The organism is Pseudoneobacillus rhizosphaerae (assembly GCF_917563885.1).
GTDB lineage: Bacteria > Bacillota > Bacilli > Bacillales > Cytobacillaceae > Pseudoneobacillus > Pseudoneobacillus rhizosphaerae.
Genome location: NZ_CAKJTG010000020.1, coordinates 1 through 57,671 on the forward strand (window position 1 = coordinate 1; position 57,671 = coordinate 57,671).

At 35.6% G+C, this 57,671-nt stretch carries 60 protein-coding genes and 1 riboswitch (1 of these 61 running past the window's edge); of the genes, 20 read left to right on the forward strand and 40 right to left on the reverse strand.

The annotated features are described in order from the left end of the window. Window positions 1-295: 295 nt before the first annotated feature. The 3 genes from LRP83_RS16045 to LRP83_RS16055 are packed head-to-tail and all read right to left on the reverse strand — an operon-like array spanning window position 296 to window position 2,968. Window positions 296-1,021 carry an EcsC family protein gene (locus LRP83_RS16045; protein WP_230497703.1) on the reverse strand — a complete coding sequence of 242 codons (726 nt, stop codon included), beginning with the start codon at window positions 1,019-1,021 and terminating at the stop codon, window positions 296-298. An 11-nt stretch (window positions 1,022-1,032) separates the two neighbouring features. After that, complete coding sequence (locus LRP83_RS16050; protein WP_230497704.1) at window positions 1,033-2,235, reverse strand: ABC transporter permease; 1,203 nt, start codon at window positions 2,233-2,235, stop codon at window positions 1,033-1,035. Then, a complete protein-coding gene (locus LRP83_RS16055; protein ID WP_230497782.1) occupies window positions 2,228-2,968 on the reverse strand; it encodes an ABC transporter ATP-binding protein in 741 nt (246 codons plus the stop codon). Before LRP83_RS16055 ends, LRP83_RS16050 begins: the two co-directional genes overlap by 8 nt. A 603-nt stretch (window positions 2,969-3,571) precedes the next feature. On the opposite strand from LRP83_RS16055, the gene LRP83_RS16060 reads away from it, so the two are divergent. Next, window positions 3,572-3,991 carry an HIT family protein gene (locus tag LRP83_RS16060; protein WP_230497705.1) on the forward strand — a complete coding sequence of 140 codons (420 nt, stop codon included), beginning with the start codon at window positions 3,572-3,574 and terminating at the stop codon, window positions 3,989-3,991. A gap of 175 nt (window positions 3,992-4,166) precedes the next feature. Continuing rightward, complete coding sequence (locus LRP83_RS16065; RefSeq protein ID WP_230497706.1) at window positions 4,167-4,688, forward strand: tryptophan transporter; 522 nt, start codon at window positions 4,167-4,169, stop codon at window positions 4,686-4,688. Window positions 4,689-4,836: 148 nt separating this feature from the next. Here LRP83_RS16065 and yhzF read toward each other — a convergent pair whose 3' ends face one another. Next, window positions 4,837-5,124 carry a membrane protein YhzF gene (gene yhzF, locus LRP83_RS16070; protein WP_230497707.1) on the reverse strand — a complete coding sequence of 96 codons (288 nt, stop codon included), beginning with the start codon at window positions 5,122-5,124 and terminating at the stop codon, window positions 4,837-4,839. Between the two features lie 229 nt (window positions 5,125-5,353). Between yhzF and LRP83_RS16075 the strand changes: the two genes are divergently transcribed. Next, window positions 5,354-5,929 carry an HTH-type transcriptional regulator Hpr gene (locus LRP83_RS16075; protein ID WP_230497708.1) on the forward strand — a complete coding sequence of 192 codons (576 nt, stop codon included), beginning with the start codon at window positions 5,354-5,356 and terminating at the stop codon, window positions 5,927-5,929. Here the strand turns inward: LRP83_RS16075 and LRP83_RS16080 are convergent, their stop codons facing one another. After that, the gene (locus tag LRP83_RS16080; RefSeq protein WP_230497709.1) at window positions 5,930-6,265 is read right to left on the reverse strand and encodes a DUF1878 family protein; all 336 of its coding nucleotides are present in this window, start codon (window positions 6,263-6,265) and stop codon (window positions 5,930-5,932) included. It abuts the gene before it with no gap. Between the two features lie 153 nt (window positions 6,266-6,418). Here LRP83_RS16080 and LRP83_RS16085 point away from each other — a divergent pair, with 153 nt between their 5' ends. Together LRP83_RS16085 and LRP83_RS16090 are read left to right on the forward strand one after the other, a co-directional pair. Further along, entirely contained in the window at window positions 6,419-6,961 is a 543-nt protein-coding gene (locus LRP83_RS16085; RefSeq protein WP_230497710.1) for a DUF3267 domain-containing protein, read from the forward strand. A 72-nt stretch (window positions 6,962-7,033) separates the two neighbouring features. Further along, window positions 7,034-7,219, forward strand: coding sequence for a hypothetical protein (locus LRP83_RS16090; RefSeq protein ID WP_230497783.1), 186 nt, complete (start codon window positions 7,034-7,036; stop codon window positions 7,217-7,219). 56 nt (window positions 7,220-7,275) lie between these two features. Here LRP83_RS16090 and LRP83_RS16095 read toward each other — a convergent pair whose 3' ends face one another. Continuing rightward, a complete protein-coding gene (locus LRP83_RS16095) occupies window positions 7,276-7,359 on the reverse strand; it encodes a YjcZ family sporulation protein (protein WP_230497784.1) in 84 nt (27 codons plus the stop codon). A gap of 88 nt (window positions 7,360-7,447) precedes the next feature. Further along, window positions 7,448-7,534 (reverse strand): YjcZ family sporulation protein, encoded by an 87-nt coding sequence (locus LRP83_RS16100; RefSeq protein ID WP_230497785.1) that lies wholly within the window; start codon window positions 7,532-7,534, stop codon window positions 7,448-7,450. A 197-nt stretch (window positions 7,535-7,731) separates the two neighbouring features. On the opposite strand from LRP83_RS16100, the gene LRP83_RS16105 reads away from it, so the two are divergent. Next, entirely contained in the window at window positions 7,732-8,607 is an 876-nt protein-coding gene (locus LRP83_RS16105) for a peptidylprolyl isomerase (protein ID WP_230497711.1), read from the forward strand. Between the two features lie 42 nt (window positions 8,608-8,649). Here the strand turns inward: LRP83_RS16105 and LRP83_RS16110 are convergent, their stop codons facing one another. The 8 genes from LRP83_RS16110 to LRP83_RS16145 form a co-directional block, all read right to left on the reverse strand. Further along, complete coding sequence (locus LRP83_RS16110) at window positions 8,650-8,841, reverse strand: sporulation YhaL family protein (protein ID WP_230497712.1); 192 nt, start codon at window positions 8,839-8,841, stop codon at window positions 8,650-8,652. Window positions 8,842-8,930: 89 nt separating this feature from the next. Then, window positions 8,931-11,924, reverse strand: coding sequence for an ATP-binding protein (locus LRP83_RS16115; RefSeq protein WP_230497713.1), 2,994 nt, complete (start codon window positions 11,922-11,924; stop codon window positions 8,931-8,933). 26 nt (window positions 11,925-11,950) lie between these two features. Then, complete coding sequence (locus LRP83_RS16120) at window positions 11,951-13,162, reverse strand: metallophosphoesterase family protein (RefSeq protein ID WP_230497714.1); 1,212 nt, start codon at window positions 13,160-13,162, stop codon at window positions 11,951-11,953. Between the two features lie 129 nt (window positions 13,163-13,291). Beyond that, window positions 13,292-14,830 (reverse strand): flotillin lipid rafts scaffold protein FloT, encoded by a 1,539-nt coding sequence (gene floT / locus LRP83_RS16125; protein ID WP_230497715.1) that lies wholly within the window; start codon window positions 14,828-14,830, stop codon window positions 13,292-13,294. A gap of 12 nt (window positions 14,831-14,842) precedes the next feature. Next, window positions 14,843-15,382 carry an NfeD family membrane protein gene (locus LRP83_RS16130; protein ID WP_230497716.1) on the reverse strand — a complete coding sequence of 180 codons (540 nt, stop codon included), beginning with the start codon at window positions 15,380-15,382 and terminating at the stop codon, window positions 14,843-14,845. Window positions 15,383-15,555: 173 nt separating this feature from the next. Next, window positions 15,556-16,617, reverse strand: a complete 1,062-nt coding sequence (locus LRP83_RS16135) for a M42 family metallopeptidase (protein ID WP_230497717.1) — start codon at window positions 16,615-16,617, stop codon at window positions 15,556-15,558. Window positions 16,618-16,755: 138 nt separating this feature from the next. Then, complete coding sequence (locus LRP83_RS16140) at window positions 16,756-18,003, reverse strand: ABC transporter permease (protein ID WP_230497718.1); 1,248 nt, start codon at window positions 18,001-18,003, stop codon at window positions 16,756-16,758. Beyond that, the gene (locus LRP83_RS16145; RefSeq protein ID WP_230497719.1) at window positions 17,996-18,895 is read right to left on the reverse strand and encodes an ABC transporter ATP-binding protein; all 900 of its coding nucleotides are present in this window, start codon (window positions 18,893-18,895) and stop codon (window positions 17,996-17,998) included. The genes LRP83_RS16140 and LRP83_RS16145 overlap by 8 nt, the downstream gene beginning before the upstream one ends. 117 nt (window positions 18,896-19,012) lie before the next feature. On the opposite strand from LRP83_RS16145, the gene LRP83_RS16150 reads away from it, so the two are divergent. Next, on the forward strand, window positions 19,013-19,198 hold the full coding sequence (locus tag LRP83_RS16150) for a YhzD family protein (protein ID WP_230497720.1): 186 nt from the start codon (window positions 19,013-19,015) through the stop codon (window positions 19,196-19,198). A gap of 228 nt (window positions 19,199-19,426) precedes the next feature. On the opposite strand, the gene LRP83_RS16155 is transcribed toward LRP83_RS16150, so the two are convergent. The 10 genes from LRP83_RS16155 to LRP83_RS16200 all read right to left on the reverse strand — a co-directional run bounded on the left by LRP83_RS16155 (window position 19,427) and on the right by LRP83_RS16200 (window position 30,297). Then, window positions 19,427-20,218: an enoyl-CoA hydratase gene (locus LRP83_RS16155; protein WP_230497721.1), complete on the reverse strand. Its 792-nt coding sequence runs from the start codon at window positions 20,216-20,218 to the stop codon at window positions 19,427-19,429. Window positions 20,219-20,397: 179 nt separating this feature from the next. After that, the gene (locus tag LRP83_RS16160) at window positions 20,398-21,315 is read right to left on the reverse strand and encodes an ABC transporter permease (RefSeq protein WP_435531368.1); all 918 of its coding nucleotides are present in this window, start codon (window positions 21,313-21,315) and stop codon (window positions 20,398-20,400) included. A 28-nt stretch (window positions 21,316-21,343) separates the two neighbouring features. Continuing rightward, complete coding sequence (locus LRP83_RS16165) at window positions 21,344-22,261, reverse strand: ABC transporter ATP-binding protein (protein WP_230497723.1); 918 nt, start codon at window positions 22,259-22,261, stop codon at window positions 21,344-21,346. A gap of 136 nt (window positions 22,262-22,397) precedes the next feature. Next, window positions 22,398-22,802 (reverse strand): cytosolic protein, encoded by a 405-nt coding sequence (locus LRP83_RS16170; protein ID WP_230497724.1) that lies wholly within the window; start codon window positions 22,800-22,802, stop codon window positions 22,398-22,400. Between the two features lie 116 nt (window positions 22,803-22,918). After that, the gene (locus tag LRP83_RS16175) at window positions 22,919-23,302 is read right to left on the reverse strand and encodes a VOC family protein (RefSeq protein WP_230497725.1); all 384 of its coding nucleotides are present in this window, start codon (window positions 23,300-23,302) and stop codon (window positions 22,919-22,921) included. A gap of 63 nt (window positions 23,303-23,365) precedes the next feature. Further along, window positions 23,366-24,772 carry a protoporphyrinogen oxidase gene (hemY, locus tag LRP83_RS16180; protein WP_230497786.1) on the reverse strand — a complete coding sequence of 469 codons (1,407 nt, stop codon included), beginning with the start codon at window positions 24,770-24,772 and terminating at the stop codon, window positions 23,366-23,368. Between the two features lie 176 nt (window positions 24,773-24,948). Then, entirely contained in the window at window positions 24,949-26,571 is a 1,623-nt protein-coding gene (locus LRP83_RS16185) for a long-chain fatty acid--CoA ligase (RefSeq protein ID WP_230497726.1), read from the reverse strand. 85 nt (window positions 26,572-26,656) lie between these two features. Then, entirely contained in the window at window positions 26,657-28,174 is a 1,518-nt protein-coding gene (locus tag LRP83_RS16190) for a coproporphyrinogen III oxidase (RefSeq protein ID WP_230497727.1), read from the reverse strand. A gap of 142 nt (window positions 28,175-28,316) precedes the next feature. Beyond that, window positions 28,317-29,186: a Cof-type HAD-IIB family hydrolase gene (locus LRP83_RS16195; protein WP_230497728.1), complete on the reverse strand. Its 870-nt coding sequence runs from the start codon at window positions 29,184-29,186 to the stop codon at window positions 28,317-28,319. 757 nt (window positions 29,187-29,943) lie between these two features. Beyond that, entirely contained in the window at window positions 29,944-30,297 is a 354-nt protein-coding gene (locus LRP83_RS16200) for a YlbF/YmcA family competence regulator (protein WP_230497729.1), read from the reverse strand. 171 nt (window positions 30,298-30,468) lie between these two features. Here LRP83_RS16200 and LRP83_RS16205 point away from each other — a divergent pair, with 171 nt between their 5' ends. The 8 genes from LRP83_RS16205 (at window position 30,469) to LRP83_RS16240 (ending at window position 38,076) form a co-directional block, all read left to right on the forward strand. Then, window positions 30,469-31,881 (forward strand): YheC/YheD family endospore coat-associated protein, encoded by a 1,413-nt coding sequence (locus LRP83_RS16205; RefSeq protein WP_230497730.1) that lies wholly within the window; start codon window positions 30,469-30,471, stop codon window positions 31,879-31,881. Beyond that, window positions 31,882-32,985, forward strand: a complete 1,104-nt coding sequence (locus tag LRP83_RS16210) for a YheC/YheD family endospore coat-associated protein (RefSeq protein ID WP_230497731.1) — start codon at window positions 31,882-31,884, stop codon at window positions 32,983-32,985. It begins immediately after the preceding gene. Next, window positions 32,963-34,330 carry a YheC/YheD family endospore coat-associated protein gene (locus LRP83_RS16215; RefSeq protein WP_230497732.1) on the forward strand — a complete coding sequence of 456 codons (1,368 nt, stop codon included), beginning with the start codon at window positions 32,963-32,965 and terminating at the stop codon, window positions 34,328-34,330. The genes LRP83_RS16210 and LRP83_RS16215 overlap by 23 nt, the downstream gene beginning before the upstream one ends. Then, window positions 34,327-35,355, forward strand: a complete 1,029-nt coding sequence (locus tag LRP83_RS16220) for a YheC/YheD family protein (protein ID WP_230497733.1) — start codon at window positions 34,327-34,329, stop codon at window positions 35,353-35,355. The genes LRP83_RS16215 and LRP83_RS16220 overlap by 4 nt, the downstream gene beginning before the upstream one ends. Window positions 35,356-35,404: 49 nt before the next feature. Beyond that, window positions 35,405-35,617, forward strand: a complete 213-nt coding sequence (locus tag LRP83_RS16225; protein WP_230497734.1) for a YheE family protein — start codon at window positions 35,405-35,407, stop codon at window positions 35,615-35,617. Between the two features lie 61 nt (window positions 35,618-35,678). Further along, window positions 35,679-35,861: a hypothetical protein gene (locus tag LRP83_RS16230; RefSeq protein WP_230497735.1), complete on the forward strand. Its 183-nt coding sequence runs from the start codon at window positions 35,679-35,681 to the stop codon at window positions 35,859-35,861. Window positions 35,862-35,959: 98 nt separating this feature from the next. Then, window positions 35,960-36,865: a PucR family transcriptional regulator gene (locus LRP83_RS16235; protein WP_230497736.1), complete on the forward strand. Its 906-nt coding sequence runs from the start codon at window positions 35,960-35,962 to the stop codon at window positions 36,863-36,865. A 113-nt stretch (window positions 36,866-36,978) separates the two neighbouring features. Further along, window positions 36,979-38,076 (forward strand): ABC transporter ATP-binding protein, encoded by a 1,098-nt coding sequence (locus LRP83_RS16240; protein ID WP_230497737.1) that lies wholly within the window; start codon window positions 36,979-36,981, stop codon window positions 38,074-38,076. A 45-nt stretch (window positions 38,077-38,121) separates the two neighbouring features. Here LRP83_RS16240 and LRP83_RS16245 read toward each other — a convergent pair whose 3' ends face one another. Further along, window positions 38,122-38,361: a hypothetical protein gene (locus tag LRP83_RS16245; protein ID WP_230497738.1), complete on the reverse strand. Its 240-nt coding sequence runs from the start codon at window positions 38,359-38,361 to the stop codon at window positions 38,122-38,124. A gap of 322 nt (window positions 38,362-38,683) precedes the next feature. Between LRP83_RS16245 and LRP83_RS16250 the strand changes: the two genes are divergently transcribed. Next, a complete protein-coding gene (locus tag LRP83_RS16250) occupies window positions 38,684-38,887 on the forward strand; it encodes an alpha/beta-type small acid-soluble spore protein (protein WP_230497739.1) in 204 nt (67 codons plus the stop codon). A gap of 362 nt (window positions 38,888-39,249) precedes the next feature. Here the strand turns inward: LRP83_RS16250 and LRP83_RS16255 are convergent, their stop codons facing one another. The 5 genes from LRP83_RS16255 to LRP83_RS16275 all read right to left on the reverse strand — a co-directional run bounded on the left by LRP83_RS16255 (window position 39,250) and on the right by LRP83_RS16275 (window position 45,276). Further along, a complete protein-coding gene (locus tag LRP83_RS16255) occupies window positions 39,250-41,265 on the reverse strand; it encodes an ABC transporter ATP-binding protein (protein ID WP_230497740.1) in 2,016 nt (671 codons plus the stop codon). Then, on the reverse strand, window positions 41,262-43,022 hold the full coding sequence (locus LRP83_RS16260) for an ABC transporter ATP-binding protein (protein WP_230497741.1): 1,761 nt from the start codon (window positions 43,020-43,022) through the stop codon (window positions 41,262-41,264). The genes LRP83_RS16255 and LRP83_RS16260 overlap by 4 nt, the downstream gene beginning before the upstream one ends. Window positions 43,023-43,426: 404 nt before the next feature. After that, window positions 43,427-43,741 carry a YbjQ family protein gene (locus tag LRP83_RS16265; RefSeq protein WP_230497742.1) on the reverse strand — a complete coding sequence of 105 codons (315 nt, stop codon included), beginning with the start codon at window positions 43,739-43,741 and terminating at the stop codon, window positions 43,427-43,429. Further along, window positions 43,722-43,925 carry a hypothetical protein gene (locus tag LRP83_RS16270; RefSeq protein WP_230497743.1) on the reverse strand — a complete coding sequence of 68 codons (204 nt, stop codon included), beginning with the start codon at window positions 43,923-43,925 and terminating at the stop codon, window positions 43,722-43,724. The genes LRP83_RS16265 and LRP83_RS16270 overlap by 20 nt, the downstream gene beginning before the upstream one ends. Window positions 43,926-43,992: 67 nt before the next feature. After that, a complete protein-coding gene (locus LRP83_RS16275; protein ID WP_230497744.1) occupies window positions 43,993-45,276 on the reverse strand; it encodes an MFS transporter in 1,284 nt (427 codons plus the stop codon). Between the two features lie 187 nt (window positions 45,277-45,463). Between LRP83_RS16275 and LRP83_RS16280 the strand changes: the two genes are divergently transcribed. Then, a complete protein-coding gene (locus LRP83_RS16280; protein WP_230497745.1) occupies window positions 45,464-46,384 on the forward strand; it encodes a nuclease-related domain-containing protein in 921 nt (306 codons plus the stop codon). 551 nt (window positions 46,385-46,935) lie between these two features. On the opposite strand, the gene LRP83_RS16285 is transcribed toward LRP83_RS16280, so the two are convergent. The 6 genes from LRP83_RS16285 to thiT form a co-directional block, all read right to left on the reverse strand. Beyond that, window positions 46,936-48,984, reverse strand: a complete 2,049-nt coding sequence (locus tag LRP83_RS16285; RefSeq protein ID WP_230497746.1) for a transglycosylase domain-containing protein — start codon at window positions 48,982-48,984, stop codon at window positions 46,936-46,938. A gap of 170 nt (window positions 48,985-49,154) precedes the next feature. After that, window positions 49,155-49,613, reverse strand: a complete 459-nt coding sequence (locus tag LRP83_RS16290) for a helix-turn-helix transcriptional regulator (RefSeq protein ID WP_230497747.1) — start codon at window positions 49,611-49,613, stop codon at window positions 49,155-49,157. A 65-nt stretch (window positions 49,614-49,678) separates the two neighbouring features. Beyond that, window positions 49,679-49,834, reverse strand: a complete 156-nt coding sequence (locus LRP83_RS16295) for a FeoB-associated Cys-rich membrane protein (protein ID WP_230497748.1) — start codon at window positions 49,832-49,834, stop codon at window positions 49,679-49,681. A 22-nt stretch (window positions 49,835-49,856) separates the two neighbouring features. Further along, window positions 49,857-51,863, reverse strand: coding sequence for a ferrous iron transport protein B (gene feoB / locus LRP83_RS16300; protein ID WP_230497749.1), 2,007 nt, complete (start codon window positions 51,861-51,863; stop codon window positions 49,857-49,859). Further along, window positions 51,863-52,087, reverse strand: coding sequence for a FeoA family protein (locus LRP83_RS16305; protein WP_230497750.1), 225 nt, complete (start codon window positions 52,085-52,087; stop codon window positions 51,863-51,865). Before LRP83_RS16305 ends, feoB begins: the two co-directional genes overlap by 1 nt. Before the next feature lie 183 nt (window positions 52,088-52,270). Further along, window positions 52,271-52,837, reverse strand: a complete 567-nt coding sequence (thiT, locus tag LRP83_RS16310) for an energy-coupled thiamine transporter ThiT (RefSeq protein ID WP_230497751.1) — start codon at window positions 52,835-52,837, stop codon at window positions 52,271-52,273. A 160-nt stretch (window positions 52,838-52,997) separates the two neighbouring features. Next, window positions 52,998-53,103: riboswitch (TPP riboswitch) on the reverse strand. Window positions 53,104-53,356: 253 nt separating this feature from the next. Here thiT and LRP83_RS16315 point away from each other — a divergent pair. The 3 genes from LRP83_RS16315 (at window position 53,357) to LRP83_RS16325 (ending at window position 56,318) form a co-directional block, all read left to right on the forward strand. Then, window positions 53,357-54,481 (forward strand): histidine kinase N-terminal domain-containing protein, encoded by a 1,125-nt coding sequence (locus LRP83_RS16315; protein ID WP_230497752.1) that lies wholly within the window; start codon window positions 53,357-53,359, stop codon window positions 54,479-54,481. Between the two features lie 216 nt (window positions 54,482-54,697). Further along, the gene (locus tag LRP83_RS16320; RefSeq protein WP_230497753.1) at window positions 54,698-55,243 is read left to right on the forward strand and encodes a GNAT family N-acetyltransferase; all 546 of its coding nucleotides are present in this window, start codon (window positions 54,698-54,700) and stop codon (window positions 55,241-55,243) included. A gap of 352 nt (window positions 55,244-55,595) precedes the next feature. Then, window positions 55,596-56,318, forward strand: a complete 723-nt coding sequence (locus LRP83_RS16325; RefSeq protein ID WP_230497754.1) for a CPBP family intramembrane glutamic endopeptidase — start codon at window positions 55,596-55,598, stop codon at window positions 56,316-56,318. A gap of 204 nt (window positions 56,319-56,522) precedes the next feature. Here LRP83_RS16325 and LRP83_RS16330 read toward each other — a convergent pair whose 3' ends face one another. From LRP83_RS16330 to LRP83_RS16340, 3 genes are all read right to left on the reverse strand, one after another. Beyond that, complete coding sequence (locus LRP83_RS16330) at window positions 56,523-56,789, reverse strand: CGCGG family putative rSAM-modified RiPP protein (protein WP_230497755.1); 267 nt, start codon at window positions 56,787-56,789, stop codon at window positions 56,523-56,525. A gap of 15 nt (window positions 56,790-56,804) precedes the next feature. Then, the gene (locus LRP83_RS16335; RefSeq protein ID WP_230497756.1) at window positions 56,805-57,119 is read right to left on the reverse strand and encodes a hypothetical protein; all 315 of its coding nucleotides are present in this window, start codon (window positions 57,117-57,119) and stop codon (window positions 56,805-56,807) included. A 141-nt stretch (window positions 57,120-57,260) separates the two neighbouring features. Then, window positions 57,261-57,671: the 3' portion of a DUF4153 domain-containing protein gene (locus LRP83_RS16340; protein ID WP_230497757.1), read on the reverse strand. Its footprint extends 1,050 nt past the window's final position; the window shows 411 of its 1,461 coding nt (coding positions 1,051-1,461); its start codon lies off the right edge, out of view; its stop codon occupies window positions 57,261-57,263.

A 57,671-nucleotide genomic window follows, 5' to 3' on the forward strand; every position in this document is an offset into this window, starting at 1 on the left:
GGTTAAGCAAAGGAAAATGACCTATTTTGACGTTTTTTGAGTAAATAGTCGGAATTCTTCCGTCTATTTAGGCTATTTTCAGGTCTTTTTAATAATTAAGGGAAATTTCTCCGCTTATTGAGGGTTCGCTCTTTATTTAAATTTATTGATGTCAAAGAATCCATAATAAATGAAAAAGGCGTGTCAAATCTGATGTCAGATTGCACGCCTTTTTCATTGTCATTTACAGGACTTGCAACTCAAAGTGGAACAGTTTGTGAGAAATCAAGACTGGATTTCTTTCGTCTCTATTTCTTCAATCGATTATTGGCCTACTTGTTAAAATACGAAGACGATAGGCATTCATCGCGGTGTTACCAAGATGTTCAGTTAACCGATAATTGGCAAACGCTCCTACGATTGCCCCAAGTCCAGGTACCATTTGTAGCAGTTTAATCAAATCAATATACTCTCGATATTCCTGTTGGAAGGTTCTCCAATCTAATTCCTTCACTTGATCTTTTCGCTGCTCCCACTGTTTTATCATTTCATACGTATTAACCTTCGCCTCATCTTTTGAAAAAGCTAATTGGAAAACATATAAGAGAAATAGGCGTTCCTCATACGAAGTCGTATCATACCCATAAATTGACGCAACCTCGAATAGAAATTTCATTTTGATCGTTAAAAACAATGGGAAATCAGCCAAACCAACTAACAAACCTGCAGCTCCTGTACCAGCCCCTTCGATAGTAGCCGTCCGACGATAGGAATTTAGTTTTTCTTTTAGCTTTTCATCCTTTTCAAGCAATGTTAACCCAATACCTTGCGATTTCCTCGTAGTGAAATTAGAACCAGTAAGGGTAGCATGCACCATCCCCTTCATAGCCTCTGTTACCGCTGTGTGCACTTTTTCAGGTATAATTTCATTTACCTTCTTTTGAGCCTTTTTGGATAATCGGTCTAAAATGGTTGGTCTCTTCAAAATTTCATGCTTCCATATAATTAACTCTTCATACACCTTTTTTTCATATTCGTTCATAAGTCGATTTATCACGCCTTTTTTAAACTATAGTAACGTACAAATACTACTGCAAAGACTAAGCCAATCCCCAGACCTATTAGGAATAATAACCATTCTCCTTTGAGTACAAACAATAAGCTTAACACAACTGTTTGAAGCGTTAGGACCCAGGTAAGAATCTTCTTAAATGCCTTTTCGCGTTGCTCACTAATTGGATATAAATCAATCCATAACACATTTTGATGATGATTTTTTAATGGCAACAGCTGAAAACCCGTTAAATATAGAAACAACAATAGAAATAGAAATTGACCATAAATAAAATCCCAATAAAAAAGGACTAGTCCACCAATTACCGTAAGTCTGATTACAAGCCCAAGATAATCACCAGATCGCAGGAACGTTCTCGTTAACAAATAAAGCTGAGTATTATTTTGCTGAAAAACAATATTTTTAGCCACCCAATCTAACCATCTACGTCTCTTCACTTCATCCTTAAACTTCGGTACATCCGTAAATAGATTGGCGATCCGATAAAATCCAGTTAAACGATTTTGTTCTAGCAAGATGATTTCTTCCCATTTAAGTCCTTTTTTCTTTGTGTTTTGATAAAAGAAAAAATAGAGCCCAAGCATAATAACGAAGAGTATGATTAACAGAAATTTAGGTGAAGACATAAAAGCAAGATACATGAAAACGGTATTTAGGCAATAACGAATGAAGGAATCCGTTCGATGTACATTTTTTTCAACGTAATATTGAATTCTCCATCTTGTTGCTAAATTCCAAATTTTTAGTATTAGCAATAGAAAAACAAAACTGAAAAAGGTTTTATAGGTACTACCTGACACATGAACATACATGGGCATCATCGCTGCTAGAACCATTAAAAGGATATATGCCTGTAATCCAAAACTAACGACTCCTGAACGCATAAAATATTTCGTCATTTTATTTTCTATCGGTAGCAAAAATACACGATCAGCGTCTAATAAAAAGGTGTAGACTGGGCTATAGGTTAAAAATATACCAAGGATGACAGCCATAATAACACCCGCTGGAAAGCTTTCATCTAAAGTTTTCACCCACTGCTGATAATAAAACGTGAGTGAACCAATTAAGAAAATTAGGACAATCATTAAATGACCATTAAAAATATACCGTAAATATCGACTTAACTCTTTACTCGTTTGTTTCGACCGATCTGACCAAAGCTTCAAAACATTAAACATAATCTTCTTCCTTTGTAAGTTGAATATACAAATCATCTAATGTTGCAGCAGGCATATTAAATTGTTGTCTTAATTCCACTAATGTTCCTTGAGCCCGGATCTTTCCTTCATGTAAGATGATAAACCGATCACAATACCGCTCAGCTGTCGCTAAAATATGGGTGGACATTAAAATCCCTGCACCACTTTCCTTCATTTTTTTCATTAAATCCAATAGCGATTGAATTCCTAACGGATCTAATCCTACAAATGGTTCATCGACTATGTAGAGAGATGGTTGAACTAAGAAAGCACACATTATCATCACCTTCTGTTTCATACCTTTAGAAAAATGGGCTGGAAACCATTTTAATCTTCTGGACATCCGAAATTCTTGCATGAGATTGGACATTCTTTCCTGAAATACATTTTTTTCAATGCCATATGCCATAGCGGTTAGCTCTAAATGTTCTTCTAAAGTTAATTCATCGTACAAAATTGGTGTTTCCGGAATAAAGGTGAATTCTTTTCGGTACGCTTCTTTTGCTTCTACAAAGGTTGTTGAATTTATTCTAATTTCACCCTGATGTGGCTCCATGAGGCCAATAATGTGTTTAATCGTTGTACTTTTCCCAGCACCATTTAATCCGATTAACCCGACAATTTCATTTTTATTAACAGAAAAGGATATATTTTGGAGAATCGGCTTTTTTGTATATCCACCTGTAAGATTTTTTATTTCTAATAATGACATCGCTGTCGTCCTTTCTTCTACTGATTCATTTACTTTAATACGTATTGTATCAAATATGGTTTCACGATAATAGAAATTAAGTATTTCACATCTTGATTTTATGCCGAAATGAATTTTCAAAGAAAATAACACTGCATGTATATAACCATCTAAACTGGTTATTCTAATCTATGTAGGGGAAAACAATCATCTAAATTGAGATGAGGTGTCTGTCAAAGACAATGACCTTTCAATTTCAGAGAAAAGCTTCCAAACGTTATAAAATAAGGGGATGGTTACATTGCGCAGGTGTGCTTTCTAACCCATCAATTTACTTGTACAACACTCTATTCTAAAAAAATGAGGTGTTTGTCGCAGACTATCAATCCGCTTTATAAGTTGCGAAACATATAAAGAGACAGGGGATGGTCGTTTTGAACAAAGTAAAAGGTTCCTATAATTGATAAAAAAACTCATTAAAAATGAGGTGTTTATCAAAGGTACTTTCCCGAAATATACGTCTAAATGAAGCAAGTGTAAACCCTACATGAAGGTGGGATTCTTTTGAATCCCGCCTTTCATTATGTTAAAATATAGAAAATTCTATCAGAGAGGAAGAAAAAGATGACCAATTGTATTTTTTGTAAAATCGTGAATGGGGATATCCCTGCTGCAAAAGTTTTTGAAAATGAACATGTCTTAGCCTTTCTAGATATTAGCCAAGTAACGAAAGGACATACACTCGTTATTCCAAAAATACATAAAGAAAACTTATATGAGCTAACACCAGAAATAGCAGGGAAACTTTACGAAGTTGTCCCTGCTATCGCAAAGGCACTAAAAACGGAATTTAAGCCAGTTGGTCTTAATTCAGTTAATAATAACGGCGAGTTAGCTGGCCAATCTGTCTTTCACTTCCATCTACACTTAATCCCTCGCTATGGAAAAGGAGACGGGTTTGGTGCCGTTTGGAAATCACACCAAGATCAATATAATGGTGAAGAATTGAAAGAAATAGCCCAAAATATTAGTAAACATTTATAGCTACAAAAGACCCCATTATTCAGATGGGGTCTTTTCTATAGAATTACCTGAAAATTCTCTTTATCAATTCACTAAGCCATGATATAATGACTACAAGCTTTTCGCATTAGGCAATGAGTGCACTAATGGAGAAGTTAAAAAATTAGAGCTGAGAAGAGAAGAGGAGAGTTGAGAAATGAATACGAAGAATCTTGTTACCCTTTCCCTACTTGTTGGGATAGGATCTGTTTTGCACGCAGTTGTACCTGGCATTTTTTTAGGAATGAAACCCGATATGATGCTAACGATGATGTTTTTAGGTATTATTTTATTTCCTGATAAAAAAAGCGTACTACTACTAGCTATCGTTACAGGATTAATTTCAGGAATGACTACTACATTTCCTGGAGGATTAATACCGAATATCATTGATAAATTTGTAACGGCCTTTATTATTTTAAGTATTTTTCTTGTAATTAAAAAATTCAATACTTCCATTTTTACAATCGGAGCTTTAACAGCTATCGGAACTATTGTTTCTGGAATAGTATTTCTAACATCTGCCTATCTGTTAGTGGGGTTACCTGGTCCATTTGTTGCATTATTTGCAGCCATTGTCTTACCTACAACAGTTGTCAATACTTTAGTAATGCTTGTATTATATCCAGTCGCAACTACTGTTCTAAAGCGAACAAAATTAACTACCCAACTAAATTAATGATTATAGCCTGACCTCGATTACGTGAGGTCAGGCTTTTTTATATAATGGCTATTTTCGCAATGATTGTTGTTTTTCGAACCAAGTTTATACCCGTATTAATTAAGCTACGGGGCATCTTTTCGTCATTTTTTTAAATTTTTTATTGCTATGATCTTGTTTTGTTTGCTATTTCAGATGAAATGGAAACAAAGATTACGAAAAGAGCCTTTATTAATGAATAGAACAAGGTTCCTAGCATTAAAAAAAAAGTCCCACCTATAGCTAATGTTGCTGAACGTTTTTTTAAAATATTTCTTGGTGGATACACACCCGGTCGCCTACTGGCTAGAAAAAAATGAATCATACCACAAAATAGTAGGATGCTAACGCCAAATAAAAAATAAGTAATCCCAGTCAAGATTCCACCCCATCTAAAAGCTTGTTTTATGACCATTCTATGTTCGAATCTGCTTAATTATGAAATAAGCAATATAATATCTATGAATCCAATTAAAGGAATTTTCATTTTTTTCTAGAATATTAAAAGAAATAAAGACTATTTTAACGGGTTTTATAAATTTTTTCATTATTTCTTAATATTTTGTAAATTTATATCTTTATTAATTTTTGTTTTATTGGCATAATGTTAATAGAGAGAATTAAATAAGTAGGTGAAAATGGGGATGACAGATAAACTATATTCAATGAAAGAAGCAATGCTCTTTACTCAACGGATTAGTCAATTAAGTAAAGCTTTATGGAAGTCGATCGAAAAGGATTGGCAGCAGTGGATTAAGCCCTTTGACTTAAACATTAATGAACACCATATTTTGTGGATATCTTATCACTTAAAGGGTGCTTCCATTTCAGATGTCGCAAAATTTGGTGTTATGCATGTTTCAACAGCTTTTAATTTTTCAAAAAAATTAGAAGAGCGTGGATTATTGCGATTTTCCAAAAAGGAAAATGACAAACGCAATACGTATGTAGAACTAACAGAAGATGGCGAAAAAATTTTACTAGATTTAATGGAAACCTATGAACCTGACAAAAATGCTGTTTTTTCTGGAGCATTACCATTAAGAGATCTTTACGGCAAATTTCCAGACATCATTGAAATGATGGCGATTGTCCGAAATGTTTATGGAGATGACTTTATGGAGATTTTCGAAAAAGCATTCAATAATATTGAAACAGATTTTGAAGATGACAATGGTTCACTTAGAAAAAGAACTCAGGAAAACCGAGAGCTAGTATAGCTATATATAGTTTTCCAGTTCTGCCATTAAAGTTAAATATAGCTTTTGCGAGATACAAGCATGGATTACCTCTTTGGCAGATAATTTTTTATTAAGTCTTTCCAAAAACTGACGATAAAGCGGATGATAATAGACAAAACCTTCCGCTTTTTGTACTTCTAAATCCATGTTCAAACTCTCACAAAGATCATAAAATTCTTGGACTTCTATTTCAGATAAACCATAGTATATGATTAATTTATAGAACTCTTTATCTGACCTAGCTAACATCTCAACTATGAGTCTTTGATGATATCGAATTAATGATAGCTCTTTTATTACTTCAGACTCTTCCAATGGTTTCACCTCATTTATAGGGAAATTTCGGCAATGCTTAAAAAATTTTGTCTATAAAAACTTATTGCTTTTTTCCTTCATTCATCGTACAGTATTTTAGTAAGTTTTCAAGTTAAATATTTATACATTCTGTCCGTTAGGGGGTAGGATACGATGAATTGCTGGAAGACGATTAATATCTCAAAGCAATATGGATCACAACGACTATTTATTTTGTCTTCCTTAACGATGTTGTTTTCTTTTATTATTCTCTATGTGCCGGTTAACTATTTATCTGTTTCTACATTAAAGAGTAATCATTTTTTTATATTGTTGGTAAGTATTTGTTTCATGTATCCTACCCATAAGCTTTTCCATTACTTACCCATTGCCCATTTAGGAAATCGGATAAAGAAAAGCATTGAATTTCATGGTGGTTTTTTGCCTGTTATCCATATACGTGTTTCAGAACCAATTAGAAAGTGGACTTTCCTATTAGCATTATTTACGCCCTTCTTAGTTATTGGATTTTTTATTTTTGTTGGTTTTGTTATGTTCCCAAGTTATAGCCATTATTTCACTATTCTTTTAGCTTATCATATTGGCTTGTGTGTATCTGATTTTATTTGTGCAAAAAATATACTATTTGCTCCAACTCAGTCATATGTTGAAGAAAATGATGAAGGCTTTGAAATTTTAGTCAATAAGGTAGCGTAAGTTTATTAATGCTCTAGCGGCATTCCTCTTGAATGCCGCTTTATTCTAACCTTTTAAAGGAGGGAATCGTTGATGATCTCCGTTTTTATCATCTTTGCGGTTTTAATTTTATTTTACATAAACACACTAACAAACGCATTATGTATTCAAAAAGAAATTCCAGAAGAAAAACAGCCTAAAGTATTCCAGACGATTAATATTTTAATCACGATTCTTTTAATATCATCGTATGTGGAGATTCTATTCAGCACAAATTAATCAGGTATAAATCAAAAAGAACATGGGGGTACTCCCCCATGTTCTTTTTTACACTATTAGCACCAAGAAGCACCTACAATGATTAATAAAATGAACAATACAACGATTAATGCAAAACCTCCGCCGTTAAATCCACCCATGGTAACACCTCCTTTAATCTTTCTAACCTATACTATTCTTGGTAGGGCTGTTTCGATTAGGCTTCTATCCTAGCCTATAAAATTTTTTTTAACAGCAGACAAATGCTGCCCCTACAATAATTAATAAAATGAATAACACTACGATTAATGCAAATCCTGAGTTTGAGTGACCCATTTATTTCAACCTCCTTCTTCTCGCTTCCCAATATCATATGTAGGTTAATGGGTATTGGGTATAAAAATAACGCCCATTTTCCCGGTCAAGTATTCTAGAGAACGATATTATTTTTGTTCTCTTATATATTTATGTTATAGTAGGCTTTGTGGAATTAAATTTTACATATAGAAATTTTCTATTTAGGGGTGTTCAACATGAAAAAATGGATCCTAACGCTATCTATTACTGCAGGTGTAATGGTTTTAGCTGGGTGTAATCAAAACAATGCAAGTTCAGATGTCGTAGTCGAATCAAAAGCAGGGAATATTACAAAGGACGAGCTCTATGAAGCCATGAAGGCCAAAGTAGGGGAGCAAGCGTTACAGCAATTGATTTATGAAAAAGTCTTAACTAAAGAATATAAAGTGTCAGATGAGGAGTTAAATGAAAAATTTGACCAAATCAAAGCTGAATTAGGTGCTAATTTTGAAATGGCTCTTGCTCAGTATGGATATAAGAACGAAGATGAATTAAAAGAAACAATTAAAATTGGCCTTCTTCAAGAAAAAGCAGCTGTTAAAGATATTAAAGTGACCGAAGACGAACTTAAAGATTACTACGAAAAGTTCAAACCTGAAGTAAAGGCTCGTCACATTTTAGTTGAAGATGAAAAAACAGCTAAAGAAGTGAAGGCAAAACTTGATGCTGGTGGTAAATTTGAGGATCTAGCGAAAGAATATTCTAAAGATCCAGGTTCAGCTGCAAATGGTGGAGACTTAGGTTGGTTTGGTCCTGGGAAAATGGTCGCTCCTTTTGAAGAAGCAACCTACGCATTAAAAATTAATGAAATTAGTGCCCCTGTTAAATCAGAGCACGGTTACCATATCATTCAGTTAACTGAGAAAAAAGAAAAAGGTTCATTTGAAGAAATGAAAGATGAACTTGAGCATGAACTTAAAGTTTCAAAGCTTGATGGAGCAGCTGTCCAAAAGGCTATGGAGCGTGAAATGAAGGATGCTAAAGTAAAGGTCAAAGATAAAGACCTTAAAAGCATTTTAGATGCAGCACCAACTGCGGATGCTGCTCAGTAATCTGCTTAGAAAAAGGACTGACCGTTTTGGTCAGTCCTTTTTTTATGCTTCAAAAACTCGCTCATGATTTTCGCGGCTATCCTTTTCTTTTTCTAAACGTTTCATATAAATTTCACCTTCACGCTCAATACTTTCCATTTCTAGCTTTCTTTCTTCTTTACCTGTTTTAACTGCCATATAGGCACTAATCATAATTCCAATCAATACTGCAAATACCCAAATAGGAATGGTCATAACAATTCTCCTCTCAAATTAAGGTTGTCCACCTTCCCTATTAATGATATTCAGTGAATCTCCATTTATTCTATTAAAAGTAAAATATCTTATTTACTGATTAATTCTTCGTTTTCCCCCAATTCTATTAATTGATTTTCACTGAAATAGTTTAGTAAATGAGAATGACATGTAAAGAACAGTACTTGATGGTCCTTGATATTGCTTAATAATTTCAGAACTCGCTCTATACGGATATGATCAAAATTCACAAAGCTATCATCAATAATGATAGGAAACCTATGTTTTTCAAAAAGCGTCGTTGCTAGTGCCAGTCTAATCGAAACATAGACTTGCTCCATTGTCGCTTGACTTAATTCATTTGCTTCAAAAAAGGTATGATCTTTTCTTTCGATTAGGAAACCACTTTCATCTTTCTCTTTTGTATGAATTCGAATATACGTATCATTTGTTAGATAGCTTAAATAGGCCTCTGCTTTTTTTAATAGAGTAGGAAGCTTTTCGTTTTTATATTTTTCGATTGTTTTGGTCATTAGATGCTTTGCAACTGCATATGCACCCCAACTACGCGCTTGCTCCTCTAGCTCATATTTGAGATGTTTATAACGATGTAACAGCTCTGTATAGGTTCCACCTTCCTCAATGAGACTAATCTGGTGCTTTATGTCTGCCCATTCAGATTGTTGTTTAATGATGAGTTCTTCTAACGTGTTCATTTGAAGATTCCATTCCGTTATTTGATCATTTATCTGTGAACCTTGCTCAAACTCCTGAAATTCCTTTAATGAATATCCAGAAGACTTAAGTTGATTCTCAATAGTCCTTTTTCTAAATAAAAGAGCTTCAATTTCAATTGCTTTGTTCGCCTTTGAACGGAACTCCTCTTCATTATTACATTCTGCTTCCTGTAATAATTGTTGAAATTCACCCTTTAAGTATCCCAATTCTTTCCTTATCGTAAATAGATCCGTTTCTACCTCTACGACTTTTACACGGATACCATCAGATTCCAGCGCATTTTGCCGGGCTTCTTTAAGTGCTTCCTTTAAACCAATTACCATTTCAGTCAAGCTCGTTTTCTTTTCAAATAAAAAGCGTTCTGCTAATAAGGAAATCGAAGTGTCTATCTCCCTTCTTTTTTCGACCACTTGCTTTATTCTACTGTCTAATCTTTTATGCTCAGCATTCATTTCTTTTATATCTGAAATCATTTCAAAAGCATCAGCTATTCGTTTCCACGGAATTTGACTCGAAAGATTTAACTGTTGGTAGACTTCTTTCAATGACTCCTCATTACTTTTGGTTTCCCGCTCCCATTCCTCATAGGCTCGTACTACTTGATCATATCGAACTTGTTGTTGGCTACACCTTAATTTGGCAGACTGTACTTTTTCTCGAAGGTTATCGTCCTTTTGAAGTTCAGCTAGCAACAGCTTGGAATCTTGATCCTTTGCTAGAGATATTTGGGCAAGTAGTTGTTTTTCTTTTTCAATAAGGTCAGCTAATAAATCATCTGTTCTCACTTGTACAGTAAATAAGGTCTTTTTTATAAAAACAATAGACAAGTATAAAAAGCTAACAGTAGAAATAACTACAATCATCCAGTTCTGATTAATTCCACTCCAGAGGGCTAAGAATAGTAATATTAGGGAAAGGATTATAGTCTGTCCTTTTGAGTTATCATTTCGAGATTTCTCTGTTTTTTTTGATATTTTGTGGTAGTCAATCTTTGATTGTACTTCCTTCAAGTCAAGTTTGACTTGTTCAAGCTCCGTTGCTTGTTTCCATTGACGTACAATGCTTTCTCTAGCTTGCTCGGATAATTGCTGTTCTTCCAAGTAGGTGATTTCTGATTCTATTTGTTCAAGAGTTGTTTTTTCCTCTTGATAGCGATTATCCAACATTTGCTTTTGGTCACTTAATCGAAAGGCCATGCTTTGTATTTGTCCAACTTTCTCCTTCATAAAAATACTTGTATCCACATTTAATAACTGCTGTTCGTCTATAGAATAATGTAGTTTCTCTTTAAGCTGATTAATTTGAAGTTGAATTGCATTGATTTGAACCTTCATTTCTGCCTTTTCTGTTGCTAATCGACCATCAAGTTGGAGCTTGGAAATGGCCGCTTCCACTTCTACTTCCTGCTCAATCAATTGTGGGTTTATTTTTATTAATGCTAATTGCTCGGTTAATTTTCCTTGCTTTGTTTGCAACCCTACTAATTGGGATTCGAGAGGTTTAATTAATTGCTCTAATGCTTCAAATCGTTTCATCCCATCCACAGGAAAATGAAATGTACCTGATTGTTCAAGTTCTTGGTAAACCATTAACAATTCCTTTGCACTAGGAAAATGAATGTTCATTTCTTTTAACCGATTTACATTTGTTTGAAGCTGCTTTATTTCTAATTGAATTTTTTTGATAGATTCTTCTAAATTCATTCTTTTTTGGATTAAATTAGTGTAGTCGTTATTGTTCTTTTGAGCATCCTTTACTTTCCATTCTAGCTCTTGTAGCTCTTTTAATTTTTCATTTATGATTGGCTTCTTTCCACCAGGCTTAAATCTACTTTCAAGTTCCTTTTTTAATTCATTTTCAACCTTTAATAGTTTATCTGTTCCGACCGCACCTGTTGAAAAAAGAAATTTCCCTAAATCCTCGCTCTTTACTTGCTGAATATTCTGTAACCCATTTAAATTAAAGGAATAAATCGATTGATACATTGATTTATCGATATTCTTTACTATTTTTGCTAAAAGTTCCTCTCCTCCCGACGTTCCATCCTCCAAGTTAACCATCACGTCACCAATTGCTTTTCCCTTGACCCGTTCGATGACTACTTGACCTTCTATTGGATGTTGAACAATTAGTTTTCCACCATACTTTGCATGAATTTTAGGCTCATATCTCAATTCACTTTGCTGCTTCGTTGGAAAGCCAAATAGGACACTATGTATAAAAGACATGATGGTAGATTTACCTGCTTCATTTTTCCCATAAAAAACTTGAAATTGGCTTAAATTTTTGATGATTAGGTTTTCTAATTTTCCATACCCATAAATATGAATCTCACTTATTTTCATCTCTTCTCACCTCTTATCTACGAATTTTACATTAATAGTTGGAGTAAAATTCTTTCTGCTTCCGCTACTAGCTTTTCCTTATCTTCATCACTCAAGTTGGATATATGTTTACGTGCTTGATGATGGTGAAATAAAGGGTCTAATGCCTCGTTACTTTGTTCGTAATTTTCAATCGTATTTAATAGCTCAGTAACAAATCCATCTTCCGATTTTAGGAATTCTCGGTCATATTGTATTTCTTCTTCTACACGAATGGAAGATACCCATACAAAGTTCTCTTCTTCACTTTCATTTTCTTGTAGAATTTCTAACAGCTCTCCATTTAAAATGCTTACACTGCCTTCAAAGGGCTTTAAGTTATGCAGCATTAAATTAACTATTTTTCCATTTACTTGTTCGTTTCTAGATATATTTAACTGTTCAAGACATAGATGATAGATTGTTTGAAAAGAAGTTAGATTTTGCACATCGATTTCGATTGAATCCCATTCCACATCTGCCGTATTAATCCAATCTAAATGGCAATTGGAGTCAGATAGTGTGACAATATAGCAGCCTTTAGGACCTAGTTCTTTATGATGGCGACCTTGAATATTTCCAGGATAGATAATTGGTGGATTATCATTAAGAATTTTCCGTTTATGGATATGTCCTAACGCCCAATAATCAAATTGCTTCTCGATTAAGTCTTTAACATGAAAAGGGGCATAATTATCATGACTACTATTTCCCCCTTCATTTCCATGTAATATTCCTATATGAAAGTCAGCGTTTGCACCTTTTTTAAATTCATCAATTTTTCTTTCAAATACCTGTCGTCTTGGGTAACTGAATCCATACAAATTCACGGTGACATTTTCTTTTGTAAAAATACAGTGTTCAACAGCCCCACCAAAAACAAAAACATTATCAGGAAGCGGTATATGTATCCATGACCCAGATAAATGATCATGATTTCCATGTGTTAAATAAACCTGAATTCCATGAACAGCGAGCCTCTCCATTTCATGTCTGAATTTTACTTGGGCACGAATACTTCGATCCTCCCCATCATATACATCACCCGCAATAATAACGAAGTCTACCTGCTTTTCTATGGCGGCATCAACTAGTCTCTTCAAAGCCACGAATGTACTATTTAATAAACGTTTATATATTTTTTCTGGTAGTTTACTTAAGCCAACCATCGGACTATCTAAATGCAGATCGGCTGTATGTAGAAACGTAATTTGCTTCACAATACCTCCTCCTTCCCTTCATTACTTTATTTTACCACTCCAAAAAAACGAATGCACGTTCTATCTCGAGATTTTAACACACTAAAGCGGTGGGGGACAGTCCCCCACCGCTTTAATGTGTTAAAGTGTTTAGTTTTCGGTTGTTGGTGGTAATGTTTTTGGTTTAGCTACTTCTGTTGTTAGTTGCTCTATACTTTGGCGAACATTTCCTTTGCCTGAGAAGTTTTCGAGTAATTCTTTGACATCAATTCCTGATGATGCCTTTAACGACTCCTGTAGGGTTGACATGAGATTAGTAGCATAGCCTGTAATTTTATTGGCTCCACCATTTTCGCCATTTCCTCCACCAGTATCCACTACAGTAATCTTATCAATATTAGCTAGAGGTGCTGCCACTTGCTTCGCATATTCAGGTAACATTTTCACAACCATTTCTAATACAGCAGCATGGCCGTATAGTTCGAAGGCTTCGGCAATTTTTTGTTTAGCTTCCGCTTCGGCAAGACCTTTTAATCGAATAATATCTGCGTCTGTTTCCCCTTTAGCCCGTTCTGCTTCAGCCCTAGCTAATCCGTCCATTCTAACTTTTTCTGCTTCCGCTTTTGCAAGAGATTCGATGCGATATTGATTTGCATCTGCTTCGGCTAATTGTTTAGCTTTATCCGCAGCTGCTGCTTGCTCTACTGCATAACGGTCTGCATCAGCCTTCTTTTTCACTTCTGAATCATATTGCTTTTCACGACGCAAAATTTCTTTCTCTTCAAGCTCAATTTGCTTTTGACGTTCAATAATTTTGATTTGCATTTCCTGCTCCGTTACTTCTTGCTTTGATCTAGCTGTTTGTAGATCATATGCTTGGTCAGCACGTGCTTTTGCGGCATCTTGCTCACGGCGGAACTCCGCAATTTTCATTTGGTTTTCTTTTTCCGCTTCAGCAATTTCTGTTGCACGTTCAAGCTCCGCTTTTTGCGCTTCTTTATCAGCTTCGGCACGTTTGATTCTAGTTTCTTTATCGGCCTCTGCGGTTGCAATATCTGCATCCCGTTTCACTTGGGCAATACGAGGCTTACCTAATGAATCCAAATAACCATTTTTATCTCGAACATCTTTGATCGTGAAAGATACTATTAATAATCCCATTTTTGCCAAATCCTGAGAGGCAACTCTTTGTACCTCTTGAGAAAACTTATCACGATTTTTATAGATCTCCTCTACCGTCATCGAGCCTAAGATGGAGCGAAGGTGACCCTCTAGTACTTCACGCGCTTCGTTTTCCCGTTCCTCTTTTGGCTTTCCTAAAAACTGCTCAGCAGACGTCGCAATTTCTTCAATGGAACCACCAATTTTAATAATGGCTGTTCCATCGGCCATTACTGGAACCCCTTGCTCTGTATATACTTCTGGTGTAGAAACCTCTAGTTTACTAGATAGTAGACTTAAAGGACTGGCTTGTTGAAAGACTGGTAAAATAAATGCCCCGCCGCCACGAATGATTTTTATTTTATTTCCAGATTCATCGACATGCACATTTCTACTTCCCAAATAACTTCCTGTAATAATTAACGCTTCATCTGGGCCAGCCGTACGATATTTCGTAATAAAGACTGCTAGGAAAGCGAGAACAATAAAAACTACTAGACCAATCACAATATACACAGGTTCGAACATACTTTTTCCTCCTTAAATTGGAAATGGATCTTTATTTTCATAAGGTAAAACCTTAAGAACCCCATCTTTTACTTCTATAATTAATACCTTTTGACCTTCTGCAATTGCTTTATTTTCAAAGCTAACTGCAGATTTGGCAATTGTTCCGCTAGCACTCTTAAGGATTACCTCCCCAAAACCATCTACAGGAATAGGGATAATCACATCTCCAACCCTGCCTCTTAATGATTGAGTTGTGTACACTAAAGATTCCTCTGCTTTTGATAATGGTATCAAAATAAAAACATTTAATAAAACATCTAAAATAATGGCGATTATCACTGAAATGCTAATAATCAATACATGATTAAATGTGGTTAGTAATTCAAAAATGTAACCTGAAGCCGAAGTAAATGTAACAAACGCTAAAATGAGGGTAGGGTTCAAAAACCCAGTAGCTTCTGCGATACCTTCCAAAAAATCACCAAAAAGAAGATATAAAAGAGTGATTCCACCAGTAATAATAAGTACAGTTAAATAAAAAGCTTCAATAGATAATCCAAAAATGTCCATCGACCATCACCTTTCCTTAACATTTTAGTGATACTTTATTTACGATTATGTTGCAAAAAGGTTTCGTTATTTATTGGAAATTTTATAAAATTTGGTTAAATTCGATGTAATCGAAAAACTAATTAAAGTAATGGCCCATTTTCGATTGTTTTCGAATATGGGCCATTGTCAATTTAAAACGGAAATGTTTGTCCTTCATGGAGTTTTAGAATAAAGCTTTTCACCAATTCTTTTGTCGCTTCGACATCTCCCATATCTATCACCTCTACAGGTGAGTGAGCATAACGTGATGGAATGGATAGAACTCCAGTTGGAATTCCTTTATTCGCATAATTAACGGCTCCTCCATCTGTTCCGATACCAGGGAATACTTCAAGTTGATAGGGTATTTTGTTTTCTTTTGCAAGGCTTACTAGTAGATTCTTCATCGTTTTATGAACAATTAAACTAAAGTCAATGACCTTAATTCCAGTCCCTTTGCCTAAGGATAAAGTTTGGTCCATTGTTTCTTCTGGCGTATCACTTACAGCCGTTGTATCAATAGCAATCGCAGCGTCAGCATAAATGTGTTCTGCGGCTGTTTTTGCTCCCCGTAAACCTACTTCTTCTTGGACAGCAAATAGGAAGACTAATTCTCCTGCAAAGCTTACTTCTTGTAATTCTTCCAATACTTGGACTAGAACAGCACAACCAGCTCGATCATCTAAAGCTTTTGATCGGATTCTTGGGTTATCACCTTTTCCTAGTACTTGAAATTCAGTCCCCCAAACGATAGGAGTACCAACCTCAATCCCAAGTTCTTCCACCTCTTCTCGTGAAGATACACCAATATCAATATAAAGCTGAGAATGCTTTCTCACCTTTGTAGCATCATCGAACTTGGCGTAATGCGCTGAAATGGTTCCGATAACACCTGGAATATCTCCATTTTCCCCCATTACTTTGACGGGCTGAGCAAGTAATATTCGATCATCATGGCCACCAAGCTTTTCGAAGCGCAACAGTCCGTTTGACTCCACTTTTTTCACTATAAAACCAATCTCATCCATATGGGCAGTTAGTAAAATAGTTGGACCAGGCTTGTCCCCTTTTTTTCTAGCTATAACATTACCTATTGGATCAATATTTACTTCATCTACCTTATCATTTATGTATTCTTTTAAGAAATAGCTTACTGAATGTTCATAACCACAAGGCCCAGATAGGCTTGTTAATGTTTTTAATAGTTCAATCATTGAGTATTCTCCTTTATATATATATTTCCATTCTCGAAATACCTTAACCCTTATTATAGTGAAAGAATATTCAGATTACAATGATAAGCTATGATTCTATAATAAAAACGCTAGGAATTCCTCCTAGCGTTTTCGTGATTATTTTTTTCCCAAATGTAATGCTTTTTTGATATCTTTAAACGAATTAGACTTACCATACATTAATACTCCACCACGGTACACACGAGCTCCAAAAATCCCCAACACCACGATTGTTCCAACTAATATGATAATTCCAAGTGTAATTTCCCAAACAGGAATAGTAAGCATACCTACTCGTAAAAACATGATCATTGGTGTAAAGAATGGAATAAAAGATGTAATTCTGATAAAGCTAGCTTCTGGATTTCCTAAACCGAACATGGCAATCATGAATCCAGCCACAACCAACATAGTCATCGGTGTGATCATCTGTTGAACATCCTCAATCCGACTAACAAGAGATCCGAGAAATGCTGCTAATGTTGCATAAAGGAAATATCCTAATAGGAAGAAAATAACCCCATATACTATCGTCATAATCGGTAGATTATCGAATCCAAATGAGTCAAAAAATCCACCCTTCATGGAAGACATGTTCTGTTTTACAGAATAATAGCCAACAGCAAGTTGAATCGCTAGCTGTGTTAAACTTACTAACCCAATCCCTACTATTTTAGCGAACATTTGCTGAACTGGTGAAACGCTAGAGATTAATATTTCCATAACCCTCGATGACTTTTCAGTTGCAACTTCCATCGCAATCATGGTTGCATACATAATGACAGAGAAATAAATGATAAACAGAAGCACATAAACCAGTCCTCTAGCTTGATCCAGTTCCTCTTCTGTTTTTGCATCTTTTTCTAAAGCGATTTTTTCAAAATGAACAGGTTCATTCAGTTTTGCTAATTGTTCCATCGTTAAATTGATTTGTGCAGCAGTAAGCATCGTTTTTATTTGTTGGAGAGCACTCTCAAGTCCACTTGAAACGCCTGTATCAGCAATACTATTAGCCTTGTAAGTTGCTTCTGGAAGATTTTCTTTATTAAAGGCGAGAATTAACACCCCTTCATATTTCCCTTCTTCCACTGCTTGCTCTGCCTCATTTACAGTGCCATCAAAACTCTTAATTTGAAGCTCTTTGTCAATTATCTTCATTTGTTCTTTGAGTGGAGTAAACATTTGTGTTGTTTCGTCAATCACTAGTATGTTTTTGACATCATCTTTGTTAAACACATCAATAATCCTGCTCATGTTTGTTAGAGCAAGAAGGATCGCTACCGTAATAAGAGTAGTGACGATAAACGATTTAGTTTTGATTTTTGAAAGATATGTATGAAAAAGAATAATCCAAAACTTACTCATAAGCTGCACCCACTTTCTCAATGAAAATATCGTTTAAGGAAGGTTCTTCAAGAGCAAATTTTCGGATGAAGCCTTTACCGACTATTTCTTTTAAAATATTTTCTGCTGTTTGCTCATTGTCAATTTGAATGTAAGCACCTTCAGCTGTTGTTTTGAACCTAGTAATTCCTCTAAAATTTTCAAGGAATTCTAGTTCAAAATCTGCATGGATGATTAAATTTTTCTTACCAAAGGAACGTTTGATGCCTTTTAGTTCGCCGTGAACAACGGGTTTACCTTTATGCATAATACATAAAAATTCGCACAGCTCCTCTACGTGTTCCATACGATGACTCGCGAATACAATCGTCGTTCCATTTCTCTTTAATTCGACAACCGCTTCCTTTAATAATTCAACATTTACTGGGTCTAAACCACTAAATGGCTCATCTAAAATCAGTAGCTTAGGTTTATGTAACACTGCCGAGATAAATTGGATTTTTTGCTGATTTCCTTTTGAAAGCTCTTCTACCTTTTTGTTCATATATTCAGGTACCTTAAAGCGTTCGAGCCAATACTCAAGTTCTTTCAAGGCATCTTTTTTGCTCATTCCTCTTAATCTAGCTAAATAGACAATTTGCTCGCTCACCTTTAATTTTGGGTACAATCCTCTTTCTTCTGGTAAGTAGCCAATTAAGTGGCTTGTAGAATAATCTATTTTTTCACCATCCCAAGTAATCCTTCCATCATTCGCATCCAATAATCCTAAAATCATCCGAAAGGTAGTCGTTTTTCCAGCACCGTTTGCCCCTAAAAAACCGAATATTTCCCTATCTGGAATTGTCAAAGATAAATCACTTACTGCTGTAAAACTCCCAAACCGCTTTGTTACATTTTCTAATTTTAAAACCATTTGTACTCCTCCTTTACCAATTGTTAATACGTTTAATTTATTGAAATGGGTTCATTTTTTTAATAAATTATGTAAAAATAGAATTAATTTGAATTTTCAAAGAGGGAGAGTTTACAGATGTTAACCTATAAATTAACTGCATTTGAAGCAAATGGAGAAAAATTATTAGATGAATCCTTTCAAGCTACAAATGATGTAGAAGCAAAAACAAAAGGCGAACAGATTCTTCAAGAGAAGAATTTAGGAGAAAAAACTCATCGGTGTGTATCCCCTACAGGTAAGCTTATCTTATTTCATGTTTAAAAAACAAGGCTGACTAAATTTAGTCAGCCCCTTTTTAAAAGATATGAAAGTATAACTTTTTTTGACTCTGAAAGTTGTCCAGCGCAAGCGGCCCAGCGTCTAGTGGACTTCACTCTCCTTCCCTACGATAAGTCAACATCGAATCGCAAAAAACGCGATTCGTGTTTCCTTTATCTCAGTCAGGAGAGCTCCAGTTCATACGCCGCTAAACGGGCACTTTTGCTTTTCTTATTTCCCTGTAAATTTTGGTTTTCTTTTTTCTACAAATGCTTGAATTCCTTCAAGATGATCTTCGGTTTGTCTCATTTTTCGTTGTCCATGTTTCTCTAACTCTAGAATTTTCAAAAGATGGGCACGGTTGCTATCAGAAAGGATCTTTTTCGTTTTTATCATTGCTTGTACAGGTGAACGACTCCACTCCGAGAGCTTTAATTGTACTGCTTTTGATAGGTCCTCCTCGGCAACTTCATCAATTAGTCCTAATTCAAGGGCTGTAGTTGAAGATAAAACCCTACCCTCCCAGATTAGTTTTTTGGCTTTCACTTCGCCTAATCGTTTATCTAAAAAGAAATGCGCTCCTCCATCTGGAATTAAACCAATCCCAATAAAATTCATCGCCAGTTTGCTTTCTGAATCTGCAATTATGTAATCTGTTGCAAGCGCTAAGCTTAAACCGAGTCCTGCTGCTGCCCCAGAAATAGCACTAACGGTTAGCATAGGCATGCTGTAAAGGGTGACAATTAATTCATTGATTCCGTCCATAATCGTAAAGAAATCATTTTCATCCGTAAGACCTATCATAGACTTGATGTCTCCGCCAGCTGAAAAGGCTTTCCCATTTCCAGTTAATACAACAATGTCAACATCGTCGGAATCTCCTATTTCTTTTAATTTTACAACCAAGCCTTTTATCATCTCTTTATTTAAAGCATTAAGTGCGTCTGGCCTGTTCATTGCCACAGTTGCCACTCGACCCTTTACCGTGACGATGACTGTGTCTGTGGTATAGCTAGTGTTCATATTAACTGCCTCCCCATTCATAAACTTTTTATAAGGCATAACTATCCATTATTTATTATAAGAAGAAAGTCTCCTAATAGTAATACCTTTTTCTGATTATTTTGTATATTATCTACCAATTCATTATTATGAAAGAAATAGTAAAAAAAGCACTCCAAAAAAACTGGAGTGCTCTCATTTTAAGCTGCGATATCTCTTTTACGGAATATAAACCAAGATAAGACATTGAACACAATGAAATAAATGACTAGCATGATAATCGAAAACGACATCGTCATTCCTTTTACCATTGGTACTCCATCGATATATTGTGTTAAATCTATATTGGCAAAAAGAATGTATTTTGCCCAATCAAACTTTTGAGCAATAATAAAGGTTACTTGAACACCCATAAACATTAAGAAGATGGCTAACCCTATGGCTAATGAGCTGCTGCGGAAAACTGTCGAGATCATGAAGGCAAATGTCACCATCATAATGAGCTGTATCGAACCTAATCCGTAAATACTTAAAACATGTGCCAGCATCGCTCTTTCTACCACTTTTCCATCCTGATAAGCTAAATGAGGAATATCCAAGCTTTGAAATCCATAAACAATGCCACCAATAAGCATAGAAGTGATTAGAAGGATTAACAGTAATACTAATGCAAAAATGATGGTAGATACGTATTTTGATAATAAAATTTTCCCACGAGTAGCAGGTCGAATCATAAGTAATTTAATCGTTCCCCATGAAAATTCTGAAGCCACTGAACTTGCTGCAACAATAACTGTAAATAAAGTAATAAACATAATAATGTCAGCAGCATCTATCGTCCATCCCCACAGGGTTGAACCTTCCACTGGTTCAATATTATGTTCAAGACGATATTCATTAATTTCTAGCTGTTTTCTCTGCATATCTTTGAAGGTATCTGGAATATCAGGGTTAGCTAGATCCATCTCAAATTGCTTATTACTAGCTACTAAGTCAGCTTTCCAATCAGTAGTACTTGGGGTACCGCCAAACTTAGAGCTTAATATACATCCTGCAACCACTGTAATCACAAGTAATCCAATCATCACCCATGTGCCGACCCGACGGTATATTTTCATATTTTCATTTTGAATTAAAGCAACTAAACTAGCCAATGCTTGTACCTCCTGTCACCTCTAAGAATCGATCTTCCAGGGTCTTTTTCATTGGTGCAATTCCGTAAATTTTAATATCATTTTCAACTAATACTTTCACAATCCTTGGTATTTCAGATTTTACAACTGTAACTTCTACCCCATCTATTGTCTCTACAGCTGAAACATCACATTGTTCTTTTATAAAGCGTACAGCCTCCATTTTGGGTTCACATGAAAAAAGATGAACATCTGACTCTTTTTCACTTACAAAGTCGTTCATCGCTTTAACATCAACGATTGACCCTTGCTGAATAATCGCAATTCGGTCACACATCATTTCCATTTCTGATAACAAATGACTCGAAACAATCACAGCAAGACCTTCTTCTCTAGCAAGCCTTCTCATATAATCACGAATTTCACGAATTCCTGCCGGATCTAATCCATTAGTAGGTTCGTCTAAAATAAGTAATTTCGGGTTATGTAACAATGCTTGGGCTAGTCCAAGTCGTTGCCTCATTCCAAGGGAATAGGTTTTCACCTTTTCACGAATTCGATTTTGTAATCCTACTAGTTTTATAACTTCATCTATTCTTTGTTTTGTAATTCCTTTATGCATTCTTGCAAAATGGATAAGATTTTGATAGCCTGTTAGGAATTTATACATCTCAGGATTTTCAACGATTCCCCCAACATACTGAATCGCTTCTGAATATTCAGTTGTAATATTCTTACCTGCAATGATGATTTCTCCTTCGGTAATGCTCATAAGACCCATCATCATTCGAATCGTGGTAGTCTTACCTGCTCCATTTGGCCCTAAGAAGCCAAAGACCTCCCCTGGATAAACATCAAAGGTTAAGCCTTTAATAATTTCCTTTTTACCTATTTTTTTCTTTACATTCTTTAATTGAACTAATGATTCCATATAATTCTCCCTTCTGCAAACCTCTACTTTCCTTATTTTAACAAAGTATATACGGAATGACACTTTTAAATATATCATTCAAATTTTTTCAAAAAAAAATAGCTCTACAATCTGTAGAGCTATCTCTCTATATCATTTAAGGTTGTACTGACTGACCTTCTTCGACGATATGATATAAAAGATGAGCCAAATGGTGAATTGGACCATACGCCTCTTCTTCCTCATCCTCTTCATTTACCTCTTCATTATATTCCAAGTCATTTAAATATAAGGCCATAAATTCATAATAGTCTTTCATTTGAAACGAATAGCAGGCAGTTGGATCTTCGTTGCCTTCCTCATATTGAAGGAGCATATGAGATACATTCCCTTCATTATCCTCTGCATCAAAAAACACAAAGAAACCAACGTTTGTATCTAATTCAAATAAATGTCTAGTACCGCCTTCTGTTGCTTTTTCAAAATCTGATTCACTCAACTTTTGGATTTGCATCGTATCGACATTGTCTTCTTTATGGAAACTAACGACAAATGAATTCATTGAAATTCCTCCCTTAAAATGATGACTTAAATAATTTACCCATTTTTAGAAATTATTATCTCACCTAAATTTGCATAGTAAACTCACCTATACATGAACATGGAAAGTTAATTTTTTCACTCCATCGCTGAACAGATTTCAATATAATGCCCATCTGGATCGGTTACATAGGCGACAGTTTGCCCCCATGGCTTGGTAACTGGCTCCTTGTAAATAGGTACATCTAAACCACGCAGCATTTCAATCGTAGCAACAACATCCTCTACAACAAATCCTAACTCGAATGTTTGGGAAGCAACCGAGCTTGCAGGCATTTCTAATCCGATAATCTCTTTTATGGATTCTCGCGTATTTATCGATAACGTTGTTGCACCCGTATCGAATTCAACATACGTATCATGCTGCATTTTTACTGGTAATCCGAGAATTTCTTTATAGAAATTCATCGTCTTATCAAAATCATTCACATACAAGATTATATATTTCATGGCTAACTTCATCTTTTCACCCTACCAATCCAAAGTTTACCATTATTATAACCTATTTTTCTATTTGGTAAAAAACTAGGCTAAAAATTCTAACACTTTTTTTACTGCTGCATGTCCTTGATCAATGCAGTCAGGTATCCCGACTCCTTCAAATGAGCTGCCAGCAAGATATAGACCGGGAAGTTCTTTTGACAGTGATTCCTTAACAGTTTGAATTCGTTCTTTATGCCCCACTTTGTATTGTGGCATTGTTTTTTTCCACCGAGTTACCAAATGGAATAGTGGCTCTGATGTAATATTCATTGTTTTATTTAAATCCGTTAGCGCAATTTTAATAATTTCCTCATCAGTCATATCAACAACCTCTTGATCGTTAGGTTTTCCAACATAGCATCGTAATAATGCCATATCATCGGGTGTTGAGCCTGGCCATTTCTTATGTGTCCATGTACAAGCAGTGATTCGGAAATCACTATTTCTTGAAACAACAAATCCAGAACCTTCGATGTCTTGTTTTATAGCACTCTTCGGAAAAGCCATAGCAACATTTGCTACAGAAGTGGAAGACATATCTTTGAAAACATCCATAAAGGCATAGTCAGAAAGCATTTTTTGGGCATGGTTGTGGTCAATTGCCATTACCACGCTGTCAGCTTTTTCAACTTCTCCATTTGATAAGAGAAGACTATATCCATCTGTTTCACGGCATACTTTATTTACTGCAACACCTTTAAGTACTGTACCTTCGTGTAATCGTTTTTCAACTTGTAAGACAAGTTCCTCCAGACCAGTTGTTAATGAAATAAACATGCCTTTTCTTGTCGGTTGTTTATTTTGAACCTTTTTTGGCGGTGCTGGCATTGTTCGATTTAAACCTAAAACAAGACTACGATGCTCTTGCTCGATATTGTAAAAGTTAGGAAACAGTGACATTAAGCTAAGTTGATCAATATCACCAGCATATATCCCAGATAATAACGGCTCAATCAAGTTTTCTACCACTTCATCCCCTAATCTTCTTCGAAAAAAGGCACCTAGCGCTTGGTCCTTTTGCGCTTTTCCTTTTGGTAACACAAAGTCACCTGCTGCACGGAGTTTTCCTAAAGGTGAAAATAAGCCTGAAAACACAAAAGGAGAAACCTTTGTAGGAATACCCATAAAGGAGCCTTCGGGTATGGAATGTAGTTTCCCTTTTACTAGGATATAAGATTTACCTGCTGTATTTGACACGACTTTATCCTTTAAGCCGACTTCTTCAATTAATTGAAGCGCACTTTTTTTTCTCTCAAGAATCGAATCTGGCCCTTTTTCGATAACAAAGCCATCTTTTTTCACTGTTTCAATGACCCCACCAAGTCGATGACTAGCTTCTATTAATCTCACATTTATTGGTAAGTCTTTTTCCATCGCTTCCTTTTGTAAATAATAGGCGGTTGCTAACCCAGTAATTCCTCCACCAATAATAGCAACTGACTTTTTCATCATGGTTTTCACCCGTTTCAATAGAATATATTAATTAATTTGTATACTATTTCACAAAGTTAGATACTAGAAAAGAGAAAGAATGGATCCTTTCTCTTTTCTTCTAATTTTATAGGAATTTAATAAAAAATATATACTATTTTAATAATTGTTAAGAAATGTTTGAAATTAGCACTTTAATTTTTCTGTCTAAGCTCCTCATGAACCGAATCTCTTAAGGCTCTTTTTAGGAATTTCCCAACCGAAGTTTTTGGAATTTCCTTTAAAAATAATATTTCATCGGGTAGCCACCACTTGGCAAATTGCGGAGCTAAAAACTCCCTTAGCTCCTCCTTCGTCGTTTTCCCAATGTAACTATCCTTTAATACGACACAAGCTACTGGTCTTTCCTGCCATTGTTCATGTGGGACTGCTACTACAGCCGCTTCAAACACAGCCTCATGAGCCATTAACGCATTTTCTAAGTCGACAGAAGATATCCATTCCCCACCGCTCTTAATTAAATCCTTCGTACGGTCAACAATTTTCACAAAGCCTTCTTCATCCACTGTGACAACGTCTCCTGTATATAACCAACCATCACGGAATCCCTCTTCCGTCCGCTCATCTTTGTAGTATTCGGAAGCGATCCAAGGTCCGCGAATGGTCAGCTCACCCATTTCTTTGCCATCCCATGCAACTTCGCCATCCTTACCGATTACTTTCATCTCAAGTCCAGGTACTAAGATCCCCTGCTTCGCTTTTATGTCCAGCTTCTCTTCATCTGTCAGCTGTTCTTGATAGCTTTTAAAAGTTGAAATTACCACTAACGGACTTGTCTCAGTCATGCCATAAGCGTGCATAAATGGAATTTTATGTTTTTGTTCAAATGCTTGAATCATTCCACGTGGTGCTGCGGAGCCACCACAAAGAATCGCTCTAAGACTACTCATATCATAATTTCCTTCGTCTAACTCTTTTAATAAGCCTAGCCAAATGGTCGGGACCCCTGCTGTGATTGTCACTTTTTCTTGTTCAATCAGTTCCGCAATCAGCTTTGGTGTAAAATAAGGCCCAGGCAGCACTAATGTCGTACCAAACCAGACGGAGGCAAATGGCAAGCCCCAGGCATTGACATGGAACATCGGTACGACAGGAAGTGCAATATCCTTCTCACTTACTGCAGCACTATCAGCCATTCCAAGTGCCATACTGTGTAGGTAAATACCACGGTGTGAGTATACAACTCCTTTAGGATTTCCTGTAGTTGCGGAGGTGTAACACATTCCAGCTGGTGTATTCTCATCTATGTCATCAGGATATTCATAAGACGGATTAGCATCTGCTAGCAGTTTTTCATAATGATACACAGGAGCTAGCGTTGTTTCAGGAAGCTCGTCTTCATCAGTCATAATGACAAATGCTTTTACAGTCTTTAAGTGCTCAGCACATCTTTCAATTAATGGCAGGATGTCAGAGTCAATTAATAAAACTTGATCCTCCGCGTGGTTAATAATATAGGTAATATGTTGCGGTGATAATCTAATGTTGATCGTGTGAAGAACAGCTCCGCTACATGGAATGGCAAAGTAAGCTTCTAGATGACGATGATGGGTCCATGCTAATGTTCCTACCTTGTCTCCTCTTTCAACTCCCAATTTTTGAAGTGCATCCGCAAGTCTACGCGTACGTTCACCTATCTCTTTATAAGTAAAACGTTGAATTCCTTTTGCCGTCCGTGAGATGACTTGTTTTTTTGGAAAATATTTTTCTGCTCGGCGTATCATTTGAGTCATCGTTAATGGCGTGTTCATCATCATACATACCCCCTTTTTAAGTAAGCGCTTTCTATATTGAATGGCTTGTTTTCATTGTATGAGCGGAAATAGGAAAATAGACACTTACCTATTCGGTAAGTGCCTTGTCTGCAGCGAAAAGTTCTTCTAAAATGTCTAATTTCTTTTTGGTATAATCTTCAAAGCTTTCATTATAAGTTTTAGGATCCTTGGGATTTGAGAACTGTTGAATTTTTCCTGTTTTCGGATGGATAAATTTACTTGCAGCTCCACAACCGAGTCCAATGATTGTTTGGACCTCTTCCATAATAATAATGTTATAGATGCTATCTTGATTCGGAAGTGAATAACCAACATTTTCTAAATTTCCAAGGATGTTTTTTTGACGGTATAGGTAGTAAGGATGATAGCCGTGTTCTTCCGTCCAGTTTTCAGCTAGTTCCATCATTTTTTCAACCTCAGCACGCCCCGCCACCCGATATTTCTGCTTATTTTGTGTCATTTCCGATGCCCGCTTAAATGACAATGTATGCACTGTAAGGGATTCTGGCATTAACTTCTCTGTTTCATTCAGAGTATGAGTAAATTCCTCCACACCTTCACCAGGCAAACCGATAATTAAATCCATATTAATATTGTTCATGTCCATTTTGCGTGCAAGGTGGAATTTCTCAACGGTTTCCTCCACAGTATGGTGACGCCCAATAGCCTTTAATGTTTCTTGGATGTACGATTGTGGATTGACGCTAATTCGGTCGATATTCCACTTTTTGAGCACTAATAGTTTTTCAGGCGTAATCGTATCAGGTCTACCAGCTTCAACGGTAATCTCACGTATGTTTTCTACATCAGGAAATGACAGATACATTTCTTCATAAAGCATATCCATTTCTTCAGCCGTGATGCTAGTCGGAGTTCCTCCACCATAATAAACAGTCGTGATCTTAATCCCCTTTTCCTTCAGCCATTGACCTGTTTTTCTCATTTCATAATGAAGTCCTCCTAAAAAGGAGTCAACAGAGCCTTGCCGGCCATTGATGGCATAGGCTGGGAACGTACAGTAAGCGCATTTGGTTGGGCAAAAAGGGATGCCAATGTAAATACTAACTTCATTACGTAGATCGTAGAGGTCAGGTACAACGGCTAATTGGCGATCAACGATAGTCTGCATTAAGTTAATTTTTTCATCAGAAATTAAGTAATTCTCCCTTAGCTCTTGATGGGCAGCTTCTTTAGTTATACCTTCTTGTACTTTTTTGTGAAGAAGTTTAGTTGGTCGGATTCCAGTTAAAATACCCCATTTCTGAATAATTCCTGTGTAATCCTGGAGTACAGTTAAATAAGCAGATAATGCAGTGTTCTTTATTTGTTTCCACTGCTCTTTTTCATTATCTATCTGAATCAATTCTTTTTGAAGGTTAGAAGTAGTATTTTTTCCATCGTGGTCTTGAAGTGTAACTTCCACCTTTACTTCGTTAAAATCTATATCTAAAACAAAGTTTATCTTTATATCTGTATCATTTTCTGAACTATAAATTAGCTCTGTCTCTTCATAAAATAAATTTGCAATTAATTGCAAAGGACGATGAAAACGTTCATCCTCTATTCCACTTATGAGTATTCTCAATGGTATCACCTTTCAAATTCAAGCTTTCTTAAGTGTACTCAAATGAACTATAGCGGTCAACAAGAAGAAATCGGTAGAAAAAACAGAAATAGAAAAAGGCTATGTCCCTTCTAAAGGGAAATAACCTTTTTTAAAAAATAGATTAATTTTTAATGATATTCATCTTCCGTAAAAATTCAATTGGTGGCTGTTTTCGGAAGTGTTCTTTGACCATATACGTTACCCCATGCTGATTGTTAGATCGAGTTACCCAATCAGCTGCCTTTTTCACTTCAAATGACGAATTCCCCATTGCCACACCTAACCCAACCGCATCAATCAGAGCGATATCATCAAAATCATCGCCAATATATACTATTTCTTTACTCGTTATCCCGAGTTGCTCTCCAACCCGTAATAAACCATTTAATTTTGAAACACCTTCAGGAACGATATCTAATTTCAACTTATTTACCTTTACCAAATTAATTTCGGAGAACATTCCATTTAATGCTTTAAACGCATCATCTAAATCTTCTGCATCTTCAAAGTACACTTCAATTTTTGATGGATTCATAGGCGTATCTGTTAGTGCCTCACTAACAATATCAACAAATTGATGTGAATAAAAAGCTGGATCTGCAGATGAAAAAATGGTCTTCGTCATTAAATTATTCGTAAGCTTAGAGCGATTGCCAATGGAGTACTCCTCATTATTGAGACGGAACTGGCACTGAAAGCCTTCAAGAAAACGGACAATTTCAAAAGCTACATCTGCATCTATTTTCTTTTCAAAAATAGGTTCCTCTAGTGTGTTTGCAATAAAGGCACCCCTGTTTGATACGATTGGTAAATTAATTTTTAATGCTTTAGCTAATTTATTTGCTGAAGGGTAGCTTCGCGATGTTACCAGTGTGACGTCTACGCCTTTTTGCTGTACATAGTGAATTGCCTCTTTTGTTGAACGATGGAGTCTGCCGTTAGATTGAAGCAGCGTTCCATCAATATTTAAAGCTAATAAGCGGAAAATCATAGTTATGCCCCCTGTTCTGGTTGAAAATATCCCTATATCACTTTTATGTAAATAGTGGCGGGATTAGAACTATTTGAAATATCAATGCTTTTGGCAGTGTAATTTTTGGCTCATTTTTGCCTGGATAGAATGAAAGGAGAGGAGCAAGCAAGCTTTCTCCTCTCCTTTCATTCTATCCAAGCACCTTTCAGCTAACGCCGAAAGGCGTTTGAAGCTAACGCATCAAACGAAAATGATCCAAAAATCGTGCACATTACCAAGAACACAAAACATTTTTTTAGGGTTAGAGAAGTGGGTGGGGGAAAATTGATGGTAAAAATCATTGAGTTTATTTGAAATAAAGTTGTTAAAAGATTATGATACCTATTTTTTAATAAAACCAAAGAGCCCTCAAATCTTTACACTAAAAATAACAAACTAAAATCTTTTACCTCTTTTCCCCTACAAACTACCTGATTTTACCCACTCTTCCGACCCACCCACTCTACATCCCCTAATAATAAGAGTTATTTACCATTCCACCGCACGATTTTTGGCTCATTTTCTTGAAAGCTATCGCTTTCAAGCCTTTCTGCGACAGCGGAAAGGTGCTAGGAGAACATGGAAGGGGGAAGGAAAGCTAGCTTTCCTTCCCCCTTCCATGTTCTCCTAGCAAAAAATGAGCCAAAAATCACCTTTTCCAACATGCAATCTAAAAAAAGACTTCCCTTAAAAACAAAAAAAGCTAACTAAAAATCAGTCAGCTTTTTATTACAGTTTAATATTGCTCCATACTCCCATACAGATCCTCAATCGGCTTTAAAATAATCCGATTTAAATCTGCTATAATCATGCTCATTCTTTGCTCAGATTCCATTAACTTCCCAATCGTTGCATGCTGCTGAACAAGTGCAACTGTCTTTTGTGCTTGCTCAACCTCCTCTTGAGTAATTTCCATTCCCATCATCTGCTTCTGCTGAAGATCCATTTGAATCTTACGGAAATTATCAAACATACGCTTTGCAGTTGGATCATTATTCACCGTATCATACAAGCTTTTTAATTGAGTATATTCTGCACTACTACGAATAGCCTTCTCCATTTCATAAGCTAAATCATGTAAATTTGCCATTTTACTAACACTCCTTCATTCCAATTAGGCACTTTTCCCCACTATAACAAACTATGCATAAAATTACCAAAGATTCTAAAAAACTCTTTGTTCCACTTCCATCACCAATCTAGGCTTCTGCTCATACGATACTATATCAAATTTTGCCCATTTAATATGTTTTTTCAAATCATGAGAGCAAATAAAGGATTGATATTTGTGAATTCTGTCAAACCTATTACGCTTGTCCCAATCATAGAAAATGATAAACCGTTAGATTGTTTTGTCTACGTTTCTGAGAGTTTAGTAAAGAAATGGAAGATAAATATTAATGATGACATAATTATTTCTATAGGTAAACAGTTTATTAGCCTTAAACTATATGAAAAAATAATGAATGATAATGAAATCCAGATTTCTCACGCTTCATTTTTACAAATGAATTTACCTATACAAATTTACAATTTTACAGCCCACTATAATGAGTCTACTCGAACCTTGTACTTAGCCCCACTGATTGGACTACTAACTGAAATAAACGATGAAGACCCCAACCAACCCAATTTTAGATCGGTTCATTCCTTTTGTGAAGAGTTAGAGCATGTAACCAAAAAGCTTGGTGGACTTTTCTTTGTTTTCCCTCTTCAGCCGTTAGCTACTGACTATATATCGGGTTATTTTTTTCAAGGGGATACATGGAATAAGTCTAAATTACCTATTCCAGATGTTATCTATAATCGAATTCATTCAAGAAGACTAGAAGCAAGTCCCGTCTTTCAACAGTTCAGAAAGCAATTACAGGTGGATCAAATACCGATGTTTAATAACCGTTTTTTGTCAAAGTGGGAAGTTTATGATGTCTTGATGACGGAGGAACATTTACAACCCTATATTCCAATTTCTAAGCTTTATACTAAAAAAAGCCTTGAAGAGATGCTCTCAGAACATTCCATTTTATTTTTGAAGCCTATCCATGGAAGCCAAGGTCGAAATATTATCCGCATTGAGCAAAAAGAATATAACATCCAGCTCGAATTTAGCTATTTTAAGGAAAAACAAATCAGTCTTGTCGTAAATAACATCAATGAACTGCAAGAAACATTGGCTCCATATATGAGAACGAGAACGTATTTAATTCAACAAGGTATTCCATTTATCCACTATCAAAACCGTCACATGGATTTTCGAATCCTTTGTCATAAAAATAGTCAAGATGTTTGGATGGTTACCTCTGTTGTTGCTCGCCTTTCAGCAGAAAAACAGTTTGTATCTAATATTGCTCGTGGTGGGGAAACGATGAAGCCTTTAAAAGCACTATCATTGTTTTTTGACAGTAAAACGAGTAAGCAGCAGTATATTTTCATCCAAGAATTAGCATTAGAATTTGCCACAAGCATTAGTCTTAATTCGGAAGGGTTAACTGGAGAACTAGGAATCGACATTGGTATTGACATAAATGGACACCCCTGGATTATTGAAGCCAATTCGAAGCCATCAAAGAACTTTGAAGAACAAGAAATAAAAATTCGCCCTTCAGCTAAATCAATCATTTCTTATTGTCAGCAGCTCGCAATCGACCATTGCTTAAAAAAGGAGGAAAACTAGGTGGATACATTCGGAATTATGACCTTAAATGAGAATAGTGAACTAGAATATTTTACTGAGATTGCCATACAAGCAGTTGCCCAAGGAATGATCTGTTGCCGCTTTATTCCTTCAAATATTAATCCATTTTCACATAGGATTACTGGGTATGTATTTGATCCAACTACTAATCAGTGGAAGCAAGACATTTTCCCAATCCCAAATGTTATTTACGATCGCTGCTTTTACGGAGAAGACGTTCACTCTAAACAATGTATATCTATCGTTACATGGTTAAAAGAACGTCAGGATATTTTTTTTCTTGGTTACGGTCTACCGAATAAATTTGAACTATATAATGTCCTGAAACTATCTAACCTCCACCCTTATTTACCTCCTACCAAAATTATTTCTGATTCCAACATGGTTATGAAAGAACTTACTTTACAAGAAAGACTAGTGCTTAAACCAATTAACGGGTCACAAGGGAATGGGATATTTTATCTTGAACTTAAAGGACCTTCGATTGGTGTAAAGACATTTAATCGTAACCAACATATTCATAAAAGTTTTTCTGACGAAAAGAAGTTCTCAACTTGGATTGATCTTTTATTAAGTAAAAAAGGGTATTTAGTTCAACCATATTTAGAGCTCATTAATGAACGGATGGAACCATTTGATATTAGAATACTCCTTCAAAAAGAATTTGATGGTAACTGGGCAGAAAGAGGACGGGGAATTCGCAGCGGGCATCCAGATGGAATATTATCCAACTTAAGTGCCGGGGGACATATTTCTTCGTTTGAAAAGTGGAGAGAGAATTTATCCCCAAAACTAATAGGATTTATAGAGACAGAGATTAGTGACCTTTTATTAAAAATCCCCAGTATTTTAGAAGAAGCCTTCTTACCATTATTCGAACTTGGAATTGATATAGGTGTGTCGCGAAATGGATCGATTTGGATTCTAGACATTAATTCGAAGCCTGGCAGAAAGGTCAGCCTAACCACCAATCCAGAGATCAAAGACGTACTTAATAAAGCCCCGATTCTATATAGCAAAACGCTAACAAGTTCGGTAAACAATGAGAGGAAGAGATATAATGCGAAAACGTTATCCTATTGAGATTAATCTAGAATTAAGCAAAACCGTATATTACCCTGCCGAACTGCAACCTTTATTGCAAAGTGCTGACCGCATTGCTTTTGGAAGTCGTTCCTGTGAGGTGACCTTAAAGGCACATCCTCAAAAACAAAATAGAATAGTCATTAGCTCCGATGTGAAAGAAGAATTGCACTTCCCGAACTTAAACATACCACTTCATGTATTCTACGAAAACGGTACGCTATTTCTTGGACCATTAGTCGGTATATTTACTTCTGGGTTTACCCCATTTCCTTTAAGACCGATTGGTGACCGCTCGTTATTTTTTTCAAAGCTTTTATCTGTTCATAAAACGGTTGGGGTGGTTCCATTTGTGTTTGGTGAACAACATATTAATTGGGAAGAGGGAATAATTGAAGGCTATTTTTATCAAAAAAATGGCTGGGAGCGGTTTAACATTCCTTTTCCTAATGTTGTATATGATCGATTACCAAATCGCCTAAGTGAAAGCCGTAAAGAACAACAGATGGTGAAGGAACGTATGCAGAATGAATATTTAATCCCATGGTATAACCCAGGATTTTTTAATAAACTAGACATTTACGATAAGCTTTACAATGATTCTACTGTTTACAAGTATTTACCTGAAACCGTTCCCTTTACATCGTTTTCCCATATCGAAGGAATGCTTTCCCACTACAATTCAGTCTATATAAAACCAGCCAATGGAAGTCTCGGTTTAGGTGTTCATCAAGTACTTTACGATCGGGATGAAGATTTATACTTCTGTCGCTACCATGATCAACAGGGTGTCAAGAGACTTCAAAAATTCTCTTCGCTAGAAAATCTGATGAAGCATGTATTCCAAAACCGTTCACTAGGAAATATGCTTGTTCAACAAGGGATATCGCTGCTAAAAATGGAAAATCGATCGATTGATTTTCGGATTCATACGAATAAAGATGCAAATGGCAATTGGCAGATTACCGCTATTGCTGCAAAAATAGCTGGGTTAGGAAGTGTCACTACCCATGTAAAAACGGGTGGAGTTATTAAAACAATAGATGAAATTTTCACCAAAGAGGAAAAAAATCACTATTTGCCAAAGCTGAAAGAGGCTGCTCTTAAGCTTAGCCATGCGTTAGAAAAACAAATCAATGGAAATCTAGGAGAAATTGGTTTTGATTTAGGTATTGATAAAGATGGGCAGATTTGGTTGTTTGAGGCCAATTCTAAGCCAGGTCGTTCCATCTTTACTCACCCTCAGTTAAAGGATTTTGATTTATTAACGAGAAAGTTATCAATAGCTTACGCGGTTTTCTTAACAGAGAAAGCCATTCATACACCTGAGGAAGTTTTCAGATGAATGCCCCTTTAGTCGGCATCATGACTTCCAAGAAAAACGAGTACTCTCTAGCTGGAAATCTTAACTTATTTATTAGCATCCAGAAAGAATTATTATTAAGAGGCGCTCGTTCATTCGTTTTTTCCTTCGAAGATGTTAAAGACGATGCTAGGATTTTAGGCTACATTTTTTCAGTTGATAAACAGGAGTGGCATCGTAAAATGATGCCACTACCAGATATTGTCTATAATCGTATTCCCTTCAGACATTCAGAACAGACAACGCAATTTCAAAAGTGTGTTCAAGTATTTAAGGATCATCATATTCCAATGTTTAATCCTGGTTTTATTGATAAATATGACTTATTTTTATTACTATCTAGCAGCAAGAAGTTAAAAAAGTATCTACCTGAAACAATACTGATTGATTCAGTAGATACCCTTGAAAAGTTTTATCTAGACCATAACGACATCTATATAAAGCCTCGAATGTTATCAAAAGGAAAAAATATCTACCGCCTTAACCGAGATTTGATTTTGGAATTGCATAATCAGAAAATTACTTTTTCTAATTTTAATGATTTTTGGAGTGAATTTGGTGAGATGTTTTGCGGAGGATTTATTGCCCAACCTACTATCCAACCTACGATTGTTGAAGGTAACCGCTTTGACTTTCGAATTCTGTCCCATTGGTCAGAGGTGGAAAAAAATTATAAAGTTACTGGCATTGGCATTCGAGCAACAAATGAGTTTAACTTGACTACCCATTTGATTAACGGCGGATTTATTATGCCATACGAAAAAATTCAGGAACCAAAACATGACCGTTTTATATCAGCGTTAGTGAAGGAAGTTGGCCGTATTTTATCAAAACAACTTGGTTTTTGGGGAGAATTTTCGATTGATGCCGGAGTGGATACAGAAGGAAATTATGTCATCTATGAAGTGAACTCCAAACCGATGAGTTTTGATGAAGAAGAGATAGAACGAAAGAGAATCATCTATCTTTGTGATTTATTTTTTCAACTAACGGGATGGGAAGACTAGCATACCATAGTCTTCTTTTTTTATGATAAAATATGGCGGGGGGATTAACATGATTTCACATTTCCAATTTCAATCCATTTATGAGAATCAACAATTACCAGGTTGGTCGTTTTCTTTCTATTTTCAAAAGCAAAAGTTTACAGGGATTTATCACCCAGATGGTGCAATTGACTGGACTTCAGTTGTACCTCAAAAAGAGAATGAATCAAGCCTGAAAGGACAAATTCACGAATTAATGCTCTTTCATGTTTATGAAAAATAATTATTAAGGTATGTTCTCACTCCTTTTTTCTAAAAATAGGTACAAAAAGGAGGAGATTAGTATGGAAAAAAAGAATTCTAATGACTTTAAAGAAGATACGATGTATGAAGGAAAAGATAAGGTATTTTTAGATGTCGATCGAATGATTAATGAGGGTATGTCTGGTGGTTCGGTTCATATGAGAGAGGATACAACCAATATTGAAGAAGCCCGAGACCTTGTAGAAGAAGATCCACCACGTTAATATTAAACTCTATTAAGAGGACCCACTTTCGTATAGTGAGTCCTCTTTTCTTTTTTACTGTATAATATTTATTATTACTATAATTAATGAGGGATTTTATGTTAAAAAAACTTCAAGCCCTTTACCCAAATTCGATTATTTCCAAACAGAAGCCTGAAGATTACTTTAGTCGCTATCACTGGTTTTCTGATGATTCACAAGATTGGGTTGGAATTCCAAAAGAAGAGCTATTAGATAACCAATTAGCGATTTTAAGTTCTCTTTTTGACTACTACCAAACCGGTAACCAATCTTATCATTCATCCGCTCTCGCTCAAAGTTGGTACTCTTTTTTATTTGAAGATAGTTCTTTTCCAGCTATTGAGAATGAAAAACAATACCGTCTCATTTACTTTCAATGGTCAAGCGGAAAGATTAGTTTCAGTGACTTTGAAGCTGCTCTGGAGGCATTTTTCGGTTCCACTATTATTATTATTTGGGAAAATGCTGTCAAGGGAATCATCATTGAACCGAAAACAAAACAACCACTTTTAGAAAATGATTATATCGCGATGAAAGAAACGTTAAAAACAGACTTTTTTATTGAGCCATATTTTTATATTGGAAAATTTCGTTACCTGACTGAAGAATTTTTACCATTAATTAGAATCGAACGAGCCTTATTTGAATTTGCTTGCAAGCATTTTAGAAAAGAAAAAGTTTTCCATTTTGAAATGCTAGCACCTAGACATCTAGCTATGCATTTACCTGAAGAATTTAAAAAAATGATCCATCAAGATATCATTCCTATTTTTAACGAAGACCGCGAATTATTTCTGACGATTAAGTCCTTTCTTAAAAATAATATGCATGCTAGTAACACAGCTAAGAATCTATTTATCCATCGTAATACGCTACAATATCGACTAGATAAATTTGCTGAAAAAACAGGCATTCCTTTAAAAGATTTCTATTCTGCCATGACCGTATATTTAGCTTGTATCGTATTTGATAACGAGGTTTGACAAAGTGCCTAAAAAGTAGGGAAATAATTTTGTGCAATTTGTCCATTTAGATATAGGGGATAATTCGGTACACTTGGACTATGAAAACGATTTCTTTTTAGGAGGGCTTCATAATGGCAGAATTAAAGTTAGATCATATTTATAAAATTTACGATAATAAAGTAACAGCAGTTAGTGACTTTAATCTACATATTCAGGACAAGGAGTTTATTGTTTTCGTTGGTCCATCAGGCTGCGGAAAATCAACTACTCTTCGTATGGTTGCAGGTCTTGAAGAAATCTCAAAAGGTGATTTTTATATTGACGGAAAACGTGTGAACGATGTTGCTCCAAAAGATCGTGATATCGCAATGGTATTCCAAAACTATGCCTTATATCCTCATATGACTGTTCGTGACAATATGGCATTCGGATTGAAGCTTCGTAAATTCCCTAAAGATGAAATTAATCGTCGTGTTAATGAAGCTGCGAAAATCTTAGGCTTAGAACCTTATCTCGACCGTAAACCAAAAGCTCTTTCTGGTGGACAACGTCAACGTGTTGCTTTAGGTCGTGCCATTGTTCGTGATGCAAAAGTATTCTTAATGGACGAACCATTATCAAACCTTGATGCTAAATTACGTGTACAAATGCGTGCTGAAATTGCTAAACTTCACCAACGTCTTCAAACGACAACCATTTATGTAACACATGACCAAACAGAAGCTATGACAATGGCAACTAGACTTGTTGTTATGAAGGACGGTTTAATTCAACAAGTAGGTACACCAAAAGATGTATATGAAAAGCCAGAAAATGTTTTCGTTGGCGGCTTTATTGGTTCACCTGCTATGAACTTCGTAAACGGTAAAGTGGAAGATGGCAGATTTATTACAGGAGATGTTACAGTTGCAATCCCTGAAGGAAAAATGAAAGTCCTACGTGAGCAAGGCTATGTGGGAAAAGACATTATTCTAGGTGTACGTCCAGAAGATATTCATGACGAACCCGTTTTTATTGAAGCATCTCCAGGTACAAAAATTAATGCTAAGATTGATGTATCAGAATTAACTGGTGCAGAAACCATGCTTTATACTTCTATTAATGGTCAAGACGTCGTCGCTCGTGTAGATGCTCGTTCTACTATTAAACCAGGTGATATTCTTGAGCTTGCTATTGATATGAACAAGACACATTTCTTTGATGTTCAATCTGAATTAAGAATTCGTTAATTTTATTTAACCAGCCAAATACTAGGTATTTGGCTGGTTTTTTCGTTATTCATTAATAAAAATGATTTTGTCCTTTGCACATTTAGGACAGGTAAATAAATGTGGACATTTATGATTAGAGTAACTATTTGGATAACCGTCTTGCAATTTTAATTGGTCAATCTCCATATATGCACTATAATCATCGTAATAATCCATTTCTCTTCCGCTATCCACCATCTGACTTCCACACTGGCACGTAGGATGAATTTCTTGAAATCCATTACATAGAGGACAAATGCTCATTTTACACATCCCCTTCTTCCTTCATTTGTTGTTTTAGGATATGTATTTTACTTAGTCCCCATAACGGAAGAAATTACCTATTAATTATTACGAATATAGTCCAAAAAAATTAGCATAATAGATATTACAAAGCAACACACACACAGCAATCACCAACAAGGAGAAATAGATAGCACTAAGAAAGCATCTCTAAGTTATACTTTCACATTGCTCAAGAATCCATTCAACATGATAATGTGGGTTAAGCCTGGTGGCAATGGTATACACCATAGTGGTTCAATTCCACATTCACCCAAAAAAACATCAAGAGGAGTGTTAGATTATGGCAAGTAACAACAACTCAAATCAACTTTTAGTTCCAGGTGTACAACAAGCTCTAGACCAAATGAAGTATGAAATTGCAAATGAGTTCGGAGTTAATCTTGGCGCAGACACAACTTCTCGTGCTAACGGTTCTGTAGGTGGAGAAATCACTAAGCGTTTAGTTCAAATGGCTGAGCAACAATTAGGCGGTTTCCAAAGATAATAATATAAAAAACTGAATAAAATGGCTTAAGCCCCCTTTTATAAGGGGGCTTTCCAATTTTATAAAGCGGAAGCGCTTTGATCAAGGAAAAAAGGGTTTTATTTTTTCCATCAAGGGGCTAGGCGCTGTAGTTGGATTAAGGTATCCATTTTGTTACGCTTTAATGATTGTATAACCGATAAAATATGTTAGTATCAAGATACTTGCAATGACTAATGTTACAGAAAGTTCTTCCATTTCATCCACCCCATATTAATATTTTTCCATTAACAATTCAGGATAAACTTAACATAAATTGGTTTGATGAAATGTGATATTTATTTCAGTTTAGTGACTTAAATGTGAATCTTTTATGAACTTTTTTACCCTGCTAATGGAGCACCACCTAGCTGAAGCTGATACATTTGATAGTACTTCCCTTTCTTCTCCATTAATTCATCATGGTTTCCTTGTTCAACAATTTTCCCTCTATCTAACACAAGGATTTGGTCAGCATGACGAATCGTCGATAATCGATGGGCAATAATGAAAGTAGTTCTACCTTTTTTCAAAACATCCATTGCCTCTTGAATTAAGCTCTCTGTCTCGGTATCGATACTAGAGGTCGCTTCATCTAGAATTAAGATTGCAGGGTTAAACGCTAGTGCTCTCGCAAATGATATTAGCTGACGCTGCCCACTGGATAACGTACTTCCTTTTTCAATAACAGGTTCATCAAACCCTTTTTCTAAATGTTTGAAAACCTTATCTGCTCCTACGTCCTTTAACGCTTTTTCTACCTGTTCCCTTGTAATAGAAGGGTCATCTAAGCTTACATTAGATGCAATGGTTCCTGTAAATAGAAATGGATCCTGTAGGACAATTCCCATATGCCTGCGAAGTGTTTGTCTAGACATTTCGGTAATATCCATTCCGTCTATAACAATTTTCCCCTTTTGGCTATCATAGAAACGGAAGAGTAAATTCATAATCGAACTTTTTCCTGAGCCTGTATGACCAACAAGGGCAACCGTCTCACCATGTTTCGTTTCAAAATCAATATCCTTCAACACATATTCCCCTTCTTTGTATCCGAAGGAAACGTGATCGAATTTCACATTACCCTTGTATCGAGGAATTTCTTTCTCACTCACATCAATACCTGGTTCATCTAACAATTGGAAAACACGCTCACCTGCTACTAATGCCTGCTCCAAATTCGCTAATTGATTAACAATACCTTGGACTGGTTGGAAGATACGATTAATGTAATCCACAATTGCATAAAGCATACCAAGAGATATGACTGAGGTAGGCGTTAAAGCCTGTGCTCCAAAGTACCAGATAAAGGCTACGAAAACGATATTTCTTAGAACATTTACTAAATTATGTGAGGTTAAAGAATTTAACCGTAGTAATTTATTTTGATACGTAAAATGCTCCTGATTTAGGTTTGCAAATTCATGCTCTGTTCTTTTTTCCCTTTTAAAAGCTTGAATAATAGTCATACCTTGAATGGATTCATTTACCATTGCATTGATATCACTAATTTTAGAACGAATGACATGATTGTATTTAGATGCGAATTTCCGATAAACAAGCATCCAAATAACTAAAATTGGTATCAATAATAAACAAATCATCGCTATTCTTGCATTTAAAATAAATAAAGCAATGTAGATTCCTGATAAGTAAATGGCACTTGTAAAAAAGGTTGATAATACCGTTACATATAACTCACGAATAGCTTCTGTGTCGTTTGTTACCCTCGCTACCACCTTCCCTGCTGGCAAATTATCAAAATACTGGATGGGTAAGCGTTGAATTTGGCCAAAAACATCCTCACGCATTTTTTGAATGATTCGATTAGCTGACTTTTGAAGGAGATACTTTTGCCAAAACTGGAAAAAGGCAGCAACGACTAATAACCCAAAATAAAGGCTTAACAGCGTGATGATTTTTGAAATCTCAGGTTTAGTAAAAGCTAATAATGTTTCTCCAGTTAAAACGTCTACATTATAATCTGCACGTCCTTCTTTTCCTTCAATGACTAGGGTAGTCCCTTCAAGCTTACGTTTTCCATCAAAATCGATTGATCCTTCTAAAAAAACAAACTTACGCCCTACCTGTAAAATCTGAGCCTCTTTGCCTTTCGGCTCGTTTTGTTCGAAATATTTTTCACGCTTATAATAATGACTGTCGTATGCTACTGACATTTTATCTTTCTTTGTTTCAAACCATTTAGACTCAATTCCTAAAATATGTTCATCAATCATTCGTTTTGCCACAAATGGTCCAGTCAAATCAGCAGCAACTGCCACCGTTAACATTAATAAAGCAGCGATAATAATTTTTTTATACATTAACGCATATTGAAATAATCTTTTCCCTTTATTCATGAGGATATCACCTCTTCCTCTGCCTCACTTACAGCTTGTTGGTGGATGAACTGACTAAAGTACCAGCCACCCAATTCCATTAATTGCTCATGAGTACCCGCTTCGACCATTCTTCCTTCATCCAGAACAATAATTTGATCGGCATGTTGTACTCCAGACAAACGATGTGTCGTTATGATAGTGGTTTTTCCACTTCGTTCAGTTCGAATATTATCGATAATTCTCTTTTCTGTTTTCGCATCGACTGCAGATAAAGAATCATCTAAAATCAAAATTTCTGGATTTTTTATTAACGCCCGAGCAATCGATATCCGTTGCTTTTGTCCTCCAGAAAGAGCTACACCTTTTTCACCAACTAATGTTTCCAGACGGTCTGGTAGCATTTCTAAATCCTTCCTAAAAGAGGCTAAATCAATCGCTTTTTCAAGATCCGCATCAGTTGCCCCATCTTGACCAAATAAAATATTCTCTCTTACCGTCCTCGAAAAAAGGAAGTTATCTTGTGGAACATATCCTAGCCATCCTCTTACTTGATCTAACGGTTGGTTCTCAATGGGTACTCCAGCTATCGAAATATCTCCTGCACCTGTAGGATATTCTCTTAAAAGCTGCTTAATAAACGTTGTTTTTCCACTTCCTGTTTTTCCAACAATACCAAGCGTTTTTCCTTGTAATAGTTCTACTTGAATATTCTGAAGGTTATCCTGCTTCGACGAAGGATAACGGAACGTTACGTCTTGGTAAAGAATTTGATCAGGATTATCAACCGCGATAGGTTCTGTAGGGTTAGCGACATCAAGCTCATACGATAATGTTTCATCCAAACGATCCAATGAGGCATTCCCACGCTGCATAATATTGATTAACTCGCCAATGGCAAACATTGGCCAAATGAGCATCCCTAAGTAAACATTAAAGGAAACGAGTTCTCCAAGTGTAATGACTTGATTGAAGACAAGTTTAGCCCCATACCCTAATCCAATAACATAGCTTAAACCAACAATGATTTTGATGGTCGGATCAAATAACGAATCAATTTTGGCGACATTTAAATTTTTCTGAAAAACATCTTCTGTCATCTGATGAAACCGTTCTTGGTCTGCTCTTTCTTGAACATAGGCACGGACAACACGAACCCCTGCAACTGATTCTAACACTCGGTCATTTAACTTACCAAAGGCGTCCTGTGATTCCATGTAGCGGGCGTGAATTTTCTTCCCATAAATCTGAATGATAATCGCCATTAATGGTAACGGAATAATAGCGGCTAGCGTAAGCTTCCAGCTAATCAGAAACCCCATTGTAAAAAGGATCGTTAACATCCACACACTGGAATCCATTAAGGTTAAAACACCAAATCCTGCTGTAACAGATATGGACTTTAAATCATTCGTTGCACGCGCCATCAAATCCCCAGTTCGATTTTTCTCAAAAAAGGTCGGGGTCATTTGAAGGATGTGGCGCATAAATCTTGATCGAAGCTTTCTTTCCACAAGGAAAGCTCCACCGAAAAGCTTATACATCCAGACATACGTAATCCCATATACAGCAACTGTTATTAGTACAAAAAGGCCAATATATTGAAAAAGTATTTCCGAAGTCATTGTCCCTAAATGAATATGATCAATGGACATTCCAATCAGCTTAGTAGGGATAACCTCAATAATACCAACAATCGTTAGCAATATAAGTGCAACCGTATATCGCTTCCAATTTTCTTTAAAAAACCATCTTAACTTCCAAAATACAGAAAACATATTTATTCACTCCTCTCGAATAAAAAACAACTAACCACTTTCTAGATTTCCAGAGCCACTAATTAATAGAACATTTGTCATTTTTTCCATTTTAATCTCTCCTTTTTAAAAAATAAAAAGAGACATACCGCTAGTATGCGATACGTCTCTTGGATTCCAAAAAAAGACATAAAAAGGCACACGTCACGAATATACGTAACCTGTGCCTTTGGACTCATTAAATAATTACTAAATTATTGATTCGTTAAAGGATAGGTTACGGGAATTAAGTTTGTTAAAGCAGTTACAGTCATTCTGTTAAGTAAAAGCATTTTGTAACCCTCCCTTTTCCTTTTTTTTCTTCCTTTGTTAGATTATCACCAAACAAGTTTAGAAGTCAATTTCTTTTTTTTGAATGTTGTAAATTATTCTACGACTACGGCTGTTCCATAAGCAATAATTTCAGAGGCATTTTGCATCACAGCGGCTGATTGTAGTTTCATTCCAATGATTGCATTTGCTCCTAAGCCTTTTGCTTCATCGACCATACGCCCAATGGCTTTTTGTCTAGCTTCATCCATCATTTCAGTATATTCCGTTATTTCTCCTCCAACAATCGTTCTTAACCCGGCTAAAATATCTTTACCGATGTGTTTAGATTGAATGGTATTGCCTTTTACAAATCCCTTTAATTCCTTTATTTCTTTCCCTGGAACAAATTCAGTAGTTACGATAATCATTTTCTTCATCCTCCCTTTTTTCTTTTCTTCTATCATTTATTAGTAAAATAAATAATGTCACAAGGGCGATCGCATACAAAATAAAGACAACAATCGCTATTTTTATATTAATAAATAGTAGAACAATACCGAGAATTTGGCAGAATCCTGCAAACGGCAATAAGAGTAGTTTTAGTCTTTTCATATTCACACCCGAATACTATGTATTTTGTCACCCTATCAAAAAAAAAGAGTGACTCTGTCACCCTTTATTATAATGCACTTTGCTTTAAAAGCGATACGGTTTTGGAATTTTTCTCAGATAATGAAATCTTTGGTAGTGTTAGGAGGTAATACACCCCAACAAGCATTAAACAGCCACCAACCATCCAGTAGAGCATTTCAACAGTAAGAATTTTCGGGAAGGCGACAGCGATAACACCTAATGTAATGGATTGAGAAAACATCATTAACGGATTAATCCAGCCTTGAACTCTTCCCATCATTTTCGGATCTACTATACTAGGCATCCATCCTCCTATCGCAATATTAACAAACGGAAGCCCAAGGGAAGCCATAAAAATCAAACTTAAAAAGAAATATATATTCTCTGCAAAAGAAGCAATCACAATAAATCCACCAGACACAAATAGACCGAAAATGATCATTTGGTAAAGCTTTACTTTCTGCGTAAAAATGGATGCAATAAAGCTTCCTAGCAGCACTCCCGTTCCAAAAATCACACCAACCCAAATGGACAGTTCCTCATAGGAATCTGGGGCAAGTTTATATTTTAAAATAAAGATAGGGATAACAGAGAATCCTCCATTAACAACACCAAACACTACGAAGCCAACTAAAAGGGTTCTTAATAGCTTATTCGATAAAATATAGGAAATTCCAAGCTTAAAATCTTTAAACACGATAGAAAGGTTTAAATCTTTGAACGTGTGTTTTCCGTTCGGAAGTCGTACTTCTTCAGCTATCTTTATTGATTTTATAAAAAAGGCACTGATGATAAAGGTGCAAGCATCCACAACAATAGCACCATAAATCCCTACAGACCAATAGGCAAAAACCCCAAGCCCATTTCCAAAAAGCATAAACAAGCTCATTACTAACTGATTTAATCCTGCTGCGGTTGTATAATCCTCTTTCTTCAATATCCCTTGGACCATTGCACTTTCGGCAGGAAAGAAGAATTTTTGAATAGCACTTCTAGTGAATAAAATAAAGAAAATAAGTGGCATCCAGCCAATCGCAATTGCTCCAATTAAGGCGAGAGAAAAAATGGCGCTCATCCAATCACAATAGTAAGCAATTTTTTGACGATCCATTCTGTCTGCAAATACACCAACTAAGAAAAATACAGCTAAAGTGGGCACGGAGTACATTAACTCTGTAATTGTTGCATAAGCTGGCTGGTCGGAAAATCGATCAAGCAAGTAAAACATAAACGCTGTTAATCCAATCGTACTCCCCATTTGGGACGTAAACGTGGCAAAGAATAGGTTTCTAAACGTTCGATTCTGAAAAATCTCACGGAATTTTTTCATTGGTTCGACCTCAATTCGCTATTTGATAGATTTATCTTACTAAATGGATAAGTAAGGTAATAGCGACTAGTGATGGTTTTTTAGTCGGTCTGGAGGCGGAGTTGTTTTGTGGTTTTTAGCTCTAACTTGTCAGGCACAGAGACTTTACTTAAAATTGGATTGTGGATAATAAATTTGGAGGTGTTATATGGTTAACGTTTTAAAACATCGATTTGAATCAGAGGAATTAAAGCTTTTAAGGTCTTTGCATATTCGAATGAAATTACTAGATCAAGACTTTAAAAACTACATGAACTTAGAGAAAGGCTTCGAGGGTGAGCAAAAGTACGACAAATGGTTGGCTGAGAATCTTTCAGGCAATTTTCACGTTTTGAATGATTTATTACATGAATATAACAAAAATAAATTTCAAACCGATTCATTGATTATATCTGAAGGGAAGTTTTTCAATATTAATGTAAAGAATTATGAAGGTGATTATTATGTGAATGGCGATTACTGGCACACTTTCTCGGGATTAGAAATAAAGAACCCGTTACTTCAGCTGCAACGAAGCGAAACACTACTCCGACAATTACTTCATGACCTTGGGTATAACATTACAGTGGAATCTTATTGTATCTTCATCAATCCTAAATTCCACTTATATCAAGCCCCAATGAATCCCCAATTCATTTTTCCAACACAACTAGACCGGTTTATTCGAAAAATGAACAATCTATCATCAAAACTAAATGAGCGTCATTCCATCATTGCTGAAAAATTAATATCACTCCATACTATTGAATCCCCTTATACAAGGGCACCAAGTTATAGTTATGAAAAACTTGAAAAAAGTTTCTATTGTGGAAGGTGCTATTCCTTGAATAATTATTATTTTAAAGAGAGGTCTGTAGTCTGTCATAAGTGTGGTTTCGTTGAAGGCTTGGAGTCTGCAGTCTTACGCTGCGTTGAGGAAATTTTATTACTTTTTCCGAATCAAAGAATCACGACAAAAGTGGTTCAGGAATGGTGTAAAATCGATTCGGATAAAACCGTTCGGAGGATTTTGATTAAAAATTTTAATTATATCGGACATGGAAGATCTTCTTATTATGTTTTTCCTTAAGTGATTAATTACTACGCTTATTTTTATCGATAGTAGTCGATTTTGCTTTTTGTGGTTGACTATAAGGGGCTAATAGTTACCGTTTTTCATCCTTGATGTGGTTTGCGGTCACTATTAACCTCTAATAGTTACCGTTTTTGCTCCTTGATGTGGATTGCGGTCACTATTAGCCTCTAATAGTTACCGTTTTTCATCCTTGATGTGGTTTGCGGTCACTATTAACCTCTAATAGTTACCGTTTTTGCTCCTTGGGGTGCTTTGCGGTCACTATTAGCCTCTAATAGTTACCGTTTTTCATCCTTGATGTGGATTGCGGTCACTATTAGCCTCTAATAGTTACCGTTTTTCATCCTTGATGTGGTTTGCGGTCACTATTAACCTCTAATAGTTACCGTTTTTCATCTTTGATGCGGTTGGAGGTAACTATTAGCCTCTAATAGTTACCTTTTTTTATCCTTGATGTGCTTTGCGGTAACTATTAACCTCTAATAGTTACCGTTTTTCATCTTTGATGCGGTTGGAGGTAACTATTAGTCCTACTTTCACACCCGCTAGTCATCATTTTTACCTTTCCCACGATTCCTGGCTTTTTCCAACCACTTATCCCTCTCTATCTCTATCTTCTCACGCCATTTTTCAGCATCCTTCTTGACGGCTTCCTCCAAATCAATCCAACTTTTCCATTTATCTCTTTCCTCTTCCGTTTCAATGATCTCAGCAAGAGGAGTGAGCTGAAAGCTTTGAGCTTCTTCATTTTCAAGGGCTTTGGTCATTACTTTTTGAAAAATTAATGCCGCTCCTTCACTAGACGTTGTTGTTAAATAATGCTTGCTATCGGTCTTGTCGTATCCAATCCAAATAGCTCCCACTAGCTCTGGCGTGTATCCGACAAACCATTGGTCTTTAACACCGTTTATTCCTTCTATAGGAACTTGTGTTGAACCTGTTTTTCCTGCAACTTCCCTTCCGGGGATCTTCGCAGCACGACCAGTACCATTCTCAACTACATCTAGCAGTAAAGTGGTTATTTTATCTGCTACATCCTTTTCAGTAACCTTAACTTCAGAACCTTTCCATTCGGCAACAACTGATTCGTTGGGACTAACAATTTTTACAATCGAATGTCCCTCGATTCGTTCTCCCCCATTTGGAAAGACGGAATAAGCTTCTGCCATTATTAAAGGGGACACACCTTTATCCATACCACCTAAGGCTACGCCTAAATGACGATCCTTTTTTTCTAATGGAATGCCAAACTTATCTAAAGTCTCTAAGCCCTTGTGTAAGCCTATTTCATTTAGTAACCAAACAGCGGGGACGTTTACTGATTCCCTGACAGCCGTATACATAGGGAGAGATCCGCGATACTGATCGTTATAGTTTTTCGGTTCATAACGGTCAAACACCATCTCCTCATCTTTTAATTCATCGGTTATTTTCCATCCATTTTCAAGAGCAGGTGTATAGACTGCAAGTGGCTTCAATGTTGAACCAGGCTGTGCGATTAATTGCGTTGCCCGGTTAAATCCACGAAAAACATGTTCTCCTCTACCACCAATTAATGCCTGAATTCCTCCGGTTTTGGGATTTAGTAAAATTGCTCCACTTTGAACGATTTGATTACCTGTTCCATTTGGAAATAAACTTTCATCTTTATATACTAATTCCATTGCCTCTTGTTTAATTGGGTCTAATTCTGTATAGATTTTATAGCCACCTGTTAATAATTCATCTTGAGTAAGTCCATATTTTATTATCGCTTCTTCCAAGACATGGTCCACATAATAGGGGAATTTTCCACGAAGGGAATCTCCCCCTTTTTCGTTTAGCACCACTTTTGCATTTTTTGCTACTAGAAGCTGTTCTTCTGATAAATAATTATGTTCTCTCATTCTATCGAGGACAACATCCCTACGCGCGGTTGCTTTTTCTAAATGATGATATGGGCTAAGAGCTGATGGTGCCTTAATTAATCCGGCTAAAAGTGCTGATTCGTCAATCGTTAAGTCCTCAACTTCTTTCCCAAAATAATGAAGGGCAGCTCTCTTTATTCCCCATTCCCCATCACCAAAATAAATCGTATTTAAGTATATCTCTAAAATTTCTTCTTTGGTAAATTCCTTTTCTATTTCTCGTGCTAAAAAAACTTCATCCATCTTTCGCTTATAAGATTTTTCAGAGGAAAGAAAAACGTTTTTGGTAAGCTGTTGTGTAATCGTACTTCCACCTTCGACGATTCCACCCGCTTTTGTATTCCGAACAAATGCGCGAACAATCCCAATAAAATCAACACCGTTATGTTTGAAAAACCGGTGATCCTCAATCGCAACGACGGCATTAATCATATGTTGAGGAATTTGTTCATACGTTACACTTTCCGTTTTATTGGCAGAAATTTTACTTGCCACATTTCCATCCTTGTCATAAATAACGGTTACTTGTGAGAAGCCTTTCTCAAGAGCACTAACCTCAACACCATTTGCAAGGTAATAAAATATACAAATACTTCCGAGAACGATAGTCGATATGCTGAGTATAAATACTTGGTTTAAATGCAGTTGTTTCCATTTTTTTTTAAATAGATCCAATTTGATAATCATAAATCCCCCTAAAACAAATTACTCCACGAAGTTCTTTTTCCCAGAATAATATGTTTTTACACCATATTTAGGAAATATTGTATAATATAAAAAATTCGAATGATTTTTCTAATTTTAGGGGGATAATTTTTCAAAAAAAAAATACCAGAATTCCTTCTGGTACCTTTACACTAAACCTTATTTCGACCTATTTCTTGGAAGCGTAAAACAGCGGCTTCCTCATCAAAACTACTAAAGATCCGATAGGCTTCCTTATCAATAATTCGGAAATGCAGGCTAATGATATTTTGCTGAAGAATATAACCGTCTTTCCGGTTGAGTTCTTTCCACCATACCTTACCACCTAGAGTTCTTTCTTTTCGAAATTCAATAGCTTCTTTTGCCACTGTCTCTAATACTTCTAAAGGTTCATTTCCAAATAGATGACGGACCGTTTCTGATTCACGAAATAAGGCACAGACGGTTACCACCGTGGACCATCCCGCTTTTACTCTGCCCTTTTCGATTTGGACTAATGTTTTTTTGGATAGTCCAATAATTTCAGCCATTTTATCCTGGGTGTATTCTGATTCTTGCCGAATTAATCTAATCTTATCTGAAACAATGTCAATGATTTCATCCTTAGTCAAAAATTTTCAATCCCCTTACCTTTTTAGGGTAACTTTACACCATTTAAAAATAATTTAATAGTTTTTCATGATAAATAATCTTCTTTTCCACATGAACTTTGACAAGAGGATTTTATGTCGCAGCCCGCGCATTTTCCTTCTTTTGCTTTTCTTAAAAATCGTACAAGAGCAAAGCCTGCATAACCAAAAATGATGCCACCGATTAAAATACTTGCTAGCATGAGATTCACCCCTAAAAGTGGATTATGTGAAGCCTAGTAGTTTTCCGCCATGGTAGATGATTAATGAAATGACATAGGCAATGATAAGAGCATAAAAGCAAGAAAATATCGTCCATTTCTTTGAACCCGTCTCTTTATAAATCGTTGCCACTGTTGCTAAACAAGGAATATACAACAATATAAATGCCATAAAACTATACGCTGATAAAGGTGTAAAGGTAGATGCCAATAACCCTTGGAGAGAAGCTTCATCTGGAACAAAATAAATGATATTCATTGTAGAAATGATGGCTTCCTTCGCTAGGAATCCTGTAAGTAAAGCCGATCCTGCTTGCCACGAGCCAAAGCCAATTGGCTGTAATAGTGGAGCAATTACTCCTCCAATAGCAGCTAAATAGCTATCATCCATATTTACATTTAGTCCATTTGGGCCAGCATATGATAGTAGCCAAATAAAGACCGATCCGGCAAAGATAAATGTACCTGCCTTTTTCACAAAGTTTTTTCCTTTATCCCAAGTACTTCGCCATAAAGCTTTCCCTTGAGGTAAGCGATACGGTGGTAATTCGATAACAAATAAAGATGTTTCACCACTTAATAATGTTTTTGAAAATATTTTTGCCAAGAGAAGGGAAACTAAAATGCCCAATATATATAGTGATAAAACAATTAACGCCTCTTGTTTTACAAAAAAGGAACCGACGAATAAAGCGTAAACAGGTAATCTCGCAGAACAAGACATTAAAGGAGTTAGTAAAATGGTTAACAAACGTTCTTTAGGTGTTTCTATTGTTCTCGCTGCCATTATTCCTGGTACGTTACATCCGAATCCAATCATCATGGGGATAAATGCTTTCCCATTTAAACCAACATGCTCCATAATTCGATCCATTACAAGTGCTACCCTTGCCATATAACCTGAGTCTTCTAATAATGAAATAAAGAAAAATAAAATAAATATTTGTGGTACAAATACAATGACCCCACCGACACCTGCAATGATTCCATCCACTACTAAGGAATACAAAAAGTCTGTCGCCCCAACCAACGTTAGGAGATTAATAGTCCATTCTGTAATAGGACCTGAAATCAAGGAGTCTAGTGCATCAGATAAAGGAAAGCCAAGCCAATTGAAGGTTAGCATAAACATTAAGTACATCATCAATAAAAATATTGGCATCCCTAAAAATTTATTAGTTACAATTTTATCTACCTTTTCGGTAAATGGGGTCTTTTCTTTTTCTGAATAAGTAACAGCATCATTAAGAATGGACTGGATAACTGCTTTTCTTTTTAGATAAATAAATTGCTCTAGTGTCATAATACCTTCGCTTGAGATGATTTGCTGGCTCACGCCATTCACAAAATTTGATAATACTTCTGGCTTTACCCATTGATGTAAATATTCCCTCACATATGGATTACCTTCTAATAATTGAAGCGTAAGCCATCTTATAGAAGGTGTCTGCTTCCCATTGAGCATTTCTTCGAGCTCGATGATTGCGTCTTCGATTACCTTTCCATAATTGATTAGTAGCTTCTGTGTGTTGCATTGCTTTACAGTGGTAATGCTTTCAGCCAAGGCATCGCAGCCTTTACCACTTCGGGCAATGACCGGATTCACTTGTACGCCTAACCGATGAGATAAAAGGTTCGTATCAATGTGTATTCCTCTATTTTTGGCGACATCAATCATATTTAAGCCGATGGTTAATGGTTTCTCATATTCTAGTAGTTGAATGGTTAAATGGAGGTTTCGTTCTAGCTGAGAGGCATCTAATATATTTAATAGCTGATCCAATTGTTCCTTAAGAAAATAATTAGTGACAACCCCTTCATCCTTTGAAAGGGGGTTAAGGGTATAAATTCCTGGTAAATCGATTAATGTTGCTCGCTTGTTTTTAAACAAGCCAACTTTTTTCTCGACTGTTACTCCGCTCCAATTTCCCACATATTCGTAAGATCCTGTTAGATGATTAAAAAGTGAGGTTTTACCTGTATTCGGATTTCCGAGAAGGGCGATTTCCATTATAATCTCTCCACTTCAATTTGAATGGCTTCTTTACGTCGAATTCCGACACACTGACCACAGTACTCTAACATATAAGGTCCACCAAATGGCATAATACATTTAATACAAACCTCTGAGCCTTCTGTAATTCCTAAATCGAGTAGGCGACGTCTAACAAGAGCATCTGCTTTAGAAATATTGGAGATTATCCCTTTTTCACCTGTTTTTAACTGAGCTAACATATCAATCACCTTGTTCCTGATTTTAATAAATGAGAATGATTCTCTTTCTTTATAACAGGAATGAAAATGATTTTCAGTGCTAAAAGTCACACCTTTTGGTAATACAGCTATCGATATTGGAAATGTTGAAAAATCGTCATAAAAAAGAGACCAAACCCGAGTTTGGCCTCTACTTATATATTTTTAGATCATTTTCTTCGGAGCCGCACTAATGACTAGAACGACGATAATCACACAAAGAATGAAATTTGGTAGCATGTAAGTTCCATTATAAATAAAGGAGTAAAGTGCTACTGGTTGACCTTCAGGTGCATAACTACCAAAAAAAACTATACCTGTAATAAAATGAGAAATAAATCTTAACAAGCTTCCAAGCAAAATACCCAGAGTTGCAAGTACAATCCACTTTCCTCTTTGTTTTTGTTGAACTGCATTTTTAATTTGCGATGCAAATAGACCAGCTAAACCAACTACCGAAAATGCAACAAAATAATCGATAAATCCTTGTACTGGATGATAAATGGTAGGACCAAATACAAATTGTAGAAGACCTAACAAAAATCCTGCTAAGACCCCACCCTTTACTCCCCAACGATAAGCCATTATGAATATTGGAACCATTTCAATTGAAACAGATCCACCTTGTGGCCAAACCTTCAAAGGCATCACTTGTGATACAAGGTTTAATAAGAAAGCCAATGACGTAAAGATAGCAATCTCTACTAAAAATAACGTTTTGTTTTGTTTCATTCTCCGTTTCCCCCTTAAAATTTGGGTAAACGTTGAATCATAACCCTTTTTGTCATGTGTCAAAGCTGTTTTCGCAAAGAAATTTGCTTTTCGAACTAAATCTGAAGCATTTCTATCCAACAAAAAAAACAATGTTGGAGGTTTGGATGGTCCACATTGTTTCTATCCCAAACCACATCCCTACGCTAGCATTAACTAACAGGTTCTAAGGGTTAGAACTCAAACGCTCACTCTCAGCCGATTTAACGGCTCCCCTTGTGGAAATATTTAATTTTTACAACAACTTGACTATACATCGTTTACTTCAGCATTACAAGTAAAACATTTTTATAATGACTTAAGTTCTATTCACTTGGAGGCAAAATTCGAAAAACACTAGGATAATTATTAAAAATATATACCATTCGTCACAACTTCTTATTTTTCTACAAAAGTCGATAAAGGAAAATGCCAAAACAACTCGAATACTATACATAACATAGAAACATTCTATACTGTTTCGTGAATATGGAGGTTTGCATGTTATCTGAAACGAAATCAAAACTTGTTGACTATTTAGAGAGCCGTAAGGAAGATATATTAAATGAGTGGAGCAAAAAAATAATTATCTCCACAAATGACCCATTTGCAGATCAAATCCGTTTGAATGGGGAGTCTATGTTCATCCTTATCCAGAACATTGTTTCTGCTGATGAATATGATCTTGATGAACATCTTCAAAAACTTGCTACACGAATTGCAACAGAAAGAGTGCAAGCAAATATTAATATTGGGGATTTTGTTTTTAATGTAAGTATGGGAAGATCCATTGTATATCAACAATTAACAGAGTCCGGTCAGGAATGGGATGATCTTCAGAAAACCATTAATATGATTAATTATTGCTTTGATAAGTTTTTATATTTTGCGGTTTCTGCCTATACAGATGTAAAAAATAAAATCATTGAAGAAAAAACACAATTTATCGATTCTACTCACAAGGACCGGTTAACTCTACTTGGTCAAATGACTTCTAGTTTCGTTCATGAATTTAGAAATCCACTAACATCAGTTCAAGGCTTTATTCAGCTAATTAAATCGGAAAATCCCGAAATGAAATATCTCGATATCATTTCCAACGAGCTAGAACAACTCAATTTTAGAATTTCACAATTTCTTTTATTATCTAAAAAGGAATTAATTGGAAAAGAAAAGACTTCTTTTTATTTAAATAAGTTGATAGAAGAAGTTCTTGTCTTTCTATATCCGAGTATATTGGACAGTAAGGTTAAGATACTAAAAGACTTAGAGACAGACGTTAACCTTTTCGGTTACGTTGATGAGATTCGTCAAGTGCTCATCAATATCATTTTCAATGCAATCGACGTAATCTGTCATTATCCTAGTGAGGAACCAATCATCGAAATTAAAACGATGCTTATTCCAAATTCCTTTATTCAAATCAGTATCAGTAATAATGGACCGATGATTCCTAAAGAGCATCAAAAAACTATTTTCGAACCGTTTTTTACAACCAAAAAACTTGGTACAGGTCTAGGACTATTCGTTAGCTCAGAAATCATTGAAAAGCATAAAGGAGTTTTAACCTGTAAATCGAGTTGTGACCAAACCATTTTTTCTATTCTGCTTCCATTAAATCAATAAAGTTGGTCATTAATTTTGGCTGTTTTCGCAAAGATTGTTGCTTTTCGAACCGAGTTTAATCCCGTATTATTTATGGCTTCGTGGCATCTTTTCGTATCTTTTTGAAATTTTCATGTGCTAGTCTTTTGTTTTGTCGCTTATGTTAGTAGCAATAGCAACAAAGTTTACGAAAAGAGCCTTAATTTTAGAATCACTGGTTTTAGGAGTTGGTTTAAAGTGTTTACACTAAAGGTCGATCAGGAAATTGAATTGCAATTATTTCAACACCATCATGCAAATGAGCTTTTCGATTTAGTTGATCAAAATCGCTTTTACTTGCGGCAATGGTTGCCGTGGGTTGACTCTATGGACTCTCCCTTTCAATATCATACTATTATCCCAATGTGGTTAAAGCAATTTGCAGATAACCAAGGCTTTAATTTAGGTGTAAGATACAAAGGCACTTTAGTAGGAGCGATTGGAATTCATCAAATTGACTGGAGAAATCAAATGACCACGATTGGCTACTATTTGGGAGAAGGCAATCAAGGAAAAGGCATTATGACTAAAGCTGTGCAAGCACTCCTTAACTATGTTTTCTTTCAGCTCAAGTTAAATAGGGTTGAAATTCGTTGTGGAGAACGGAACTATAAGAGTAGAGCGATTCCAGAAAGACTAGGTTTTACCCAAGAGGGAATCATTCGTGATGGTGAAAATCTATATGGACATTATCATCATTTAATTATTTATAGCATGTTGAAAAGAGAATGGATTAAAGGGTAATCAATATAGTAACTCATCATAAAAAAGTAGCCTTATTAGCACTTAAAGGGGTCGGGTGAAGAGGAGGAAACGTCAATTCACACCCGCTTTGACATTGAAATTAACACATCAATTAGAACACTTACAATTGTTGTTAAGATAACATTTATAGCATTTTGTATGACAATTTAGTAAGAAAATTATCGTACAAATTAAAAACAGCACATAAATTTATGTGCTGTCTTTAAACATTGCTAAAATCTTTATCAAAAAGATTGTTAATTAATAAAAAAGATTATCTTTTATCTCGTTTTTTAAAATAAACTAGAGTATAATTTTTAAGGAATATTTACCAAATAAGGGAGGGAATGTTATGTTAATTTTTGGCGGAATTATTCTTATATTTTTACTATTTGTTTACCCATTTCAAGATATTAAATATACAAAAAAAGTAAAAGAAACGGGCAATTGGGAAGAAAAAAGAGAATATTTTCTGTTTATCATGAAAAGTGAATGGTTTTTGACCTTTTTAATTTTGATTGGGGCTGCCGCTTTTTCAGTATCATGGACAGAGTTCGGATTAAAAATTCCAAATGAAAACACTTCAAAATTACTAGGTATGTTTTTGGGATTTATTATAGGTGTCCTATTTTTAGTCTTGGTTTTATTTAGGCTTCCGTTTTATAAGAAGAGAATGGATAAACAAATGGAAAATATTAGTTTTTTAGCCCCTGCGAATAAAAGAGAACGAAATTGGGGGTTAGCTTCAAGTGTAACTGCTGGTATTTGTGAAGAAATCATTTATCGTGGATTTGTTATATTTTATTTACAAAGTCTACCCTTTGATCTATCTTTACCCGTAGTTTTAGTGTTATCTGCCTTAATTTTCGGATTTGGACATATTTATCAGGGGTGGAAAGGGTTTCTCTTAACAAGTTTTCTTGGTTTTGTATTTGCAAGAGTATATGTAATGACAGATTCTCTTTTATTTCCAATAATATTACACATTATTATTGATGCACGTTTCTTCTTGATGCAAAAGCTAAAGAACGAGAATCATGATAATGTTCATCAAGAGTTTAAAAATCTAATATGAATTAATAAAAGCAGATGGATACGAATTTGTTATGACCCCCAAAAGTTAGATTGAATTCTAACTTTTGGGGGTCACATCAAATCTTCTGCTTTTTCTATTGCAAATTTCCTGTTAAAACATTGACGATTCACTATGCGAATTCCGCTGTGAATAAGTATTTTCTCCCTATCAACCGAACCCGTTAATTAACAATGGCTACTTTTTTTATAGTTTTTTAAGCTTCCATACTCTTAACACATGTCCACCGCAACCACACTGATCAATATATTTAAGCCTAACGGTTTCATTATACATTTTTTCTATTAGTGGCTGAAGGTACTCTACTGGGTCCCCAAAGTTTGCACTCGTTACGAGGTTCACAAAATATCCTGGTTTGGTTATTTCAACTGCCTCTAAGGCATCTTTTAATAGTAGATCGATGTCATTCTCATACTCGTCATGTTCTAGGTCTTTTGTCCAATCCTTTTCCATAATATCTCCTTTAGACTAGTGAGCTGTATTAGCTTGTTGTTTCTTTAACATAATAATTTCCTCTTCTGCTCTGCCAATTTTGATAAGATGTGAATCTAAACGCTTATGAATCGTTCTGAGTTCATCGTTAGGGTTAAAGGTGAAATTTTCTTTTAGCTCTTCTAAAGTATCCTTAATATCGGAAAGATCAATTTGATTGACCGCAACACGGTGCTCTATACTATCAACCTTTTCTAAACGAGCAAGTCTTTTTTCAATATTTCCTAATTTATCATTATATGAGAGGATAACGGTTTTCATTTCCTCTAATGCTTTCATTACTTGATCCATTTTACATTTCCCCTCTGCGCTTTATATATTATTTATATTTTTATATTAACATCTTTTTCACTATCAAGATGTTACAAAAAAAGCAACAAATTTTTTAGCACATTAAAGCGCTGAGGGACAGTCCCTCAGCGCTTTAATGTGCTAAAATTCAGTTTCTTTTAGCTTATTATATGCTTTTTCCCTGGACCAATTCCATTCCCACCAACCAGATTCATCTTTTACTGCTACTTGTTTTCGTTCCCTTAATAATTGCCGCAATTGTGGGACGTTTGGGTTTTCCTCAAATAGCTCGATTAACCCTGAAATACCTGTGAAACCTAAGCTATTTAAATAGTGGATATCGACCTTTCCCGTCTTTTCAAATCGCTCTAGATTCTCATTTACGACCATTTGGTCAATATTGCTGACATTTAACAATGAATAATAAATCAAGCCTGAAAGAAGGAAAAAATGGATAAGTGATAAACGATCTAACCATATTTTTAAGAATGTATAAACTAATAAAATCAACACATACAGCATAAAGGAATGGGCCAAAACTCGAGAAAAGGT

Coding starts and splice junctions, on each gene's coding strand:
- LRP83_RS16045 (WP_230497703.1), bottom strand. CDS start 1,021: ATGAACGAATATGAAAAAAAGGTGTATGAAGAGTTAATTATATGGAAG.
- LRP83_RS16050 (WP_230497704.1), bottom strand. CDS start 2,235: ATGTTTAATGTTTTGAAGCTTTGGTCAGATCGGTCGAAACAAACGAGT.
- LRP83_RS16055 (WP_230497782.1), bottom strand. CDS start 2,968: ATGTCATTATTAGAAATAAAAAATCTTACAGGTGGATATACAAAAAAG.
- LRP83_RS16060 (WP_230497705.1), top strand. CDS start 3,572: ATGACCAATTGTATTTTTTGTAAAATCGTGAATGGGGATATCCCTGCT.
- LRP83_RS16065 (WP_230497706.1), top strand. CDS start 4,167: ATGAATACGAAGAATCTTGTTACCCTTTCCCTACTTGTTGGGATAGGA.
- yhzF (WP_230497707.1), bottom strand. CDS start 5,124: ATGGTCATAAAACAAGCTTTTAGATGGGGTGGAATCTTGACTGGGATT.
- LRP83_RS16075 (WP_230497708.1), top strand. CDS start 5,354: ATGACAGATAAACTATATTCAATGAAAGAAGCAATGCTCTTTACTCAA.
- LRP83_RS16085 (WP_230497710.1), top strand. CDS start 6,419: ATGAATTGCTGGAAGACGATTAATATCTCAAAGCAATATGGATCACAA.
- LRP83_RS16090 (WP_230497783.1), top strand. CDS start 7,034: ATGATCTCCGTTTTTATCATCTTTGCGGTTTTAATTTTATTTTACATA.
- LRP83_RS16095 (WP_230497784.1), bottom strand. CDS start 7,359: ATGGGTGGATTTAACGGCGGAGGTTTTGCATTAATCGTTGTATTGTTC.
- LRP83_RS16100 (WP_230497785.1), bottom strand. CDS start 7,534: ATGGGTCACTCAAACTCAGGATTTGCATTAATCGTAGTGTTATTCATT.
- LRP83_RS16105 (WP_230497711.1), top strand. CDS start 7,732: ATGAAAAAATGGATCCTAACGCTATCTATTACTGCAGGTGTAATGGTT.
- LRP83_RS16110 (WP_230497712.1), bottom strand. CDS start 8,841: ATGACCATTCCTATTTGGGTATTTGCAGTATTGATTGGAATTATGATT.
- LRP83_RS16115 (WP_230497713.1), bottom strand. CDS start 11,924: ATGAAAATAAGTGAGATTCATATTTATGGGTATGGAAAATTAGAAAAC.
- floT (WP_230497715.1), bottom strand. CDS start 14,830: ATGTTCGAACCTGTGTATATTGTGATTGGTCTAGTAGTTTTTATTGTT.
- LRP83_RS16130 (WP_230497716.1), bottom strand. CDS start 15,382: ATGGACATTTTTGGATTATCTATTGAAGCTTTTTATTTAACTGTACTT.
- LRP83_RS16135 (WP_230497717.1), bottom strand. CDS start 16,617: ATGATTGAACTATTAAAAACATTAACAAGCCTATCTGGGCCTTGTGGT.
- LRP83_RS16140 (WP_230497718.1), bottom strand. CDS start 18,003: ATGAGTAAGTTTTGGATTATTCTTTTTCATACATATCTTTCAAAAATC.
- LRP83_RS16145 (WP_230497719.1), bottom strand. CDS start 18,895: ATGGTTTTAAAATTAGAAAATGTAACAAAGCGGTTTGGGAGTTTTACA.
- LRP83_RS16150 (WP_230497720.1), top strand. CDS start 19,013: ATGTTAACCTATAAATTAACTGCATTTGAAGCAAATGGAGAAAAATTA.
- LRP83_RS16155 (WP_230497721.1), bottom strand. CDS start 20,218: ATGAACACTAGCTATACCACAGACACAGTCATCGTCACGGTAAAGGGT.
- LRP83_RS16160 (WP_435531368.1), bottom strand. CDS start 21,315: ATGAAAATATACCGTCGGGTCGGCACATGGGTGATGATTGGATTACTT.
- LRP83_RS16165 (WP_230497723.1), bottom strand. CDS start 22,261: ATGGAATCATTAGTTCAATTAAAGAATGTAAAGAAAAAAATAGGTAAA.
- LRP83_RS16170 (WP_230497724.1), bottom strand. CDS start 22,802: ATGAATTCATTTGTCGTTAGTTTCCATAAAGAAGACAATGTCGATACG.
- LRP83_RS16175 (WP_230497725.1), bottom strand. CDS start 23,302: ATGAAGTTAGCCATGAAATATATAATCTTGTATGTGAATGATTTTGAT.
- hemY (WP_230497786.1), bottom strand. CDS start 24,772: ATGAAAAAGTCAGTTGCTATTATTGGTGGAGGAATTACTGGGTTAGCA.
- LRP83_RS16185 (WP_230497726.1), bottom strand. CDS start 26,571: ATGATGATGAACACGCCATTAACGATGACTCAAATGATACGCCGAGCA.
- LRP83_RS16195 (WP_230497728.1), bottom strand. CDS start 29,186: ATGATTTTCCGCTTATTAGCTTTAAATATTGATGGAACGCTGCTTCAA.
- LRP83_RS16200 (WP_230497729.1), bottom strand. CDS start 30,297: ATGGCAAATTTACATGATTTAGCTTATGAAATGGAGAAGGCTATTCGT.
- LRP83_RS16205 (WP_230497730.1), top strand. CDS start 30,469: ATGAGAGCAAATAAAGGATTGATATTTGTGAATTCTGTCAAACCTATT.
- LRP83_RS16215 (WP_230497732.1), top strand. CDS start 32,963: ATGCGAAAACGTTATCCTATTGAGATTAATCTAGAATTAAGCAAAACC.
- LRP83_RS16220 (WP_230497733.1), top strand. CDS start 34,327: ATGAATGCCCCTTTAGTCGGCATCATGACTTCCAAGAAAAACGAGTAC.
- LRP83_RS16225 (WP_230497734.1), top strand. CDS start 35,405: ATGATTTCACATTTCCAATTTCAATCCATTTATGAGAATCAACAATTA.
- LRP83_RS16230 (WP_230497735.1), top strand. CDS start 35,679: ATGGAAAAAAAGAATTCTAATGACTTTAAAGAAGATACGATGTATGAA.
- LRP83_RS16235 (WP_230497736.1), top strand. CDS start 35,960: ATGTTAAAAAAACTTCAAGCCCTTTACCCAAATTCGATTATTTCCAAA.
- LRP83_RS16240 (WP_230497737.1), top strand. CDS start 36,979: ATGGCAGAATTAAAGTTAGATCATATTTATAAAATTTACGATAATAAA.
- LRP83_RS16245 (WP_230497738.1), bottom strand. CDS start 38,361: ATGAGCATTTGTCCTCTATGTAATGGATTTCAAGAAATTCATCCTACG.
- LRP83_RS16250 (WP_230497739.1), top strand. CDS start 38,684: ATGGCAAGTAACAACAACTCAAATCAACTTTTAGTTCCAGGTGTACAA.
- LRP83_RS16255 (WP_230497740.1), bottom strand. CDS start 41,265: ATGAATAAAGGGAAAAGATTATTTCAATATGCGTTAATGTATAAAAAA.
- LRP83_RS16260 (WP_230497741.1), bottom strand. CDS start 43,022: ATGTTTTCTGTATTTTGGAAGTTAAGATGGTTTTTTAAAGAAAATTGG.
- LRP83_RS16265 (WP_230497742.1), bottom strand. CDS start 43,741: ATGATTATCGTAACTACTGAATTTGTTCCAGGGAAAGAAATAAAGGAA.
- LRP83_RS16270 (WP_230497743.1), bottom strand. CDS start 43,925: ATGAAAAGACTAAAACTACTCTTATTGCCGTTTGCAGGATTCTGCCAA.
- LRP83_RS16275 (WP_230497744.1), bottom strand. CDS start 45,276: ATGAAAAAATTCCGTGAGATTTTTCAGAATCGAACGTTTAGAAACCTA.
- LRP83_RS16280 (WP_230497745.1), top strand. CDS start 45,464: ATGGTTAACGTTTTAAAACATCGATTTGAATCAGAGGAATTAAAGCTT.
- LRP83_RS16285 (WP_230497746.1), bottom strand. CDS start 48,984: ATGATTATCAAATTGGATCTATTTAAAAAAAAATGGAAACAACTGCAT.
- LRP83_RS16295 (WP_230497748.1), bottom strand. CDS start 49,834: ATGCTAGCAAGTATTTTAATCGGTGGCATCATTTTTGGTTATGCAGGC.
- feoB (WP_230497749.1), bottom strand. CDS start 51,863: ATGGAAATCGCCCTTCTCGGAAATCCGAATACAGGTAAAACCTCACTT.
- LRP83_RS16305 (WP_230497750.1), bottom strand. CDS start 52,087: ATGTTAGCTCAGTTAAAAACAGGTGAAAAAGGGATAATCTCCAATATT.
- thiT (WP_230497751.1), bottom strand. CDS start 52,837: ATGAAACAAAACAAAACGTTATTTTTAGTAGAGATTGCTATCTTTACG.
- LRP83_RS16315 (WP_230497752.1), top strand. CDS start 53,357: ATGTTATCTGAAACGAAATCAAAACTTGTTGACTATTTAGAGAGCCGT.
- LRP83_RS16325 (WP_230497754.1), top strand. CDS start 55,596: ATGTTAATTTTTGGCGGAATTATTCTTATATTTTTACTATTTGTTTAC.
- LRP83_RS16330 (WP_230497755.1), bottom strand. CDS start 56,789: ATGGAAAAGGATTGGACAAAAGACCTAGAACATGACGAGTATGAGAAT.
- LRP83_RS16335 (WP_230497756.1), bottom strand. CDS start 57,119: ATGGATCAAGTAATGAAAGCATTAGAGGAAATGAAAACCGTTATCCTC.